Annotated in this window: 46 protein-coding genes and 1 tRNA gene; 29 read left to right on the top strand and 18 right to left on the bottom strand. The window is 67.3% G+C overall.

Annotated elements, in window-relative coordinates; all coding sequences use genetic code 11:
- The 4 genes from RKE40_RS22230 to RKE40_RS22215 all read left to right on the top strand — a co-directional run.
- On the top strand, nt 1-752 hold a 752-nt coding region (locus RKE40_RS22230; protein ID WP_316020390.1), incomplete at its 5' end, for a biotin/lipoyl-containing protein.
- A gap of 190 nt (nt 753-942) precedes the next feature.
- On the top strand, nt 943-1,563 hold the full coding sequence (locus tag RKE40_RS22225) for a glutathione S-transferase family protein (protein WP_316020389.1): 621 nt from the start codon (nt 943-945) through the stop codon (nt 1,561-1,563).
- 65 nt (nt 1,564-1,628) lie between these two features.
- Nucleotides 1,629-2,141 carry a hypothetical protein gene (locus tag RKE40_RS22220; RefSeq protein WP_316020388.1) on the top strand — a complete coding sequence of 171 codons (513 nt, stop codon included), beginning with the start codon at nt 1,629-1,631 and terminating at the stop codon, nt 2,139-2,141.
- A 164-nt stretch (nt 2,142-2,305) separates the two neighbouring features.
- Entirely contained in the window at nt 2,306-3,094 is a 789-nt protein-coding gene (locus RKE40_RS22215; RefSeq protein WP_316020387.1) for a YdcF family protein, read from the top strand.
- Here the strand turns inward: RKE40_RS22215 and RKE40_RS22210 are convergent.
- Nucleotides 3,064-3,366, bottom strand: a complete 303-nt coding sequence (locus RKE40_RS22210) for a DUF3253 domain-containing protein (RefSeq protein ID WP_316020386.1) — start codon at nt 3,364-3,366, stop codon at nt 3,064-3,066. The two genes, RKE40_RS22215 and RKE40_RS22210, sit on opposite strands and share 31 nt — an antisense overlap.
- Before the next feature lie 30 nt (nt 3,367-3,396).
- On the bottom strand, nt 3,397-4,092 hold the full coding sequence (locus RKE40_RS22205; protein ID WP_316020385.1) for a DUF599 domain-containing protein: 696 nt from the start codon (nt 4,090-4,092) through the stop codon (nt 3,397-3,399).
- A 108-nt stretch (nt 4,093-4,200) separates the two neighbouring features.
- Between RKE40_RS22205 and RKE40_RS22200 the strand changes: the two genes are divergently transcribed.
- The 3 genes from RKE40_RS22200 to RKE40_RS22190 all read left to right on the top strand — a co-directional run bounded on the left by RKE40_RS22200 (nt 4,201) and on the right by RKE40_RS22190 (nt 6,947).
- Nucleotides 4,201-4,611, top strand: coding sequence for a rhodanese-like domain-containing protein (locus RKE40_RS22200; protein ID WP_316020384.1), 411 nt, complete (start codon nt 4,201-4,203; stop codon nt 4,609-4,611).
- 20 nt (nt 4,612-4,631) lie between these two features.
- A complete protein-coding gene (locus tag RKE40_RS22195) occupies nt 4,632-4,808 on the top strand; it encodes a hypothetical protein (RefSeq protein WP_316020383.1) in 177 nt (58 codons plus the stop codon).
- 342 nt (nt 4,809-5,150) lie between these two features.
- Nucleotides 5,151-6,947: an ABC transporter ATP-binding protein gene (locus tag RKE40_RS22190; RefSeq protein ID WP_316020382.1), complete on the top strand. Its 1,797-nt coding sequence runs from the start codon at nt 5,151-5,153 to the stop codon at nt 6,945-6,947.
- A gap of 137 nt (nt 6,948-7,084) precedes the next feature.
- Here the strand turns inward: RKE40_RS22190 and RKE40_RS22185 are convergent, their stop codons facing one another.
- On the bottom strand, nt 7,085-7,603 hold the full coding sequence (locus tag RKE40_RS22185; RefSeq protein WP_316020381.1) for a gamma-glutamylcyclotransferase family protein: 519 nt from the start codon (nt 7,601-7,603) through the stop codon (nt 7,085-7,087).
- A 177-nt stretch (nt 7,604-7,780) separates the two neighbouring features.
- Nucleotides 7,781-8,953 (bottom strand): isovaleryl-CoA dehydrogenase, encoded by a 1,173-nt coding sequence (locus tag RKE40_RS22180; RefSeq protein WP_316020380.1) that lies wholly within the window; start codon nt 8,951-8,953, stop codon nt 7,781-7,783.
- Between the two features lie 451 nt (nt 8,954-9,404).
- Here RKE40_RS22180 and RKE40_RS22175 point away from each other — a divergent pair, with 451 nt between their 5' ends.
- Complete coding sequence (locus tag RKE40_RS22175; protein WP_316020379.1) at nt 9,405-11,027, top strand: arylsulfatase; 1,623 nt, start codon at nt 9,405-9,407, stop codon at nt 11,025-11,027.
- Between the two features lie 365 nt (nt 11,028-11,392).
- On the opposite strand, the gene RKE40_RS22170 is transcribed toward RKE40_RS22175, so the two are convergent.
- A complete protein-coding gene (locus RKE40_RS22170; protein ID WP_316020378.1) occupies nt 11,393-12,394 on the bottom strand; it encodes a helix-turn-helix transcriptional regulator in 1,002 nt (333 codons plus the stop codon).
- 255 nt (nt 12,395-12,649) lie between these two features.
- On the opposite strand from RKE40_RS22170, the gene RKE40_RS22165 reads away from it, so the two are divergent.
- Together RKE40_RS22165 and RKE40_RS22160 are read left to right on the top strand one after the other, a co-directional pair.
- On the top strand, nt 12,650-13,483 hold the full coding sequence (locus RKE40_RS22165; RefSeq protein ID WP_316020377.1) for an acid phosphatase: 834 nt from the start codon (nt 12,650-12,652) through the stop codon (nt 13,481-13,483).
- Nucleotides 13,484-13,569: 86 nt separating this feature from the next.
- A complete protein-coding gene (locus tag RKE40_RS22160; protein ID WP_316020376.1) occupies nt 13,570-14,604 on the top strand; it encodes a DUF1254 domain-containing protein in 1,035 nt (344 codons plus the stop codon).
- A gap of 168 nt (nt 14,605-14,772) precedes the next feature.
- Here RKE40_RS22160 and RKE40_RS22155 read toward each other — a convergent pair whose 3' ends face one another.
- The 7 genes from RKE40_RS22155 to RKE40_RS22125 form a co-directional block, all read right to left on the bottom strand.
- Nucleotides 14,773-15,642, bottom strand: coding sequence for an SDR family oxidoreductase (locus RKE40_RS22155; protein ID WP_316020375.1), 870 nt, complete (start codon nt 15,640-15,642; stop codon nt 14,773-14,775).
- 95 nt (nt 15,643-15,737) lie between these two features.
- On the bottom strand, nt 15,738-16,739 hold the full coding sequence (locus RKE40_RS22150; RefSeq protein ID WP_316020374.1) for a CorA family divalent cation transporter: 1,002 nt from the start codon (nt 16,737-16,739) through the stop codon (nt 15,738-15,740).
- Nucleotides 16,740-16,825: 86 nt separating this feature from the next.
- Complete coding sequence (locus RKE40_RS22145) at nt 16,826-17,767, bottom strand: glycoside hydrolase family 25 protein (RefSeq protein WP_390893492.1); 942 nt, start codon at nt 17,765-17,767, stop codon at nt 16,826-16,828.
- A 157-nt stretch (nt 17,768-17,924) separates the two neighbouring features.
- Complete coding sequence (locus RKE40_RS22140) at nt 17,925-18,857, bottom strand: glycoside hydrolase family 25 protein (protein ID WP_316020373.1); 933 nt, start codon at nt 18,855-18,857, stop codon at nt 17,925-17,927.
- A 94-nt stretch (nt 18,858-18,951) separates the two neighbouring features.
- Nucleotides 18,952-20,358: a magnesium transporter gene (gene mgtE, locus RKE40_RS22135; RefSeq protein ID WP_316020372.1), complete on the bottom strand. Its 1,407-nt coding sequence runs from the start codon at nt 20,356-20,358 to the stop codon at nt 18,952-18,954.
- A gap of 176 nt (nt 20,359-20,534) precedes the next feature.
- Nucleotides 20,535-20,619 (bottom strand) — tRNA-Leu (locus RKE40_RS22130).
- Between the two features lie 290 nt (nt 20,620-20,909).
- Nucleotides 20,910-21,179, bottom strand: coding sequence for a FliM/FliN family flagellar motor switch protein (locus RKE40_RS22125; RefSeq protein ID WP_066470077.1), 270 nt, complete (start codon nt 21,177-21,179; stop codon nt 20,910-20,912).
- A 129-nt stretch (nt 21,180-21,308) separates the two neighbouring features.
- On the opposite strand from RKE40_RS22125, the gene lipB reads away from it, so the two are divergent.
- From lipB to RKE40_RS22110, 3 genes are all read left to right on the top strand, one after another.
- The gene (lipB, locus tag RKE40_RS22120; RefSeq protein ID WP_316020371.1) at nt 21,309-22,013 is read left to right on the top strand and encodes a lipoyl(octanoyl) transferase LipB; all 705 of its coding nucleotides are present in this window, start codon (nt 21,309-21,311) and stop codon (nt 22,011-22,013) included.
- Nucleotides 22,014-22,097: 84 nt separating this feature from the next.
- Nucleotides 22,098-22,301 (top strand): hypothetical protein, encoded by a 204-nt coding sequence (locus RKE40_RS22115; protein WP_316020370.1) that lies wholly within the window; start codon nt 22,098-22,100, stop codon nt 22,299-22,301.
- Between the two features lie 103 nt (nt 22,302-22,404).
- The gene (locus RKE40_RS22110; RefSeq protein ID WP_316020369.1) at nt 22,405-24,012 is read left to right on the top strand and encodes a carboxyl transferase domain-containing protein; all 1,608 of its coding nucleotides are present in this window, start codon (nt 22,405-22,407) and stop codon (nt 24,010-24,012) included.
- A gap of 51 nt (nt 24,013-24,063) precedes the next feature.
- Here the strand turns inward: RKE40_RS22110 and RKE40_RS22105 are convergent, their stop codons facing one another.
- Complete coding sequence (locus RKE40_RS22105; RefSeq protein ID WP_316020368.1) at nt 24,064-25,029, bottom strand: Bug family tripartite tricarboxylate transporter substrate binding protein; 966 nt, start codon at nt 25,027-25,029, stop codon at nt 24,064-24,066.
- Between the two features lie 379 nt (nt 25,030-25,408).
- Between RKE40_RS22105 and RKE40_RS22100 the strand changes: the two genes are divergently transcribed.
- From RKE40_RS22100 to RKE40_RS22090, 3 genes are all read left to right on the top strand, one after another.
- Nucleotides 25,409-25,672, top strand: a complete 264-nt coding sequence (locus tag RKE40_RS22100; protein WP_316020367.1) for a hypothetical protein — start codon at nt 25,409-25,411, stop codon at nt 25,670-25,672.
- A 41-nt stretch (nt 25,673-25,713) separates the two neighbouring features.
- A complete protein-coding gene (locus RKE40_RS22095; protein WP_316020366.1) occupies nt 25,714-26,094 on the top strand; it encodes a SpoIIAA family protein in 381 nt (126 codons plus the stop codon).
- 175 nt (nt 26,095-26,269) lie between these two features.
- A complete protein-coding gene (locus RKE40_RS22090) occupies nt 26,270-27,709 on the top strand; it encodes an FAD-binding oxidoreductase (RefSeq protein WP_316020365.1) in 1,440 nt (479 codons plus the stop codon).
- Nucleotides 27,710-27,984: 275 nt separating this feature from the next.
- Here RKE40_RS22090 and RKE40_RS22085 read toward each other — a convergent pair whose 3' ends face one another.
- Nucleotides 27,985-29,070, bottom strand: a complete 1,086-nt coding sequence (locus tag RKE40_RS22085; RefSeq protein WP_316020364.1) for a Kelch repeat-containing protein — start codon at nt 29,068-29,070, stop codon at nt 27,985-27,987.
- Between the two features lie 157 nt (nt 29,071-29,227).
- On the opposite strand from RKE40_RS22085, the gene RKE40_RS22080 reads away from it, so the two are divergent.
- The 5 genes from RKE40_RS22080 (at nt 29,228) to RKE40_RS22060 (ending at nt 35,545) form a co-directional block, all read left to right on the top strand.
- Complete coding sequence (locus RKE40_RS22080) at nt 29,228-29,989, top strand: SDR family oxidoreductase (RefSeq protein ID WP_316020363.1); 762 nt, start codon at nt 29,228-29,230, stop codon at nt 29,987-29,989.
- Between the two features lie 111 nt (nt 29,990-30,100).
- Complete coding sequence (locus RKE40_RS22075) at nt 30,101-30,817, top strand: cation efflux transmembrane domain-containing protein (protein WP_316020362.1); 717 nt, start codon at nt 30,101-30,103, stop codon at nt 30,815-30,817.
- A 318-nt stretch (nt 30,818-31,135) separates the two neighbouring features.
- Nucleotides 31,136-32,071, top strand: coding sequence for a sulfurtransferase (locus RKE40_RS22070; RefSeq protein WP_316020361.1), 936 nt, complete (start codon nt 31,136-31,138; stop codon nt 32,069-32,071).
- 17 nt (nt 32,072-32,088) lie between these two features.
- Nucleotides 32,089-33,342 carry a YeeE/YedE family protein gene (locus RKE40_RS22065; protein ID WP_316020360.1) on the top strand — a complete coding sequence of 418 codons (1,254 nt, stop codon included), beginning with the start codon at nt 32,089-32,091 and terminating at the stop codon, nt 33,340-33,342.
- A 217-nt stretch (nt 33,343-33,559) separates the two neighbouring features.
- On the top strand, nt 33,560-35,545 hold the full coding sequence (locus RKE40_RS22060; RefSeq protein WP_316020359.1) for an ATP-binding protein: 1,986 nt from the start codon (nt 33,560-33,562) through the stop codon (nt 35,543-35,545).
- 214 nt (nt 35,546-35,759) lie between these two features.
- Here the strand turns inward: RKE40_RS22060 and RKE40_RS22055 are convergent, their stop codons facing one another.
- Both RKE40_RS22055 and RKE40_RS22050 read right to left on the bottom strand, forming a co-directional pair.
- Nucleotides 35,760-36,599 carry an aminoglycoside phosphotransferase family protein gene (locus tag RKE40_RS22055; protein WP_390893493.1) on the bottom strand — a complete coding sequence of 280 codons (840 nt, stop codon included), beginning with the start codon at nt 36,597-36,599 and terminating at the stop codon, nt 35,760-35,762.
- A 9-nt stretch (nt 36,600-36,608) separates the two neighbouring features.
- Nucleotides 36,609-37,391 (bottom strand): SDR family oxidoreductase, encoded by a 783-nt coding sequence (locus RKE40_RS22050; RefSeq protein ID WP_316020357.1) that lies wholly within the window; start codon nt 37,389-37,391, stop codon nt 36,609-36,611.
- A 34-nt stretch (nt 37,392-37,425) separates the two neighbouring features.
- Here RKE40_RS22050 and RKE40_RS22045 point away from each other — a divergent pair, with 34 nt between their 5' ends.
- The 6 genes from RKE40_RS22045 to RKE40_RS22020 all read left to right on the top strand — a co-directional run bounded on the left by RKE40_RS22045 (nt 37,426) and on the right by RKE40_RS22020 (nt 41,833).
- The gene (locus tag RKE40_RS22045; RefSeq protein WP_316020356.1) at nt 37,426-37,779 is read left to right on the top strand and encodes a VOC family protein; all 354 of its coding nucleotides are present in this window, start codon (nt 37,426-37,428) and stop codon (nt 37,777-37,779) included.
- Between the two features lie 120 nt (nt 37,780-37,899).
- Complete coding sequence (locus RKE40_RS22040; protein WP_316020355.1) at nt 37,900-38,337, top strand: DUF1489 family protein; 438 nt, start codon at nt 37,900-37,902, stop codon at nt 38,335-38,337.
- A gap of 167 nt (nt 38,338-38,504) precedes the next feature.
- Entirely contained in the window at nt 38,505-38,981 is a 477-nt protein-coding gene (locus RKE40_RS22035; protein WP_316020354.1) for a hypothetical protein, read from the top strand.
- A 156-nt stretch (nt 38,982-39,137) separates the two neighbouring features.
- Nucleotides 39,138-39,926 carry a hypothetical protein gene (locus tag RKE40_RS22030; protein ID WP_316020353.1) on the top strand — a complete coding sequence of 263 codons (789 nt, stop codon included), beginning with the start codon at nt 39,138-39,140 and terminating at the stop codon, nt 39,924-39,926.
- 95 nt (nt 39,927-40,021) lie between these two features.
- Nucleotides 40,022-41,215, top strand: coding sequence for a hypothetical protein (locus RKE40_RS22025; RefSeq protein WP_316020352.1), 1,194 nt, complete (start codon nt 40,022-40,024; stop codon nt 41,213-41,215).
- A gap of 51 nt (nt 41,216-41,266) precedes the next feature.
- Entirely contained in the window at nt 41,267-41,833 is a 567-nt protein-coding gene (locus RKE40_RS22020) for a hypothetical protein (RefSeq protein ID WP_316020351.1), read from the top strand.
- 13 nt (nt 41,834-41,846) lie between these two features.
- Here RKE40_RS22020 and panC read toward each other — a convergent pair whose 3' ends face one another.
- Nucleotides 41,847-42,695, bottom strand: a complete 849-nt coding sequence (gene panC, locus RKE40_RS22015) for a pantoate--beta-alanine ligase (protein ID WP_316020350.1) — start codon at nt 42,693-42,695, stop codon at nt 41,847-41,849.
- Nucleotides 42,696-42,883: 188 nt separating this feature from the next.
- On the opposite strand from panC, the gene RKE40_RS22010 reads away from it, so the two are divergent.
- On the top strand, nt 42,884-43,633 hold the full coding sequence (locus RKE40_RS22010) for a VWA domain-containing protein (RefSeq protein WP_316020349.1): 750 nt from the start codon (nt 42,884-42,886) through the stop codon (nt 43,631-43,633).
- On the top strand, nt 43,630-44,358 hold the full coding sequence (locus RKE40_RS22005) for a J domain-containing protein (protein ID WP_316020348.1): 729 nt from the start codon (nt 43,630-43,632) through the stop codon (nt 44,356-44,358). The genes RKE40_RS22010 and RKE40_RS22005 overlap by 4 nt, the downstream gene beginning before the upstream one ends.
- Before the next feature lie 17 nt (nt 44,359-44,375).
- On the opposite strand, the gene RKE40_RS22000 is transcribed toward RKE40_RS22005, so the two are convergent.
- Nucleotides 44,376-44,752: SPOR domain-containing protein (locus RKE40_RS22000; RefSeq protein ID WP_316020347.1), on the bottom strand; the 377-nt coding region annotated here is incomplete at its 5' end.

Raw genomic sequence — 44,752 nt, 5'->3', positions numbered from 1 at the left:
TCGACGGCATCCGCCACAACATCCCCTTCGTTTCGGCGCTGATGCAGCATCCGCGCTGGATTGCCGGCGAGCTCTCGACCGGCTTCATCGCCGAGGAGTTCCCGGAAGGCTTCGCCCTGCCGCAGCCTGAGGGCGAGGTCGCGCTGCGGATGGCGGCGATCGCGATCGCCTGCGACCACCGGATGAACCAGCGCAAGCGCAACGTCTCGGCGCAGATGCAGGGCTGGCGCAAGGTCGAGTTCGAGCGCGCCCGCATCGTCCAGCTCGGGGCCGAGCGCTTCGAGGGCGAGGTCTCGGACGAGAACGGGGCGGTGACGATCGATTTTGGCGGGCGCAGCGTCAGGCTCGCCAGCGACTGGCGCCCGGGCGAGCCGGTCTGGCAGGGCACGCTGGACGGCGTCGCCATCGCGGCGCAGGTCCGGCCGATCCTCAACGGCTTTGCGCTCGGCCATGCCGGCGCCTATGCCAATGCCCATGTCTACACCGCCCGCGAGGCGCGGCTTGCGGCGCTGATGCCGGAAAAGGCCGCGCCCGACACCGGAAAATTCCTGCTCTGCCCGATGCCGGGCCTGGTCAAGGCGGTCTTCGTCGGCGTCGGCCAGGAGGTCAAGGCCGGCGAGCCCCTCGCCATGGTCGAGGCGATGAAGATGGAGAACGTCCTGCGCGCCGAAAAGGACGTCACCATCGCAAAAATCCTTGCCAAGGAAGGCGACTCCCTCGCCGTCGACGCCGTCATCATCGAATTCGCGTGAGAGATGCGTCATTGCAAGCACCCGGGTCTTGCCGCTCCTCGAAGCAATCCAGAATCGTAGAGCTCTGCTGCCCCTGGATTGCTTCGTCGGCTGACGGCTCCTCGCAATGACGGGCGCGCCTGACCGCGCCGCTTGCCTTCATTCGCCCGCCGTCTGATTGTCGCGCCCCCATGATACGAAGGTGGCGAACATGCTGACGATCTTCGGGCGGATCAGCTCGATCAATGTGCAGAAGACGGTGTGGGCGGCGGGCGAAGTCGGCCAGCCCTTCGAGCGGATCGATATCGGCGGCCAGTTTGGCGGCAACAGGGAGCCGGCCTATCTCGCCAAGAACCCGAACGGCCAGATCCCGACCCTGGAGGATGGCGAGGTCTGCATCTGGGAATCAAACAGCATCGTGCGCTATCTCGCCGCCCGCTATGGCGCCGGCTGGATCTGGGACGAGGACCCGGCCCGCCGCGCCGATGCCGACCGCTGGATGGACTGGATGCTCGCCGAATTGCAGCCCGCGATGACGCCGGCCTTCTGGGGGCTGATCCGCAAGACGCCGGGCTATACCGAGCCGGCGGTGATCGAGGCCTCGATCGCCAAGGCCGAAGCGAAGTTCGATATCCTCGAGGCGCATCTGGCCGGGCGGACCTATCTGGCCGGCGAGCGCTTCGGCATGGCCGACATCACGGTTGCGCCCGGCGCGCATCGCTGGCTCAACATGCCGGTGCCACGCAAGGAGCGTCCCAATCTGGCGCGCTGGTACGCCCATGTCTCGGCGCGCCCGGCCGCGGGGCCGGCCCTGCCGCTGCCGGTCACGTGAAGAGTGCCGGTGACGTGAAGAGTGCTGGCCTTGACCGCGCGGCGCCGCCCGGCATGATCGTGACGATGCGTCAGACGACACTCCTCGCCACGGCATTCATTCTGGCTTCAGCCGCGCCGGCGCTGGCGCAGGCGCCGAACACCAGCGCGCAGTCGGTGGACCGGCTGCAGATCGCTTCCTGCATGCGGCAGAGCGCGGCAGCGACTGCGGCCTGCATCGGCTCGGTCGCCGTCCCTTGCGTCCGTGCCGCCAGCGGAGACCGCCGCGATGCCGAGATCGCCTGTGCCAGGCGAGAGGAGGCTGTGTGGCGCGAGCGGCTGACGCTGGCGACGCAGATGCTGGGCCGCTCGCTCGATGCCGGCGGGCGCAGCCAGTTCACCGCGCTGCAGCTCGCCTGGGAGGGGTTTGCCGTGCAGAAATGCGCCTTTTATGGCAGCGCCCAGCCGCCGGCCCGCTCGGCCGGGCTGCAGGCCGGCTGCGAACTGCGCGAGGTCGCGCAGCGGGCGCTCGAGGTCGAGCGTTTCGCGGCAGGGCGCGGGCGCCGGGCTCCGGCGAGCCCACCGCAGATCATCAGATAGGTCTTTGCCACCAGCGCAGTAACCTACGATGGATTCCGGGACTGCGCCGCTTCGCGGCTTGCCCGGAACGACGAAGCAACAAGGGTGGAGCTTACTTTAGCCGCCGATCCTAACCTCCCGTCAGCTTTCATCCGCTATGGAAAGGCCTGCGCAGAAAGGCCGCCATGTTCTTCGCCCTCTCCAAGATCGTCTGGTTCCTGGCTTCGCCGGTGAACCTCGCCATTGCCGGGCTCGCGCTGGCGAGCCTGCTCGCCTTCACGCGCTTTGCCCGGGCCGGCCGCTGGCTCGGCCTGTTCTGCGCTACCGTTCTGGTCGCGCTCGCCTTCAGCCCGCTGTCGCGCATTCTGGTGCGGCCGCTGGAGGATCGCTTTCCGCAGCAGCTGGTGCATTCAGGAAAGGTCGACGGCATCATCGTGCTCGGCGGCGCGATCGGCGTCGCGCGCGAGGACATCGTGCTCAACAATGCGGCGGCGCGAATGACAAAGGCGGTGGAGCTGGCGCGCGCCCATCCCGAGGCGAAGCTGGTCTTCACCGGCGGCGGAGCCAATCTGCTCTCGCAGGTGGTTCGGACCGAGGCCGACGGCGCGCGCCTGCTCTTCCTCGGCCTCGGCCTGCCGGAAGACCGGCTCGTGCTCGAGGACCAGTCGCGCAACACGCTCGAGAACGCCGTGTTCACCCGCAGGCTGGTCGATCCGAAACCCGGCGAGCGCTGGCTTCTGGTGACCTCGGCCTGGCACATGCCGCGCGCCATGGGCGTATTTCGCCAGGCCGGCTTCGACGTCGAGGCCTTCCCGGTCGACTTCCTCTCCAGCGGCGAAAGGGCCGATTTCTTCAGGCCCTATCGCAAGGCAGCGCGCGGGCTCGATATCGCCGACGATACCTTCAAGGAGTGGGTCGGCCTCGTCGTCTACTGGCTTGCAGGCTACTCGGATTCGCTCTTCCCCGGCCCGTAGTCCTCACCGGCTTCCGGCAGGCGCAGGCGATAGACGCCGCGGAAATCGTCCGGGTCGACCGGCCGTCCCTTGCGGGTGATCACCAGCCTGCCATCCTTCATCAATTGCACCGCGACCCGCCGGATCGGCTGCATCAGCGGCCCCCAGCCATCGGGATGGTCGCCGCCGAGGGAGCGGGCGACGTCCATCGGGCCGAGCGTGCGCCCGTCGCCGCGTTCGGCAGCCAAGCGCAGGATCGTCTCGGCGAGGTCTTCGTCTGTGGGCTTGGTCATGGCGCTTGCTGAGCCGCGGAGCGGCTTTCGTCAAGCCGCCCGGCTTCCCGCGCCAACGGCGGCGGCCGAATCCGAGACGAATTGCCGGCGCCACATCACCGTCAGCACCGCTGCCGTCGCGATCAGGAAGAGCCAGGGCGAGATGAACCAGCCGAGATAGGCCAGCGCGAAGAAGAAGGCGCGCTGGCCGCGGTTGAAGTGCAGCCCGGCGACGATGTTCATCTTCACGGCCTCGCGCGCCGCGGCGAGCGTCTCCGGCTTGTCGGCCTCGGTATGGGGCGGGATCGCGCCGATCAGGATGGCGCAGTAGTTGAACAGCCGGTAGCTCCAGCCGAACTTGAAGAAGGCATAGGCGAAGATCACCGCGAGCCCGATCACCTTGATTTCCCAGGCGGCGCGCGTGGTCGGCGTCGCGAAGGGCAGGTCGGCGAAGATCTGGACGACCCGGTCGGCCGATTGCAGCAGCGTCAGCGAGCCGCCGATGGCGATCAGCGAGGTCGAGGCGAAGAAGGCGGTGCCGTTCTGCAGGCCGTTCATCACCTGCGTGTCGATGATCCGGTTCTCGCGCTTGACCGATTCCATGATCCAGCGCTCGCGGCGCTCGTTCATCAGCGTGTTGAGACTGCGCTTCGCATGCGGGCCGACCTCGACAGCCAGCAGATAGCCGATCCAGGCGGCAGCGAAGAATGCGATCGCGATAAAGTCGAGCGTTCCGAATCCGGCCATGAGCCCCTCCGGCCGGCAGATTGGCGAGGGCATGGCGTGCCGGCAAGCCCGCGATTGACGAGCGCCGCGCCAGCCGCCACCTTGCCGGCCTCGCAAGGGGAGGCCGGGATGCCGCAGACGATCACCAAGGGCTACAAGGCATTGCTGGCCGAGGCCGAAGCCAAGGTGAAGACGCTTTCGGTCGAGGAGGCGCAGGCGCTGTCCGGGCGCGACGATACGGTCTTCGTCGACCTGCGCGATCCCCGCGAGCGCGAGCGCGAAGGCAAGATGCCGGGCGCCTTCCATTGCCCGCGCGGCATGCTCGAATTCTGGATCGACCCGGAAAGCCCCTATGCCAAGCCGGTCTTCCAGGAGGACAAGCAGTTCGTCTTCTTCTGTGCCGGCGGCTGGCGCTCGGCCCTGGCGGCGCAGGTAGCGCAGGAGATGGGGCTGAAGCCGGTCTCGCACATCGCCGGCGGCTTCGGCGCCTGGAAGAAGGCCGGCGCGCCCTTCGAAGAGCCCGAGCCCAGGAAGGGCTAAGAAGGGCAGAGCCTCCGTCCTTGTCGCATTTACTGATCATCCTCGCGGTTGCGGCCTTCCTGTTCCGCAAGCCGCTCGGCCGCCTGATCGCCCGGCAGTTCCCGGACCGGGCGAAGCGCCAGCGCGTGCTCGGCACGATCATCGCCGGCTTCCTGCTGGTGGTGGCGATCAGGCTGCTCGCACTGTTCTGGAAATAGGGCCGCTGCGAATCGCCGCGCGCGAATGACGGCCTATTCCGGCGGGAATGTGAACGCTTCCCTGCCGTCAGCTGCAACCACCCCATGCATAAGATGCCGCTTGCACAATAAGCGGGCATGCGGCATTCTGTCTTTCTGGCTCCAACTCACGAAAGGGAGGGCTGAATGCAATTCTTCATCATCGCCACTCCCCCAATGCGGTCCTTCCACTAGGTCGGACTCGCCCGTGGCCCGCCTTCTCGGCGGCCCGAGCCAATATTTCCATCGCTTTTTCTGAAGCTCGCGGCCGCGGTCGCGCTTCATCTTGATTTGGAGCCGGTCTCTCGCTGACCGGATGCTTTCATGTCTCTTTCCTCGAAATCGGGGCGGCGGGAGCCGTTCCGTGCCGTTCTCGGCTTCACTTTTTCACATTGGGGCCGCCAGCCCGGGCGGGTCGCGGGCGTCGTCCTCACGGTGATGGCGGCGACGGCCGCCGACCTGTTCATGCCGCTCTATGCCGGGCGGCTGGTCGATGCGGTCTCCGGCGAGCGGGCGGCCGGGCTCGATCCGGCCCTCTGGGCGCTCGGCATGATGATCGCGCTCGGCGCCGGCACGGTGCTGTTCCGGCACCTGTCCTTCGTCGGCATCACCGAGATGACGCTGCGCACCATGGGCGACGTCGCCAGCGAGGCCTTCGCGCGCCTGCAACGCTTCTCGACCGACTGGCACGCCAACAACTTTGCGGGCTCGACGGTGCGCAAGATCACGCGCGGCATGTGGGCGCTCGACCTTCTCACCGATACAGTGCTGATCGCGCTGCTGCCTTCGCTGGTGGTGCTGCTCGGCACCACGGTGCTGCTGGCCTGGCATTGGCCGGCGATGGGTGCGGTCGTGCTCGCCGGCGCGGTGATCTACATCGCGGTGACGGTCGCGCTCTCGCTCGGCTATGTCGCGCCCGCGGCGACACTCGCCAACAGCTGGGACACGCGGCTCGGCGGCGCGCTCGCCGATGCGATCTCGTGCAATCCGGTGGTCAAGGCCTTCGGCGCCGAGGGCCGCGAGGACAGCCGCCTTGCCGGGGTGGTCGCGAAATGGGCCCAGCGGACGCGCCGCACCTGGCTGCGCGGCACGACCTCGGGCACGGCCCAGCAAATCGTGCTGCTGGGTCTGCGCGCGGCGGTGATCGGCCTCGTGATCTGGCTCTGGGCGCAAGGGCAGGCGAGCCCGGGCGACGTCGCCTTCGTGCTGACCAGCTATGCGGTGGTGCATGGCTATCTGCGCGATGTCGGCCAGCACATCCACAACCTCCAGCGTTCGGTGAACGACATGGAGGAGCTGGTCGCGATGCACGAGCTGCCCTTCGGCGTGCCGGATCGTCCCGGTTCGACGGCGATGGACGTAACCGCGGGCGAAATCGCCTTCGAGCGGGTGACCTTCCACTATGGAGGCCACATCGAGCCGCTCTATCGCGACTTCTCGCTGACGATCAAAGCCGGCGAGAAGGTCGGCCTGGTCGGGCGCTCCGGCTCCGGCAAGACGACCTTCGTCAAGCTGGTGCAGCGGCTCTACGACGTCACGGACGGACGCATCGCCATCGACGGGCGCGACATCGCTACGGCGACGCAGGCCTCTCTGCGCGCCCAGATCGCGATCGTGCAGCAGGAGCCGGTGCTGTTCCACCGCTCGCTGGCCGACAACATCGCCTATGGCTGGCCCGGTGCCAGCCAGGCGCAGATCGAGCAGGCGGCGAAGCTCGCCAATGCGCATGAGTTCATCATGCGCCTGCCCAAGGGCTACGGCACGCTCGTTGGCGAGCGCGGCGTCAAGCTCTCGGGCGGCGAGCGGCAAAGGGTGGCGCTGGCGCGGGCCTTCCTGGCCGATGCGCCGATCCTGATCCTGGACGAGGCGACGTCGAGCCTCGACTCGGAATCGGAGGCGCTGATCCAGGAGGCGATGGAGCGGCTGATGGAAGGCCGCACCACCATCGTCATCGCGCACCGGCTCTCGACGGTGCGCGCCATGGACCGGATCCTGGTCTTCGACCGCGGCACGGTCGTGGAGGAGGGCCCGCACGAGGCACTGCTGACGCGCGAGGACGGTGCCTACCGGGCGCTGTTCGAGAAGCAGGTCAGCGAGCTGGCGAAAGGGCTGGTGGCGTAGCGCTCCCTTCTCCCCTTGGGGGAGAAGGTGCCCCCGTAGGGGGGCGGATGAAGGAAGGGCCGCATTCGTGGCCCTTTCTTCGTTTCTGGCGTCCGCGCTGCCACCTTCTCCCCCAAGGGGGAGAAGGAAAGGGCCTGCTACTTCGGCGCGGCGGCGCGCGGACGGACGCCCGGGACGGGGCCGGGCGGCAATGCCTCGCTGGCATCCCGATTCAAGGACTTCAGATCGAGATTCGGCTTGCTCAGAAACTGAGTCATGCCGGCGATGTAAGTCTCTGGCAAAGCCCACTCTTTCGCTGCGGTGACGACCTGCTCGAGATAGCCGGGCTTGGGCTTTCCCGGCGTGCCGCTGCGCCCGATATAGATCAGGGCGCGCTTCGCTCCGCCCTCGACGATCACCGGCTGGCTGATCTTGACGTAGAGGCCGCTGGCGAGATCCTCGAACTTGTCGAGCGTGCGGATGTCGCCGAGCGCGCAATCCCAGAGCACGCCATGGACGCTTTCGCGGGGATCGCGGATCACCGAGGCGTAGCCGTCGGTGTTGACGATGAAGCGGTGGCGCGGCAGCCGGGCGAGGCCGAGCGGCTTCGAGCGCGGGCAGCGCTGCGCCATCCCGGCGACGTCCATGTTCAGGCCATAGGCGAAATAGAGGGGCATCGTGCTTTCCGTCGTGACACTGCCGTCATGGTCGGGCTTGTCCCGACCATCCACGTCTTTCCGCAACCCGCGCGGTGGTCAAGACGTGGATGCTCGCCACAAGGGCGAGCATGACGGCGAGCACGCCATCGGGAGATGCTGGGGTCAAGCCCGAGCATGACGCACTCTGCGAATGCCTCACTTCGTCTTGTTGAACAGTTCCCGCCCGATCAGCATGCGGCGGATCTCGCTGGTGCCGGCGCCGATCTCGTAGAGCTTGGCGTCCCTGAGCAGGCGCCCGGTCGGGTAATCGTTGATGTAGCCGTTGCCGCCGAGCAGCTGGATTGCGTCGAGCGCCAGCTGCGTCGCCTTCTCGGCCGCGATCAGGATGGCGCCGGCGGCGTCCTCGCGGGTGGTCTCGGCCCGGTCGCAGGCCTTGGCGACGGCGTAGACATAGGCCTTGCAGGAATTCATCGCGACATACATGTCGGCGACCTTGCCCTGGACGAGCTGGAACTCGCCGATCGACTGGCCGAACTGCTTGCGCTCGTGGATATAGGGCAGGACGATGTCCATCGCGGCCTGCATGATGCCGAGCGGGCCGGCCGAGAGCACGACGCGCTCATAGTCGAGCCCGCTCATCAGCACGTTGACGCCGCGCCCGACCGAGCCGAGCACGTTTTCCTCCGGCACCTCGCAGTCCTCGAAGACGAGCTCGCAGGTGTCGGAGCCGCGCATGCCGAGCTTGTCGAGTTTCTGATGGGTCGAGAAACCCTTCATGCCCTTCTCGATCAGGAAGGCGGTGATGCCCTTGGGGCCGGCCTCCGGATCGGTCTTGGCGTAGACCACCAGGGTCTCGGCGATCGGGCCGTTGGTGATCCACATCTTGTTGCCGGTCAGGACATAGCGATCGCCCTTCTTGACCGCCTTCGTCTTCATCGAGACGACGTCGGAGCCCGAGCCCGGCTCCGACATGGCGAGCGCGCCGACATGCTCGCCGGAGATCAGCTTGGGCAGGTACTTCTTCTTTTGCGCGTCGCTGCCATTGCGGGCGATCTGGTTGACGCAGAGGTTGGAATGGGCGCCGTAGGAGAGGCCGACCGAGGCCGAGGCGCGGCTGACCTCCTCGATCGCGACGCAATGCTCGAGATAGCCGAGGCCGGCGCCGCCATATTCCTCCGAGACGGTGATGCCGTGCAGGCCGAGCGCGCCCATCTCAGGCCACAGATCCCGCGGGAACTGGTTCGTCCTGTCGATCTCCTCGGCGCGCGGGGCGATCTTCTCCTGCGCGAAGGCGTGGACGGTGTCGCGGATCGCGTCGGCGGTCTCGCCGAGGTCGAAATTGAACGGGCGCGGCGCGTTGGCGAGCATGGTGACCTCCCGGCTGGAAACAGGCGGGGCGCTGCTGCGCCCTTTCCAGCGTTATAGCGCGCGCCCGGCGGGCAAGTCAGCTTGCGGGAGCCGGCAGATGGTTCTGCGCCGATGCGCAGGCGTGCGCGAAGGGAGCGAGGGCGATGCAAAATGCCGGGTGCGGTTCTCAGACCGCGCCGGGCCGGAAGGGCACGGGGAGGCGGGCTGCTCCCGCTCCCCAGCGGACATGGGCTGATCTCGACGAAAGCACCCGAACTCGCCCTCGGAGATATTCAGAACGTTTGCTCCCGGTCTCGTTGCGACGGCCGCTCGGTGTTGCCCCCTGGTCCAGTATCGAGGGCGTTGCAATGAGCGTACGGTCTTCTCCGTCGTGACTGCACTCCGCCTTCATTCTGCCGCGGGCTCCCGCCCAGCAAGAGTAATCGGCATGAAGCTCCAAGGGAGGACTGACATGAAGCCTCATAGCATATGGCTGAATATGTCTGCAGCTGTCGCTCTGATCGTCGGATCAAGCTTGCCTTGCGTCGCGCAGCAAGCGCCACAACAGCAACGTCCCAATATTGTTGTCGTGATGGGGGACGATATCGGCATCTGGAATATCGGCGCATACCATCGCGGCATGATGGCGGGGCGAACGCCAAACCTCGATAGAATCGCTGCAGAAGGTATGTTGTTTACCGATTACTATGCCGAGGCGAGCTGCACGGCCGGGCGAGCGAATTTCATCACCGGCGAGCTGCCGATCCGCACCGGCATGACGACAGTCGGTCAGGCTGGCGCCCCCACCGGCCTGCCGGCGCAAGCGGTGACGATTGCGACCGTGCTGAAGGGAATGGGCTACGCCACCGGCCAGTTCGGCAAGAACCATCTCGGGGACAAGAACGAGTTCCTGCCCACCGTGCACGGCTTCGACGAGTTTTTCGGCTATCTCTACCATCTCGACGCGATGGAAGACCCGTGCCATCCGAACTATCCGCAGGATCTCAGGTCGCAGGTCGGTCCGCGCAACATGGTCCATTCGCTGGCAAGCGACGTCGACGATGCCACGGTGGACCCTCGTTGGGGCAAGGTCGGCAAGCAGACCATCAGGGACGCTGGCGAACTCTGCCCAAAGCGGATGGAAACTGTAGACGACGAGATCCGCGACCTCTCCTTCAAGTTCCTGGACAAGGCCAAGGCTGACAACAAGCCGTTCTTCCTCTGGCTCAATCCGACCCGCATGCACATCGTCACGCATCTCTCGCTGAAATACGAGGCGATGCGCAATTCGAAGAACGGCTGGTCAATTCATGAAGCCGGCATGGCGCAGCTCGACGACGATGTCGGCCTCCTGATGCAGAAGCTCAAGGACATGGGCGTCGACGACAACACCATCGTCGTCTTCACCACCGACAACGGCACCGAGGTCTTCACGTGGCCCGATGGTGGTCAGACGCCATTCGCGCAGAGCAAGGGCACCGTCATGGAGGGCGGGTTCCGCGCGCCCGCGATGATCCGCTGGCCCGGTCGGGTCCCGGCGGGAAAGGTGGAGAACGGCCTGATCTCGGGACTAGACTGGTTCCCGACCTTCGTCGCCGCAGCCGGCAATGCCAACATCGCCGAAGAGCTCAGGAAGGGTAAGCAGGTCGGCGATCGCAACTACAAGGTTTACCTCGACGGCTACAACCAGATGGACCTGATCACCGGAAAGGGCCCGTCGAACCGGACCGAGATTTTCTACTTCGGCGAAAGCGAGCTCGGCGCTGTCCGCATCGGCGACTACAAATATCGCTTCATCGACCAGCCCGGCGGATGGCTCGGCGACAAGACCAAGGCGGACGTGCCTTATCTGACCAATCTTCGCCTTGACCCGTTCGAGCGCACGGGATGGCCGGAGAACGGCACGAAGTCAGGATCCCAGAACTACTTCTCCTGGTTCCAATACGAGTTCTGGCGCTTTGTTTTCGTCCAGCAGCAGGTTGAGAAGCTTGCCATGACCGCCATCGAGTTTCCTCCGATGCAGAGGGGAGCGAGCTTCAACCTGGATGCGGTGAAAGCGAAGATCGAGGCGGCCAGGACTGCGATGGCCAAGTAGGATCGGCAGCGTTCCAGCGCCGGGAACCAAGGTGAAGCCGTGTGGACGCTCCGCACGACTTCACCGGCTGCGAAGTCCTCCTTGTCGACGTCGACCGGGACAATGCACGTGCAAACCGGAATGCCCGGTTTCGAGCCGTGCCCCAGGTTCCGGTTCGGCGAGGCCGGGGGCTGCAGCCATCATGGAGCGAACGTCGTAATTCACCTTCCATGGCAGCGTCAGCTCACCCACGCCTCGGCCGATAACATTCCGCCGCTTCTGCAACCGCGAGACCGCGCGCGGCCAGCTCTGGGCGCTCGAGGATGCAGAGCCAGCCGAGTTCGGTTCCGAGGAAGGGCAGGCCTTAATGTCGACGCCGAAACACCTCAGCCCAGCTTCGACTGCTCCCGAAACTGACGCGGCGTGACGCCCGTCATGCGGCGGAAGGCGCGGCTGAAATGGGCCGGGTCCGAGTAGCCGGAGGACAAGGCGACATCGATGACCCTGCAATCGGTGTCGCGCAACAGCCCGCTCGCATGCTGATACCTGACCGTGTCGAGCACGTCCGAATAGGCCAGGCCGAGAGCGGCGAGCTTGCGTTGAAAGGTGCGCGTGCTGAGGCCGACGATCTCGGCGACATCGGCGAGAGCGGTCTTTCTCCCGTCGAGATAGGCCGGCAGCATCAGCTTGAGCAGCTCGACGATATCGTAGGCGGAAGGGCCGGCCTCATGGTCCGGTAGCGCCGGAGGCAATGCGACCGATCGATTGGACAGGCCGAGGAGCGAGATCGGCAGGCTGACCCAGGCGGCATGCCGGTTCGACAGGAACCGCACATTCGGCCAGGCGGATCGCGTCGCCGGGCTCGGCGCATAGGACGATTCGAAGGCGATCGCCGGCGGCATCCAATCAGCGCCCGCGAACTGCCTGATGATGTGGATCGGGAAGATGTTCTGGATCCATTGCGCGTATTTCAGGTGCAGCAGCCCCCGTGTCCCGGCCAGCCTGCTGCAGATCCGCACGTGATCATCGTCGTGCTCGATCCACATGCTCAGGATCGTGTCTTCCCGCGATGCCCAATGGCAGGCGTGCCGCAGCGCGACGAGCAGTGTCGGGGAGTGAGCGATCAGGAGCCGCGTCTTTTCCCTGAGATGCGAGAAATGCAAGCGCTGGGCGGCGAGAAAGCCGAAATCCTCGATGCCCTGGCTCCTCTGGGCGGTTTCGACGAAGCGCAGCGCCGGCAGGAGCGGAAGGTAGAGATCGCTCTTGTCCTCCAGAGAGGCTGGCAGCCGGGATTTCTCCAGAAGCGTGTCCGTCGGCGCGCCGATCTCGTCGAGGATGCTGACGAACGGCAGCAGGAACTGGCCGCGCGTCAGGGGTATGTCAGCCATTGGACCTTGCCGCGATCATTGGGGGGCTCCACTGGCCCTGCTTGCGAGGGATTCGTCACCGGTCGGGATCGAGAATAGCCGCTTGCGATTGGCGTGAAATGGCAAGACCGGCGATCTGCCCATGCACGAAATGAGCACGGCTGAGTTCGCTGCCGGTCGGAGTGCGATCGTCCGGATGCCGGCACGGCGGCGGCTTTTCCTGCATATCGGTTCTGACGGGCTGTGCATGAACTCGGCGGTGTCGAGAGGAACGGGATGACTATCACTTGGACTACGGCACGAGCCGCGGCTGTTTCCGCGTCTGCCCTGCTCGCGCTCTGCGGGCAGGTCCTCGCGCAGGCGGGCGAAGCCCAGCCCAAGGTCACGGATCCGCATTTCAAGATCGCGCCGGGTTATCTCAGGCAGTCAGACCTGCCGAACAGCCTCGTGCTGCTCGGCCCGCCGCCCGAGAAGGGTACGGCTGCTCTCGCCCGAGACGAGGAAGCGCGCAGGGCGACGCTCCCGTTGCGCGACAGTGCGCGCTGGAAACTCGCCTTCACCGACGCCGATCTCGCCTTTCGGCAGGCCGCCGAGAATTTCTCCTGTGCGATGGGCGTCAGGATCGGCGCCGAGCAGACCCCGCGTCTCTACGCAATGATGCAGAAGATGCTCTCGGATTTCGGCCTCTCCACCTATGGCGTGAAGAACAGGTACAACCGGGTCCGTCCTTTCGTGGTCCATAACGAGGCGACCTGCCGGGCCGATCAGGAGGCCATTCTGCGCAGTGACGGCTCCTATCCGTCAGGCCACACCGCCGCGGGCTGGGGCTGGGCTCTCGTCTTCGCGCAGATCAATCCCGAGCGCTCGAACGAACTGCTCAAGCGCGGTCTCGAATTCGGGCAGAGCCGGGTGATCTGCAATGCCCATTGGCAGAGCGACGTCGATGCCGGGCGGATCATGGGCGCGGCGACCACGGCACGGCTCATGACCGACCCGGTCTTCCTTGCCGATCTCAAGGCTGCGAAGGCTGAGGTCGAAGCCGCGAAGGCCAAACGAGCGGACCCGGTGCCGGACTGCTCTGCCGAGGCCGCAGCCCTCTCCGAGCAGTAGTCGATTACAAGGCGGCGGTAGCGACGGACAAAGCTGCCGCGCCGGCGCAGTCTTTGAACGCAGTCTTTGAATGAAGAGGTAATTCCATGCTTCGATTGGTTGGCATCGGTCTCGCACTCGCATCGGCGGCACTGGCGACAGGCGCGTTCGCCCAGGAGCCGAGCGGCAAAATCCCGGTGACCGTCGACAATTTCATCCGCGCGGAGACCGACCATTACCTCGCGGCCAACGCAAAGACCGTGGGCGGGTTGGGCAAGTTTCTGCACTCCCGGGAGCCGACGGCGATCGACAGGCAAACGGTCATTCGCATGAACCGGGATACGCTGTATTCGTTTGCCGTTTTTGATCTTGCCGCCGGGCCGGTCACGCTGTCGCTGCCTGATACCGGCAAGCGCTACATGTCGATGATGGTCGTCGATCAGGATCACTACCTGCCGATCGTCGCCTACGGTACGAAGCCGGTTACGCTGACCAAGGAAACGGTCGGCACGCGATATGCGTTCGTCGCGATCCGGACGTTGGTCGATCCGAGCGATCCGAAGGATCTCGAAGCGGTCCACAAGCTGCAGGACGCCATCAAGGTCAGCCAGAAGGCTTCAGGGAAGCTCGAGCTTCCAAACTGGGACGAGGAAAGCCTCACAGGCGTTCGCAATGCCTTGCTCGCGCTGGCAAAGTATCAGACGTCGTTTCGCGGTTCCTTCGGCGCCCGTGGTCAGGTCGAGCCGATCCAGCATCTGATTGGCACAGCCGCGGGCTGGGGCGGCATTCCGGAAAAAGACGCCATCTACGCGAGCTTCGCGCCCGCGAAGAACGACGGCAAAACGGTCTACACCATCAATGTGCCAAAGACCGTTCCGGTGAAGGAATTCTGGTCGATCAGCGTCTATAATCGACAGGGGTTCTTCGAGAAAAACCCCTACAGCGCCTATTCGATCAACGACATCACCGCGAAGAAGAATGAGGACGGCTCGGTGACCGTCCAGCTCGGCGGCTGCGACGGCAAGATCCCGAACTGCCTGCCGATCGTCGAAGGCTGGAACTATACCGTGCGGCTCTATCGTCCTGAGCCATCGATCGTCAGCGGCAAGTGGAAATTCCCGGAGGCGAAGGCCTTAAACTGAGCCTGACCAGACTGGCTTTCGGGGGATTTGGTTGTCCACCACAGCAATTGTCCGTGGTGGACAACGCCCCGGCCGAACAGGTCGCGCCGCTTGGGCGGCCAGTGGGCCGCGCCGCCGTGGGGCTTGGTGCCCAGATGGTTCCGCGCCGGCGGCGGGTGGTCTGCGCAGCTAGGCCGGCAGGACAGGTTCAGCGAAGGTTTCGGGCCGAGCCGCGGCGATGCGCCAGTCGATCTCGCCACCGAAGAATTCGGCCGCGAGACTGCAATCGAGGGCGCTGTAATGGGGCCGGCGAACGCTGCCGCCGAACGCCGCCATCGGAACCCGCACCAGCCTTGGCGTCGTCTTGCCTGCGCCTTGAAGCGCCTCGAATGCCGCGGCGACCCAGTCGGCACGCGAGACCGGCGGCGATCCGGCGAGATGCAGCACCTTGGGGACGGATTCGCCGGCGCTCATGCGGTCGGCCAGCGCCAGCAGCCTCTCGGCGAGCGGGACGATCGGGGTCGGGGAGCCGACCTGATCATCTGCCACCATGACGGTCTCGGCGTCGCTCCTCAGCAGGCCGGCGACAAAATCCTCGCCGTCGCCGAAGAGCCACGCCACACGGGCGATGCACGCCCTGTCGCAGGCGGAGACGACGTTGCGTTCGCCCTCGGCCTTCAGGCGGCCGTAGTTGTTGACGGGCGATACGGGATCAGACTCGCGCCATGGCCGCCTGGTCTCGGCCCCGAAGACATAGTCGGTCGAGATGTGGATCAGGGGCAGGCCCAGCGCGGCGCAGACCCGCGCGATATCGCCCGGCGCTTCGGCATTGACGGCGCGCGCGCGCTCCGGAGCCGTATCGGAGTCCTGGACGCGGCTGAGCGCCGCGGCGTTGATCACGACATCCGGGCGCAGCCGATCGAGCGCGGAGCGGACGGCGGCGGCGTCGGTGATGTCGAGCTCCCGGCTCGACAATCCGAAAACGCCCGGGCCTCCGGCTTGCGACAAGGCGCGCCCCAGCCGGCCGCCCCCACCAGTGACAAGCACATTGCTGCGCACAAGATCGCTCCCGCGCCGACTCAGGCTATGCAAACTCTACATGGGCCGTCCGCGGACGTCTGCTGTCCACCCGTCGCGGGCCTGCGGACCTTCCGTCAGCCGATCACGTTTCGGCGCTTCAGCAGCCAGTAGACCGCGCCCGCCGCCAGGCCCGACAGCCCGAGGATATAGAGCCAGCCGAACTCGGTCTCGAGGAAGGGCAGGGCCTTGGTGTTGACGCCGAAATAGCCGGTGACCAGCGTCGCCGGCATCAGCGTCGCGGTCAGGATCGAGAGCACGTAGAGATGGTGGTTGGTCTGGGCGCTGAGCCTCGCCGCGATCTCGTCCTGCAGCAGCCTTGCGCGCTGCTGCACGAGCTGGACGTCGCCCAGCATGGTGTCGACGCGGTGGAGCAGCCTTGCGGTCGCGCTCCGGACCTTCTCCGGCGCGGCCCTCGCGGTCGCGGTCTCCTGGAAGCGGCGGAAGAGCTGGTGCAGGCCGTTGAGCTGGCGGTGCAGCTTGACCGTGCGCCGGCGGATCGCGCCGAGCTTGCGCGCCTCGTCGCCGATCCGGTCGTCGATGATGTGGTCCTCGATCGAGTCGGCGTCGTCGGCGAGGCGGTTCACGTCCTCGGCGACATCCTCGATCACGAATTCGATGACGCGCTCGAACAGCATTTCGGGGGAGGTGGCGCGGAAGCCCGCCTCCAGCGTGTCGCGGGTCAGCCGCGTCGCCTGCAGGGCCTGGCGCCGTCCGGTGATCAGGAAGCGCTCGCCGACGATCCAGTGCATCATGCCCCAGTCGTCGGCGAGGCTGTGGACCTCGCGGACCTGGTCATAGGTGATGCCCCAGACGAAATCCGGGTCGTGATAGAGCCGCTGGTGATCGTCCTGCGACAGGAAGACGGCCTGCGCCTCGAGCGGCAGTTCGCTGCGCTCGGCGATCCACTGCTTGGTGCGGCTGTGGACGAGGTCGAGATGCAGCCAGACGAATTTGGCGCCGTCGAGCGCGAGGCCCGGCGACTGGTCGCGCGGCACGAGGCTGGCGCGGCCCTCATCGTCGAAGCGATAGGCCCAGATGAAGCCGGCCCGGGACTGGATATCCTGAAGTATCGACACGCTGCTTCCGGCTGACGGGTGTTCCGCCAGCATCAGCGCCCGTCAGATGACGGTTTCGCGACAGTCGGCCGCTTTGTGACGAAAGCCTAGTCGCGCTTGATGGAGCCGGTGCTGGCGACCTGGCGTGAAAGCAGCGCCTTGGGCGGCCTTGGGGCCGGAACCAGTTTCGGCGGGGCGCCGCTGGCGAGCTTGGTCTCGACGGCCGCGGGGCGGGCGGCCGGCTTGGGCGAGGCGACCTTCGGCCCGCCGCCGCGCCATTGCCGCGCGCCGATGTCGAAGCGGCCCTCGCGCCAGGCGGTGAATTCACGTTCCGTGCCGAAGAAGGCGTTGCGGTCCACGTCGCCGGTGATGCCGGGGACGCGGCCGGTGGTGGTGAACTGCCAGAACTCCCACTCCTTGCGCTCATAGCGGTGCCTGAGAGGCGCCGCGGTCGAGCGTAGCCAGTAGGGATGGTCGTTGAACTGTCCTTCCAGCACATCCTCGTGGAAGGTGATGTCGGTGTAGATGATCGGCTTCTTGCCGGTGTGCTCCTGCAGCCCCCTCAGCATCTCGCGGATCTTGGCGAGCGCCTTGTCGCGCGGGATCTTCTTGCCGCAGGATTCCGAATGGCCGTTCCACTCGACGTCGAGCACCGGGGGCAGCGCGTCCGCATCGCGCGGGATATGGCGCTTCATCCAGCGCACCTGGTCCTTGGCCGGGCGGCACCAGTAGACGAAATGGTAGGCGCTGCGCGGCACGCCGGCCTTGCGGGCGCCCTCCCAGTTCTTGCGAAAATTCGGATCGAGGTGGTCGCCACCTTCGGTCGCCTTGATGAAGGCGAAGCGGGTGCCGGCGTCCTTGACCTTGGCCCAGTCGATATCGCCCTGCCAGCGCGAGACGTCGATGCCCTGGATCGAGCGCCGACGGGCGTCGCTGACGCCGGCATGGGGGCTGGCATCGCCCTTCTTGGGGTAGAGCGCCTCGGCGGGCGTGGCGCAGAGCAGGCCGAGCCCTGCCATCATCAGAAGGCGGTAGGCAAGGCTGGGCATGCGCCGCTTTCCTGAACTGGTTTCAGCGCGGCGCGCCATAAGGTCCTCCCTGTGTCGAGGCAGGATAGGCGGGCGCCGGGTTAAGAGGTGGTTAGCATTCGAGCGAGCGGCTTCAGCCTTGGTTAACCGGTGAGGCGGCCGCCGGCCTGCTTCGGCCTTACTCCGCCTCGGTCTCGCTCTGATCGGCGACCTGGCCGAGGCTCGCGGGCTGGAACCGCGAGGCGGCGACCGGGGCGGCGGCGCCGGGCAGCGTCGCGACCGGCGTGTGCTCGGGGCCCGGGCTCGGCTGCGGCGGAACCTTGCGCTCGCGCGTCCAGGTGCGGGTGCCGATGTCGAAGCGGCCCTCGCGCCAGCCGGTGAACTCGCCCTCGTTGCCGTAGAAGGCGTTGCGGTCGACATCGCCCTTGATGCCGGGGACCCGGCCGGTGGTGGTGAACTGCCAGAAGGCCCAGGGCCGGTCCTTGTAACGCACCTCGGGCTTGGCCGCGGTCGAGCGGATCCAGTAGGCGTAGTCGTTGAACTCGCCTTCGAGCACGTCCTTGTGGAAGGTGATGTCGGTGTAGATCACCGGCTTCTTGCCGGTGAGCTGCTCGAGCTCGGTCAGCATCAGCCGGATCTTCTCCAGCGCCAGCGAGCGCTCGACCTTCTTCGGGCAGGTCTTGGAATGGCCGTTCCACTCGACGTCGAGCACCGGGGGCAGGGCCTCGGGATCGTTCGGGATCTGCTGCTTGAACCAGACCGCCTGCTCATGGGCCGGGCGGCACCAGTAGACGAAATGGTAGGCGCCGCGCGGCACGCCGGCGCGGCGCGCGCCTTCCCAGTTCCTCTGGAAGGCGGGATCGATATGGTCGCCGCCCTCGGTCGCCTTGATATAGGCGAAGCGGGTGCCGGCGGCCTTGACCGAGGCCCAGTCGATCTCGCCCTGCCAGCGCGAGATGTCGATGCCCTGGATCGGATACTGGCGCGCTGCCTCGACGCCGGGATGGGGGCGGACATCGCCCTTGCTCGGATAATGGTCCAGCGCCACGCAACCGCCCAGCACAGCGAGCGCGGCAGCGAAGACGAAAGAGGCGGAAAATGGGTGTCGCATGCGGCGGGGCGTCATCCTGGGCAAGATTGCGGAGAAATCTTGACGCCCGGTTTACGTTACCGGTTTTTCTCGCGCCGGCACCGCTTTCTTTCGGTCACCCCAGCCGCAGCAGGATCGTCGCGATCCCGAGGAAGGAGAAGAAGCCGACGACGTCGGTGACGGTGGTGACGAAGGTGCCCGACGAGATCGCCGGGTCGATGCCGGCCTTGTCGAGCGCGAGCGGCACGACGACGCCGGCGAGCGCCGCAACGACGAGGGTCGCGACCATGGCGAGCGCGATCACCACGCCGAGCATCAGATTGCCGAACCAGAAGCCCGAGACCGTGCCTGTGATCACCGCGAAGGCGACGCCGTTCAAGAGGCCGACGATCATCTCGCGCCGGAAGAAGCGCGCCCGGTTCCAGCTGCCGAGCTGACCGGTTCCGAGTGCGCGGATCGCCACCGTCATGGTCTGGGTCGCGGCATTGCCGCCCTGGCTGGCGACGATCGGCGCGAGCACGGCGAGGGCGACGAGCTTGGAGAGCTGAGCCTCGAACATCGCCATCACCGAGGCGCTGATGAAGGCGGCGATGAGGCTGATGAAGCGCCAGCGGAAGCGGCTCAGCGCCACCTCGCGGACGGGGTCGGAGAGTTCTTCGTCGGCATCGACGCCGCCGAGCTGCTTGACGTCGTCATCCGCGGCCTCCTCGATCACGTCGACGACGTCGTCGATGGTCATCACGCCGACGAGGCGGCCGCTCTTGTCGACGACCGGGGCGGCGACGAGGTCGTAGCGCTGGAACATCCGCGCCACGTCCTCGAGATCGTCATCGGCCTGAACGACGCGGCGATCGTCCTCGATCAGATCGGAGATGCTGACCGGCCGCTTGGTGCGCAGCAGCCGGTCGAGACGGACCGTGCCGACGAAGCGATGGCCGGGGTCGGCGACGAAGATCTCGAAGAAGCGCTCCGGCAGGTCCTGCGTCTCGCGCAGATAGTCGATGGTCTGCCCGACGGTCCAGAAGGGCGGCACCGCGATGGTCTCGGCCTGCATGCGCCGGCCGGCCGAGCCCTCGGGATAGTCGAGGCCCTGCTGCAGCACGCTGCGCTCGGCCGGGCTCAGCCGGTCGAGAATCTCTTTCTTGTCGGCCTCGTCGAGGTCTTCGAGAATGTAGACCGCGTCGTCGGTGTCGAGCTCGCGCACACCCTCGGCGACGGTCTGCGGCGAGAGCTCGTCGAGAATCTCCTCGCGGACGGCATCGTCGACCTCGGTCAGCGCCGTGAAGTCGAAATCGCCGCCGAGCAGCGAGATCAGCTTCGGCCGCTCCTCGCTGTCGAGCGCTTCGAGCAGCCCGCCGAGATCGGCCTCGTGCAGGTCGCCGACGAGATGGCGCAGCGTCGTCAGGTCCGAGAGCAGGACGGCCTGCGAGACCTGCTCGACGAATCCCTCGTCCATGACGCCGTCTTCGTCGCGGATCGGCCGGGCCGGCTTTTCGTCGGGAGCGCTCTCGGCTTCCACCATCGGTCCGGCTCCGGGATTCGAGGCTGGGGATTCGCTTGAAGGCGGCGAGCCGCCCTTGTGTCAGCGGCGCGCCCTCGTTGCAACGCGGCATGACCGTTTCGCGACGGAAACGCGGCAAGTGAAACGAAAAACGGCGACCCTTGCGGATCGCCGTTCCCGGGGCATCAGCCCAAATTTGGTGCGGTCAAGAGGACTCGAACCTCCACGGGTCTCCCCGCTACCACCTCAAGGTAGTGCGTCTACCAATTCCGCCATGACCGCAGCGGCCCGAAGCTCGTCCGCGCTGTGGCGGTGATCTCCGAGAGCGGCGTGGGTCTACCAAATGGAATCTCCGGCCACAAGAGCCTGCGAGCGAAAATCGGGAGAAGTTTCGGCGGCTATGAAGAGAGGGGGGCAAAAGCCGACGATGCCGGCGCCAAACAGGCCGAAAAGCCGGTGGAAATGCCTTGTCCAGGCAATTCCAGGTCGGTCGGCTGTTGGGGACAAGTTCCGGATGGGACTGCAACAGCCATCGCCGCCAGGCCGTGGCTGCGCTGCGCGAGTCGCCTGCTTCAGGCGGCTTCGGCGACGCTGCCGAGCGTGAACACGGTCGGGCGCTTGATCATCTCGGTGATCTCCACCGAGATTCGAGTGCCGCTGACCACGACATTGCCTTTGGCGAAGGGGTGGTTGTTGGCGAGAATCTGGACCTCGTCGGTCTCGCTGGCATTGAGCTCGATGATCGCGCCGCGGCCCATGCGCAGCAATTTGTAGATCGGCATCTGGGCCGAGCCGAGCACTACGGTCAGCTCTATCGAGACGAGATCGAGATCTGCCTTCAAAATCCGCCTCCGGGGACCTACTTCACAACGATTCTACGAACTTGCCAGCGACGTGGAAAACGGCGCATGAGCACGGCGCGGCGAGGGCGAGCCGGTTACCAAGAGTTGAACGGACAGGGTTAATCCAAGGTGAAGACGCGCGAGGCGCTGGCGGTTTCTTTCCTGCCCGAGGCAGGCTCGCCGCCGGTCGAATGGGTGATTGCCGAGGCGCCGGTCGGCTACGAGGCCGCCGTCGCCGAGATGGAGACGCGGGCGGCGCTGATCGCCGACGGGCTCGCGGCCGAGCGGGTCTGGCTGGTCGAGCATCCCGCGCTCTACACGGCCGGGACCTCGGCGAAGGACGAGGATCTGCTGACGCCCGAGCGATTCCCGGTGCATCGCACCGGCCGGGGCGGGCAGTTCACCTATCACGGGCCCGGACAGCGTGTGGCCTATGTGATGCTCGACCTGAAGCGCCGCGAGCCGGATCTGCGCCGCTTCGTCGCCGCGCTCGAGGCCTGGCTGATCGGCACGCTCGACCAGTTCAACATCCGAGGCGAACGGCGCGAGGAACGCGTCGGCGTCTGGGTGCGCCGGCCGGAGAAGGGCGCCGGGGTCGAGGACAAGATCGCTGCGCTCGGCATCCGCGTGCGGCGCTGGGTCTCGTTCCACGGGATATCGCTGAACGTCGAGCCGGAGCTCTCGCATTTCGACGGCATCGTGCCTTGCGGCATCGCGGGCCATGGCGTGACCTCGCTGGTCGATCTCGGCCTGCCGCTGACCATGCCCGAGGTCGACAGCGTCCTGCGGGCGCAGTTCGAGCAGGTTTTCGGGACGACCGTGGTGCCGGGCTGAGGCCTCTGGGGCCGTCTCGGTGCATTCACCTTCCATTGACCATAGCCGCCCATCCTCGCCGGATCGGGATTTCGGATGAGGATTATGATGAGAGCGATATTCTTCGCCGGTTGCCTGGCGGCACTGCTCGGCGCTTGCACCACCACGGACCAGCGCATTGCCGGGGCCGCCGCCGGCGCCGGTACGGGCGCGCTGATCGGCGGGCCGATCGGCGCGGTGGCGGGCGGAGCAATCGGGGCGGTCTCGGCCCCGACGGTGACCCGCTCGGTCCGGCGCATGCGCGACTAGAGCGCGCAGTTTCGCGCACGGTGCGCCTTGGCAGGGGCGCCGGTTGGCGTTTTCCGCGCGCCGCGCCATAACCCCGAGGAGAGATTTCGCCAGGGAGCGCGTCGTGCCGGTCATCGAAAGCAAGGTCGACCTGAATTCGGCCGAGACGCGCGCCAATGCCGAGGCCTGGGCCGTGCTGCGCGGCGAACTGCAGGAGCGCCGCGCCACCGCCGCGCTCGGCGGCAATGAGCGCTCGCGCGAACGCCATACCTCGCGCGGAAAGCTTCTGCCGCGGGAGCGCGTGCTGCGCCTGCTCGATCCGGGCTCCGCTTTCCTCGAGATCGGCTCGCTCGCCGCCTATGACATGTACGAGAAGGACGTGCATGGCGCCGGCATGATCGCCGGCATCGGCCGTGTCGCCGGGCGCGAGGCGATGGTGGTCTGCAACGACGCGACCATCAAGGGCGGTACCTACTACCCGATGACGGTCAAGAAGCATCTGCGGGCGCAGGAGATCGCGCGCGAGAACAACCTGCCCTGCATTTATCTGGTCGATTCCGGCGGCGCCAACCTGCCGCACCAGACCGAGGTCTTCCCGGATCGCGAGCATTTCGGCCGGATTTTCTACAACCAGGCGACATTGTCCGGGCTCGGCATCCCGCAGGTCGCGGTGGTGATGGGCTCCTGCACCGCCGGCGGCGCCTATGTGCCGGCGATGTCGGACGAGACGATCATCGTCAAGAACCAGGGCACGATCTTCCTCGGCGGTCCGCCGCTGGTGAAGGCGGCGACCGGCGAGGTGGTCTCGGCCGAGGATCTCGGCGGCGCCGACGTCCACGCCCGGCTTTCCGGCGTCGCCGACCATTATGCCGGCGACGACACCCATGCGCTGGCAATCGCCCGGCGCATCGCCGGCAACTTCAACAGCGTGAAGCGCCCCGATATCGACCTCGCCGAGAGCGTCGAGCCGCTCTATGCGGCCGAAGAGCTCGAAGCCGTCGTCCCGACCGATCTGAAGAAGCAGTACGACATCCGCGAGGTCATCGCCCGGCTGGTCGACGGCTCGGAGTTCGACGAGTTCAAGCGCCTCTACGGCACGACGCTGGTCACCGGCTTTGCCCGCATCCACGGCATCCCGGTCGGCATCATCGGCAATAACGGCATCCTGTTCTCTGAGAGCGCGCTGAAGGGGGCGCATTTCATCGAGCTGTGCTGCCAGCGCCGGATTCCGCTGCTCTTCCTGCAGAACATCACCGGCTTCATGGTCGGGCGCGATTTCGAGACGCGCGGCATCGCCAAGGACGGCGCCAAGCTCGTCACCGCCGTCGCCTCGGCAAGGGTGCCGAAGATCACCGTGCTGGTCGGCGGCTCGTTCGGCGCCGGCAATTACGGCATGTGCGGCCGGGCCTATTCGCCGCGCTTCCTGTTCTCCTGGCCGAATTCGAAGATCTCGGTGATGGGCGGCGAGCAGGCGGCGAGCGTGCTCGCGACGGTGCGCGGCGACAATCTCGAAGCAGCCGGCAAGCCCTGGTCGGCCGAGCAGGCCGAGGCCTTCAAGGCACCGATCCGCGAACAGTTCGAGGCCGAGGGTTCGCCCTATTACGCGACGGCCCGGCTCTGGGACGACGGCATCATCCTGCCCTCGGAAACCCGGCGCGTGCTGGCGCTCGCCTTCTCGGCCTGCCTCAATGCAGAGATCCCCGAGACCCGCTTCGGCGTCTTCAGGATGTGAAAAAGGCGCGGCGGTTTCCCGCCGCGCCTTCTGTCCCGCGAAATGCGGGGCTCAGTTCTTGGCGAGCCCGAGATCCTTCAGCACGCTGTTGCCGCGCTCGGTGAACGCCTTGACATAGGCGGCGAACTCTTCCGGCTTGTCCCAGATCGGGGTGATGCCGCGATCGGCCATGCCTTTGCGGACGTCCTCGCGCTGCATGGTGCGCTGAGCGGCCTCGAACAGGATCTTGCGGCGGTCGGCCGGGATGCCCTTCGGCGCCGAGAGGGCGAACCAGTTCTCGTAGACCCAGTCGAGCCCGGCTTCCTTGGCGCTCGGCACGTCCGGGAAGTTCGGATGGCGCTCATTGGTCATCAAGAGGATGGTGCGCACGCGGCCGGCATCGAGCATGCCCTTGGCCTCGATCGGCGAGCCCGTGAAGACGGTGATGCCGCCGGCGACGAGATCCTGCAGGGCAGGGGCGCCGCCATTGCTCGGCACCCAGCGCACCGCGTCCGGCGCGATGCCGGCCGCCTTGAGCAGGCCGCCCGAAGCGATGTGCCAGGAGCCGCCGACGCCGGTGCCCGAGGCCATCATCGTGCCCTTCGGGTTTTCCTTCGCCGCCTTCAGATAGTCAGCGACGGTCTTGTAGGGGCTGTCGGCCTTGACGGTGATGCCGGCGGGGATCACCGAGACGCGCGAGAAGAAGTCGATGCTCTCCGGAGTGAGGTCGCCGAGGCCGAGCGTCTTGAAGAAGGAGATTTCGGGGCTGGCGCCGCCGACGGTGTAGCCATCGGGGGCAGCGTTCGCGATCGCGGTGTGGCCGGTGATGCCGCCGCCGCCGGTGCGGTTGACGACGTTGACCGGCTGCTTCAGCTCGGCCTCGAAGCCGGCCGCGAAGATTCGCATCACCGCATCCATGCCGCCGCCGGCGGCCCACGGCACGATCAGCTGGACCGGGCGATCCGGAAAAGCGAAAGCCGGGCCGGCGGCGAGCGCCAGCGTTGCCAGGGCCAAAGCGGCCTTGCGGAAACTCTTCATGGTCGACCTCCCAAATGCGTCGAGAATTCTTGTATGCAATTCGTAAAGCGCTCGCGTCGCGCCGGCAAGTCGGTATGCGGAATTTTGTATGCAGGATAAGGAGGCGATGCGATTGCGCGTCGCCTGCAGCATTCCGGCTGGTTACCCGAGCGCGGCCGCGCCAGGATTGTCCTCAGGTACAATAGCGCGACGATCCCGATCGGGCGCCATCTTCAGATGTCCGCGGCCCCGCGAGCCGGGTCATGGGGATCGAGACTGCGTGCGGCTCTCGTGACGGGCGCGGCCCGCCGTGCCGCCGGCACACTCGGCTCATGGAGCGTCTTCTCGCCCGTCGAACCCGCGATGACGCGATACCCGCGCTGCTTCGGGAGGCCTGCCGATGTGGATTCTGATGTACGTCTTCTCGTACTCGGTCAGCCCGGTCGCGACGAGCGACCGGGCCGAGTGGCGGCTTCAGCCGACGGTCGTCTTCCAGGAATTCACCACCGAGGATCGGTGCCGGTCGGCAAAGTCGAAGCTTGAGGAGAGCCTGAAACAGGCGGGCGTGAAGCTCAAAAGCGCGCTCGGCGACCTCCAGGCCGTCGGCAAGATCGGTCCGCAGGAGATCATCATAGCCTATGAGGTCGACTGTCTTCCGAAGTAGCTTTCGGCCGCGGCCGTCCATCTCATTGCGGGAGAACCGGGATGCTTCAGATCGATCTGCTCGGTGACGATGGCATCGTGGTCCTGACCCCGCACGGGGCCCTCGAAAGCGGCGATTTCGAGCGCCTGTCGGGTGTGGTCGACCCCTATCTTGCCGCGAATGGGACGCTCAAGGGCCTGATGGTCGACGCGGCGTCGTTTCCCGGCTGGGACGGCATCGGGGCATTGATCTCGCATGTGAAGTTCGTGATGGGTCACCACCGCCGGGTCGCGCGCGTCGCCGTGGTTTCGGACAGCGAGCTTCTCAAGCTCGCGCCCCATGTCGCGAAGCACTTCGTGGCGGCAGAGGTCCGCCAGTTTCCATCGGGAGACAAGGCGCTCGCTCTGGGATGGCTGAAAGGAGCCATGCCGGCTCAGCCTTAGGCGGCGCCGTTGCCCGCGCATGCGGCGCCCGCGATCTGCCTGGGCCTGTGAACCCGCCTGAAACCGCGCTCCCGGCCGCCGCCGGCTCTGTGAGCTACGTCACGGAACGGCGTTCGAAACGGGGGCAGGTTTCGGCGGCAGGGGGCGCAAACACCCATTACGGGGAGGAGAGCCTATGTCTTCCCACAAGCTCACGACACTGGCGGCCGGACAGAAGAGCATCGCGACCGCGGCCATCGAGGCGCTTGCCTCGCAGCTGCGCGGCAGCATCCTGGACGAAAGAGATGCAGGCTATGACGAGGCGCGCGCGATCTGGAACGGCATGGTCGATCGCCGGCCCGGCCTGATCATCCGCTGTGCCGACGTCGGCGATGTCGTCAGCGCCGTCCGCTTCGCGCGCGACAACGAATTGCTGGTTTCGGTGCGGGGCGGCGGCCATGGCATCGCCGGAAACGCGGTCTGCGATGGCGGTCTGATGATCGACCTCTCGCAGATGAAGTCGATCCGCGTCGATGCCGCCGCGCAGCGCGCCTGGGTCGCACCCGGCGCGACACTCGCCGATCTCGACCGGGAAACGCAGGCCTTCGGGCTGGTGGTGCCGACCGGTATCAATTCGACCACCGGCATTGCCGGGCTGACGCTCGGCGGCGGCTTCGGCTGGCTCACGCGGAAGCTCGGCCTGACCTTGGACAATCTCGAGTCGGTCGAGGTTGTGACCGCCGATGGCGAGCTCCGGCGCGCCAGCGAGACGGAGAATCCGGAGCTGTTCTGGGCGCTGCGCGGCGGCGGCGGCAATTTCGGGGTGGTGACGGGCTTCGTGTTCCGGCTGCACAAGCTCGGAAACGAGGTGTTCTCCGGCCTCGTCGTGCATCCCATGAGCGCGGCGGAGTCGGTGCTGAAGGCCTATCGCCAGGCGCTAGAGGTCTCGCCCGATGAGCTGACCTGCTGGGCGGTGATGCGGCAGGCGCCGCCGCTGCCGTTCCTGCCGGCGGAGTGGCACGGCAAGGAGGTGCTGATCCTCGCCATGTGCTGGTGTGGCGATATGGCCGAGGGCGAGAAGGCGACGGCCCGGCTGCGTTCGATCGGCAAGCCGATCGCGGACGTGGTGAGCCCGCACCCGTTCACCGGCTGGCAGCAGGCCTTCGATCCGCTGCTCGCCCCCGGCGCCCGCAACTACTGGAAGAGCCACGACTTCGCCGAGCTCTCGGACGCGACGATCGGGCTCCTGACCGGCGCCATCGGCCGTCTGCCCGGCCCGGAATGCGAGGTCTTCATCGCGCATGTCGGCGGCGCGGCCGGGCGGGTGGCGAAGGACGCGACGGCGTTCCCGCAGCGCAGCTCGCATTTCGTGATGAACGTGCATGCGCGCTGGCGCGAGAAGAGCGACGACCAGAAGTGCATCGGCTGGGCGCGGGAACTCTTCGAAGCCGCAAAGCCCTATTCGGTCGGCACCGCCTATATCAACTTCATGCCTGCCGACGAGGGCGACCGCGTCCGGGAGGCCTATGGCGCGAGCTACCAGCGCCTCGCCGAGCTGAAGCGCCGCTACGACCCGTCGAACCTGTTCCGCATGAACCAGAACGTGACACCGGTTGCGGGGCGGCGGGCGGCGTGAGCATCGCGAGCTGACCGGAAGAAACGCAGGCCGTCCCGGGCGACTGCAAGGAGACCCGGGACCCATGCCCGAGCTTCGATCGGAAAGGCTCCGGAATGGGTCCCGGATCTCCGCTCCGCTGCGTCCGGGATGACTAAGGCCGCGCCGCTAGAGCGTTTTTCGATCGGACTGAGCCGTCATTGCGAGCGATAGCGAAGCAATCCAGGGGGAGCAGTGCTCTACGCCCCCCTGGATTGCTTCGTCGCTTTGCTCCTCGCAATGACGGGCCTGCATACTCACGCCAGAACGAACGCCTCGTGGATGGCGCTCTGCACGCCGCCGCCCATCACCGGGCCGCCGCCGGCGACATGGATCGCGTCGCCGACCAGGGCGGCGCCGAGGCCGTGGCGCGGGGTCAGCATCGGGGCGTACTGCTCCCAACCATCGCTGGCGGGATCATAGGCCTCCATCTGACCGAAGACGCGGTTGGTGCCTTCGCCGCCCATCACGAAGACTTTTCCGCGATAGAGCACGGCGCCGTGCCCGGAGCGGGCGGTCGGCAGCGGGTTGCGCGGCGCCCATTTGTCGGTCGCCGGATCATAGGCGTGATGCAGGTTGGAGTTGGTGTGGAAGCTATCGACCCGCCCGCCGATGACATGGATCAGATTGCCGATGGCCAGCGTGCCGGTGTGGTCGCGCGCCGTCGGCATCGGCGTCCGCTCGCTCCACTTATCGGTCTTGGGATCGTAGACGCGGTGCCAGTTGACCGAGGTCTTGGTGTCGGTGGTGTCGCCGATCGCGCCGCCGATCGCGTATAGCAGGCCGTTCAGCCCGACGATCGCGGCCGAGCCGACCGGGCGGGGCAGGGGCGCGATCTCGGCCCATTTGTCGGTCTTGGGATCGTAGACGAAGCAGCGCGGATGCGGCTTCCGGTTCTGCTCGAGGAAGCCGCCGATGGCGTAGAGCCTGCCGTCGAGGAAGGCGACGCCGACATGGTTGGCGCCCTGCGGCAGCGGCGCGCCGTCGCTCCACTTGTCGGCCTTCGGGTCGTAGACGTGGTGATAGGGCCGGTCGGTGCGCTGCTCGCCATAGCCGCCGACGATGTGCATGCGGTCTTCATGTGCGGCCGCCCAGGCCATTTCCGAACGGGGCAGCGGCAGCAATGCCTTGGGCTGCCAGCGGCCGGGATTGGCAGCCTTCGGCGCGGGGGAATCGAAGACGTTCTGCGAGTCCGCCAAGGCCGGCTTCGGGATGCGGCCGGGTTGGTTCAGCCGCTCGTAATGGCCACCATGATGCTCGTGGCCCGGTTGCTGGGCGAGCGCCGGCGCGACAAGGCTCGCGGCTCCGGCTGCGATGAAACCGCGGCGGCTCAGGCTGGTCATGGCGCTTCCTCCCTCGCTAGAAGAGTAAGGCAGACGTTGCGGCAGGCAAGTGAAAGGGCGGAGCCGGTCTGCTGGAAAAGCAGTTCCGCATACTGCATACGCTGCTATGGTCCTGCCGCCTGAAACGGTTGAAAACACGGGAAACGCGAGGATACGCATGTCTGGGCACAACAAGGTCGCCATCATCACCGGTGCCGGTTCCGGCGTCGGCCGGGCCGTCGCCATCGCCTTCCTGAAGGACGGCTACCGCACGGTGCTCGCTGGGCGCCGCACTGATGCGCTGGAAGAGACGATCAAGCTCTCGGGCGTGCCGGCCGCGCAGGGGCTGGCGGTCTCGACCGATGTGACCGACAAGAAGTCCGTCGAGGCGCTCTTCGCCAAGACCAAGGAGAAGTTCGGCCGCGTCGACGTGCTGTTCAACAATGCCGGCGTCAATGCGCCTGGCGGCGTGCTGCTCGAGGACCTGTCGCTGGAGGACTGGCAGAAGGTGGTCGACACCAACCTGACCGGCCCGTTCCTGTGCACGCAGGAAGCCTTCAAGGCGATGAAGTCGCAGGAGCCGCGCGGCGGGCGCATCATCAACAACGGCTCGATCTCGGCGCAGGTGCCGCGGCCGAACTCGGCCGCCTACACCGCGACCAAGCACGCGATCTCCGGCCTGACCAAGACCGCCTCGCTCGACGGGCGGAAGTACGACATCGCCGTCGGGCAGGTCGACATCGGCAATGCGCTGACCGAGATGGCCAAGAAGATGACCACCGGCGTGCCGCAGCCGGACGGCTCGATCAAGGTCGAGCCGGTGATGGATGTCGACCATGTCGCGACGACCGTGCTGCACATGGCCGGCCTGCCGCTCGAGGCCAACATCCTCTTCGTCACCGTGATGGCGACCAAGGCCCCGCTCGTCGGGCGTGGTTGAGGCTGCTTGACCGATCCGCTGTCGTCATGGTCGGCCTCGTGCCGACCATCCACGTCTTGCGACGGGCGGATTTTCCGCGACACTGGGCGAGGTGGCTCGGGAGCGCCTCGCATGTCGGCTTTCGATGCGTCGGAACGCGATGACGACGTGGATGCCCGGGACAGGCCCGGGCATGACGGGGAGGGCGCTGGCGCTCGCAATCACAGCGAGCCCGGCCATGCGGCGCCTGTCGATCCCCGTATCGGCCGCGCCTACCGTCTGACGATCTGGGCGATCGCGCTCGGCATCCTGATCTTCGCGGCCCTCGTCGTCGCCTGGGCGCTCGCCATCGGCAACAGCCAGCTGCTCAAGGACGGTGTCGACTGGGTCTACGACGTCGCGCTCTACGGCATCGCGGCGCTGGTCTTCGGCCGCGACGGACGGGCGGAGAAGCTCGCCGCGCTCGGCATCGGCGCAGTGATCGCAGTCGCCGGCCTGCACACGCTCTATGATCTCTGGGACAAGATCCTGCGGCCGCGGCCGATCGAGCTCTTCACGCTCGGCTTCTCGGCGGGAAGCGCGATCCTGATTGCCTATCTGATCGTGCTCGCGCTCTGGCGCTTCCGGCGCGAACCCAACCCTGTGATCAAGGCGACCTGGCTTTCGAGCCGCAACGACACGATCTCGACCACCGGCTTCGCGCTGGTCGGGCTTGCGGCGAGGCTCGCGCCGGTGCGCTGGCCGGAATACCTGCTCGACCTCGTCGTCGCCGGCCTCTGCTTCCAGGCGAGCTGGGCGATCTGGCGGGCAACCAGACAGTCGCAGGCCCCGACGAAAGCCTCGACCTGACTTAGTTGGCCTGTCGTCCCGGGCGACCGGAGGGAGACCCGGGATCCATTCCGGAACCTTTCCGATTGGCGTTCCGGAATGGATCCCGGCTCTTCGCTTCGCTTCGGCCGGGATGACCTCTTGGGGCTGATGAGGCGGTGGCTTGAGAAGAAATTTCTCCTCCAACCAAGGTCGTACGACTGCCTTCTTCCGCCTTGATAGCAAACAAAAAAATCCTGTCCGGCTTCTCTTGGGCGGGGTGTGGCGAAATCATGGCGGCTCCGATTTCACGCCGATCCAGCCCGCGAAAACCGGCTGGTCGGCAGCAAGGAGCCGAGAATGTCCGTGATTTCCCTTCTTCGCCGCGGCGCCCTGGCGCTGGCTGCGGGCCTCTTGGCCAGCACCGCCGCCTTCGCCCAGTCGGGGCCGCTCGTCACCACCGAGTGGCTCGAGAAGAACCTGAGCGATCCCAAGGTCCGCATCGTCGAGGTCAGCGTCGAGCCGGGCGTCTATGAGCGCGGCCATATCCCGGGCGCCCAGAACGTCGTCTGGCACACCGATCTCGTCGAGACCGTCTCGCGCGACATCGCAAGCCCGGAGAAATTCCAGGCGCTCGCCCGCAAGCTCGGCGTCGACAAGGATACGACCGTCGTCCTCTACGGCGACAGCAACAACTGGTTCGCCGCCTGGGGCGCCTGGGTGTTCGACATTTACGGCCTGCGCGACAATGTGAAACTGCTCGATGGCGGCCGCAAGAAGTGGGAGCTGGAGAAGCGCCCGGTCGCGACCAACCCCGTCGCAGTCAAGGCCTCGGCCTTCACCGTCGCCGAGCCGAACCGCAAGCTGCGCGCCCGGCTGACCGATGTCGTCGCGACCGTCGAGAAGAAATCCGACGCCCGCATCCTCGACATCCGCTCGCCCGACGAGTTCTCCGGCAAGGTCATCGCGCCGGCCGGCTTCCAGGAACTGGCGCTGCGCGCCGGCCATATCCCGGGCTCGGTCAACGTCGCCTGGGCGCGGGCGGTCAACCAGGCCGACGGCACGATCAAGCCGGTCGAGGAGCTGAAGAAGCTCTATGCCGAGGCCGGCATCGACGGTTCGAAGCCGGTGATCACCACCTGCCGCATCGGCGAGCGCTCGAGCCATACCTGGTTCATCCTCTCGCGCGTGCTGGGCTACCAGGTCGCCAACTATGACGGCTCGTGGACCGAATACGGCAATGTCGTCGGGCTGCCGATCAGCAACCCGGCCGGCACGGTCTGGACCGGCAAGTAAGCGGCGGCTCCAGAGCCATGAGCATTTCCGACGATGGCGGCGCGCTCGACTATGAGCAGGCGCGCCGGCAGAGCGGGGCGGCGGAGGCGAGCACGCTTCCGCCGCTGCGCCTTTTCATTGCGGCCGCCGTTCTGATCGGCCTTGCCGCGGCGATCCACTTCGTCGGCCGCCATGCCGAGCCGGCGACGCAGCTGCAGCTTTCGCTGATCCTCGGCGTCGCCTTCGGTTTCGTGCTGCAGCGCTCGCGCTTCTGCTTCTTCTGCATCTGGAAGGACTGGCTCGACCGGCGTGATCCGCAGGGATTGCTCGGCATCGTCGCGGCGCTCGCGGTCGGGCTCGTCGGTTACACGCTGATCTACGGCGCCTGGCTGCCCGACCCGTCGGGGACGCGCCTGCCGCCGACGGCGCATATCGGCCCGGTCGGCCCGGCGCTGCTGCTGGCGGGCCTCGCCTTCGGCGCCGGCATGGCGATCTCGGGCTCCTGCATCAGCGCCCATCTCTATCGGCTGGGCGAGGGCTCGCCGACCTCGCCCTTCGCGCTGATCGGCGCGGTCGGCGGCTTCATCCTCGGCTTCCTGAGCTGGAACCCGCTCTATCTCGGCGCGATCTCTGAATCGCCGGTACTGTGGCTGCCGCGCCAGCTCGGCTATGGCGGCGCGCTGATCGCCGGGCTCGCGGTGCTCGCCGGGCTGGCCTACTGGCTGCTGCGCACCGGTCGCCCCGCTCCGGCTCCCGCCGCTCAGCATGCCGCCAACGACCCGCTGGCCGCGATCTTCCTGCGGCGCTGGCCCGCCTGGCTCGGCGGGCTCTTCGTCGGGCTGATCGGCATCGCCGCCTATCTGCGCCTGTCGCCGCTCGGTGTCACCGCCGAGATCGGCTCGCGCTCGCGCCAGCTCGCGGCGCATTTCGAGCTGCTGCCGTCCCGTCTCGAAGGGCTCGACAGCTTCCGTGGCTGCGCCACCGCGATCCGCGACGCGCTGCTGACCCCGAACGGCTTGTTCATCGCCGGCATCGTCGCCTCGGCCTTTGCGGCCGCGCTGGCCGCCGGCGAGTTCAAGCCGAAGCGTCCCGATGGCGGCCATGTGCTGCGCGGGCTCATCGGCGGGGCGCTGCTCGGCTGGGGCACGGTGATTGGGCTCGGTTGCACGGTCGGCACGCTGCTCTCCGGCATTTCGGCCGGCGCGGTCTCGGGCTGGGTCTTCGGCATCGGGCTGCTCGTCGGGACGACGCTGACGCTGAAGCTCGGGCGGAGGCTGCGCCTGCTGGCCTGAGGTGCCGACCCCATGAACGCGGCGCTTCCCGTCATTGCGAGGAGGCTTCAGCCGACGAAGCAATCCAGGGGCGGCAGAGCGTGTCCGCCTGGATTGCTTCGCTGGGCGCGCAATGACGGTGAGGTTCCGGTGCAAGCGCCCATCCGCACCCTGCGCAACATGGCGCAGACAAGGGCCGCGGCTGGGCTATAACGGGGCATCGGTTCGAGGATGTCCCATGTCGATTGCCGCCAAACTGCCCTCCATCCTGATCGCCAATCGCGGCGAGATCGCCTGCCGGGTGATCCGCACCGCCAAGCGGCTCGGCCTGCGGACCATCGCGGTCTACTCCGACGCCGATGCGCAGGCGCTGTTCGTCGAGATGGCTGACGAGGCCTATCGGATCGGCCCGGCGCTGGCGCGCGAGAGTTATCTCGACGCCGACAAGATCCTCGCGGTCGCCAAGGAGGCCGGCGCGGCCTGCATCCATCCGGGCTATGGTTTCCTCTCCGAGAACGCCGATTTCGCTGATGCCTGCGCCGCCGTCGGCATCGTCTTCGTCGGCCCTCCGGCCTCGGCGATCCGGGCCATGGGCCTGAAGGACGCGGCCAAGGCGCTGGTCGAGAAAGCCAATGTTCCGGTCGTTCCGGGCTATCACGGCGCCGAGCAGGGCGTCGATTTTCTCGCCAAGGAAGCCGAGCGCATCGGCTATCCCGTGCTGATCAAGGCGGTCGCCGGCGGCGGCGGCAAGGGTATGAAGAAGGTCGACCGGCCTGAGGACTTCGCCGATGCGCTCTCCAGCGCCCAGCGCGAGGGCAAGAACGCCTTCGGCGATGCGCGGGTGCTGGTCGAGAAATACGTGCTCTCGCCGCGCCATGTCGAAATCCAGGTCTTCGGCGACAGCCATGGCAATGTCGTCCATCTCTATGAGCGCGATTGCTCGCTGCAGCGCCGCCACCAGAAGGTGATCGAGGAAGCCCCTGCGCCGGGCATGACGCCGGAGGTGCGTGCCGCCATGGGCAGAGCGGCGACGGAGGCGGCCAAGGCGGTCGGCTATGTCGGGGCCGGCACGGTCGAGTTCATCGCCGATGGGCGAGAGGGGCTGAAGGCCGACCGCTTCTACTTCATGGAGATGAACACCCGTCTCCAGGTCGAGCATCCCGTCACCGAGGCGATCATCGGACTCGATCTGGTCGAGCTCCAGCTCAAGGTCGCGGCGGGCGAGCGGCTCGGCTTCGCGCAGGAGGATGTGCGCGCGGAAGGGCACGCCGTCGAGGCGCGGCTTTATGCCGAGGATCCGGAGAAGGGCTTCCTGCCTTCGACCGGCAAGCTCTGGGCGCTGCAATTCCCGCAGAGCGAGGACATCCGCATCGACACCGGCGTCGAGGCCGGCGATTCCGTGACGCCGTTCTACGATCCGATGATCGCCAAGGTGATCGCCCATGGCCGCACCCGCGACGAGGCGCTCGACCATCTCGCCTTCGCGCTCGGCGAGACGATCGTCGCCGGCCCGCGCACCAATCTCGCCTTTCTGAAGAAGCTCGCCGAGGCGGAGGGCTTCCGGAAGGGGCCGTTCGACACCGGCTTCATCGACCGCAACATCACGGCGCTGGGAGCCGAGCCGCAGCCGCTCGACGCGGCCGCGGTCGCGGCTGCGGCGCTGCAGCTCGAGGAGGAGCGCCAGCTCGCCGGGCTAGAGGCCGCGGCGGTCCGGGCCGAGGGCGAGGCGCGCTCGCCCTGGCTGGATCCGGACGCTTTCTCGCTGATGCCGCGCCCGGCGCTTGGCCTGCCGCTGCTGGTCGATGGCGAGCGCATCGAGGCGAAGATCGAGTGGAGCGGCGACGATGCTCGCGTCTCGCTGCCGGGCCACCCGTTGCCAGAGGGAGAGCATGAGGTGACCTTGGCTCGGGCCGAGGGCGGCACCTATCTCGCCTTGCATCGCGGCCGGCAGACGGCGGTCGCGCTGTTCGACCCGTTCAGCGTCGATCTCGACGCGGTCGGCGGTTCGGGCGGCGTGATCAAGGCGCCGATGCACGGCAAGCTGATCGCGCTCTTCGTTCGGGCGGGCGAAGCGGTGGTGAAGGGCCAGCGCCTCGCCATCGTCGAGGCGATGAAGATGGAGCACGTGCTGACCGCCCCGCGCGACGGCACCGTCACCGAGCTCGGCGCCGAGCCGGGTGCGCAGGTGGCGGAAGGCGCGAAGGTCGTCGTGCTCGGGGAGTGAGGTACTCACCGCTGCCGGCAGAGGCGCGGGGAACCCTCTCCCGAAAGGAGAGGGCAGGGTGAGGTGTAGGCCGTCTGACCAGTTCCGCGGGGCCTGACCGCGCGATTGGGTTCACGCCAACGTTTTCAGTCCGAACACCTCACCCCTACCCCTCTCCTTCCAGGAGAGGGGAGCCCGCGCCGATATGCTCAGCGCGGCGCGCGGAACGACGGTGCTAACCCGCATCCAGCGCCACGATCGCCCGCTCCGCCACGGCAAAATTGACCTCCGCCAGCGGGTCCTCGTCGCCGAGGAACCAGGTGGCCGAGAGCCCGCACCAGGCCAGGATCCATTTCAGCAGGCGCTCCCGCTCCAGCCCGGACTTCGCCAGCACGATCTCCAGCCGGCGCTCGAAACGGCCGGGCACGGTGGCGACCGGGGGATCGGGATCGGCGAGATCGGGATCGCAGAACAGGATGGTGTATTCGAAGGCGCGGTCGCCGATTACCGATTTCGGGTCGATGGCGAGCCAGCCGCGCGCGCCGAAATCGAGCACATTGTCATGGTGCAGGTCGGCATGCAGAGGCACGATCTCGCGCTGCGCCGCGAGCAGCTCCGCGGCTGACGCAGCCGAGCGGGCGAGGATGCCGCCGCGCTCCCGCGCCATCGGGAAGAGCGCCGCGAACCAGGTTTCGAGCGGGATCAGGCCCGACGGCGCCGGGCCGCGCGGCTTCTGCAAGGCGGCGATGGCGTCGCAGAGGATCGCGGTCGCCTCATCGTCGCCCTCCGCGCCGCTGCGGGCCATCGCGGCGAGCGAGCGCGGGCCGGTGGCACGCTCGATCAGCATGGCATCACCCGAGTCGGAGCGAGCGAGCAGGCGGGCGGCGCCGTCGCCGTTCCAGTATTCCAGCGGCAGGTAGCCGAGGCGCTCGTCGGGCGAGTCCGGCAGCTTCAGCATGGCCGGCTCTTCGCCGCGCCGGACCGGCAGTAGGCGGCTGGAATGCGTGGTGATCGGCGCGCCATCTGGGACGAGTCCCCAGCGCGCCAGCAAGGGCGCATATTCTGCGGGCTGCACGGTCACGGCTCAGCTCATCTGCGACCGGTTACGGCCGATCAGCGGGTATTGCTCGGCTTCGTAGATCTGGCCGGAGACCGGGGCGCTGTCGTCCGAGAGCCAGAAGGCGGTATGGGCGGCGATCTCCTCGGGCTGCATCAGCCGGCCGGTCGGCGCGAACAGGGCGGAGACGTCCTTCTCCCAGCCGGCTTTTCGGCCATGGCGCTGCTGCGTCGCGTCCTCGTTGGCGGTGAAGGTCCAGCCGACATTGAGCTGGTTGACGCGGATGCGCTCGCTGCCGAGCGCGTCGGCGAGATTGCGCGTCATCGTGGTCAGCGCGCCCTTGGACATCGAATAGACCGTGAGGTCGGACTGGCCGCAGAGCGCGTTGATCGAGCCGACGGTGACGATGGCGCCGCCCGATTTCTGCAGACGGAAGGCGCGGATCGCGGCCTCGGCGCAGAGCAGGGGCGCGCGGGTGTTGATGGCGAAGACATGGTCGAAGAAGGCGGCGGTGCTCTCGCCGATGACGCCGCGCGGATAGATGCCGGCATTGTTGACGAGCCCGTCGATGCGGCCGAAGGCCTGCCGCGTCGCGTCGACCAGCACCTGCGCCGTCGCCGGCTCGGCAAGGTCGCCGGCGACCCCGTGGCAGCCGGTGCCGAGCTTGCTGCAGGCGGCCTTGACCTCGCTCTCGTCGCGGCCATGGATCAGGACCCTCGCGCCCTCGGCGAGGAGCCGCCGCGCCATTGCGTGGCCGATTCCGGCTGAGGAACCGGTGACGAGAATGGCCTTGCCTGCGAGTCCTTGCATCAAGAAGCTCCGAAATCGGGAGAGGGAGGACGGGATGATCGTGAATCGGATCGTGGCGAATATTGCAACCGAGGATCCCGAGCGGGCGCGCCAATTCTATGGCGAGATCCTCGGCCTGAAGCGGGTGATGGACCATGGCTGGATCGTGACCTACGCGGCGGAGGGCAATTCGGCGCCGCAGGTCAGCTTCGCCAGGCAGGGCGGCGCCGGTGCGCCGGTGCCGGACATCTCGGTCGAGGTCGACGATCTCGACATGGTCCACAAACGCGTGCTCGCGGCCGGCATAGCTGTCGAATACGGCCCGGCGGAGGAGGACTGGGGCGTGCGGCGCTTCTTCGTGCGCGACCCGTTCGGCAAGCTGGTCAACATCCTGGCGCATCGCCGCTGACGCGCCGCTCGCCGGCCGGCGGCACTGGCCCGGCCGCGGCAACATGCTCCAGCGCGGGGGCTGTGGAGAAGGCGCGCCGTGGCTGGCCCGCCGCTTCCTGCGGGACTAGGCTGCAGGACCATGCCGCTTCATCTGCTCAAACTCTGCGTCGGCGCCGAATCGATCAGCGATCTCGAGGAATGGATCGCCGAGCGGCAGGCGCAGCGCCGCGCCCGGGGCGAGCCGGCCGAACAGCTGCACACCACCCGCATGGTGCCGAAGCGCATCGAGGAGATCGTCTCCGGCGGTTCGCTCTACTGGGTGATCAAGGGCCAGCTCAGCGCCCGCCAGCGGCTGATCGACATCCGGCCCTTCACCGACGGGGAGGGAATCGGCCGCTGCCATCTCGTGATGGAGCCGGTGGTCGTGCCGGTCGAGCCCAGGCCGTACCGGCCATTTCAAGGCTGGCGCTACCTGCAGGACAAGGACGCGCCGCGCGACATCGATGGCGGCAGCGGCGATCTCGGCGCCATGCCAGAGCAGATGCGGCGCGAACTCGCGGAACTCGGGCTGCTCTAGGCCCGAGAGCGCGCAATTGCTTCGCAGCACGGTAGCCGGCTGGCATTCGCGCGATACCGTGAGCAATGACCGAACCGCAATTCAGCGTTTGACTTGCGCCGGGGGACGCGGGAGGCTCCGAGCGCGAGCCTTCAAGAAACGGCGACGCGGATAAGGGAGCGAATACCATGAAGTCCATTCATGTGCTGTCGGCCGCTGCGATCCTCTCTCTCGCCGCGTCCTTCGAGGCTTCGGCGGCGCCGGTTGTTCCTGCATCGACGATCGCTGTGCCCGAAGTCGTGGAGTTCGCCCAGTATCGCGGCGGGGTCGCCAGGCGTGGGGTCGCGGTCGGGCCCAGGGGCGGTGTCGTCGCCGGGCGGGGTTATGCCGCGCGCGGCCCGGCGGGAGCCGTCGCCGGCAGGGGCTATGTCGCCCGTGGCCCGCGCGGCAATGTCGTCGCAGGCCGGACCGGTGCCGCCTGGGTGCGGCCGAACAACTATTGGTGGCATCCGGGAATGGCCGTCGTTTCCGGCGCTGCCGTCGGCTTCGTCGCGGCTGCAGCCGCCACGGCCTATGCGACCTCGCCGGCGCCGGCGCCGGGCTATTGCTGGTTCTATACCGACCCGCAGCGCACCCAGGGCTTCTGGGACGTGTGCCCGCGCTAGAGTCCGTTCCACCGCAAGCTGATCGGTAAAACGGTCTCTGTCTCAAAGTGAGAGCCGGCAAGGCCGGCCGAGCGCCGGTACTGAAGATGCCTGAGCCGAGAAGACGCCGATATCGACCTAACTGAATAGGCAGACGAAACGACGGGGGCGCGTTCGATGTCACGTATTGCTGCAATCCTGCTGGCCACAGTGGCGGGCTGGGCAGGTTCGGTTCAGGCCGCCGACATGGCGCCGCCGCCTGCTCCCGCCCCCATCCCTGTTCCCGATGTCGAGATTCGCCTGACGCCGTTCTTCTGGGCCTCCGGCCTCAGCGGCACTTTGGGAGCGCGTCGAAATCTGCCGACGGTCGACGTCGACGTGTCGTTCACGGACATCCTTCGCAATCTCGACTTCGCGGCGATGGTGGCGGGCGAGTACCGGAACGGTCGCTGGGGCCTTCTGGCGGACCTGACCTATGTAGCCGTATCGCTCGACCGGAGCGGCGACGTGGTCCCGCGCGCGCCCGGATATACCGGCGCGTCGCTGACCTCGAAGACGTTCACCGCTACGGCGACCGGCTTCTATCGGTTCTACGACAGCAGCTCCTTCACCGCCGACCTGGTGGCGGGCGGACGGATCTGGTCGATCTCCACCGACCTCGATCTCCAGCTCGCGGGCATCCTGCCGATTTCGGCCGGCTCCACCCATACCTGGATCGACCCGGTGGCCGGCGTTCGCGTTCACGCCGTGCTGGGCAACGGCTTCGGCCTGAGCGCCTATGGCGATATCGGCGCCGGCAGCTCGCGGCTGACCTGGGAGCTGCGCGGGACCGTCGACTACGCCTTCAATGCGAACTGGGCGATGTCGGTCGGCTACCGCCATCTCGCCGTCGATTATCGTCGCGGCGGATTCGTCTACGATACCAGCTTCAGCGGCCCGATCGCGGGCGTGTCCTACCGCTTCTAGCGAAGCGTTCGAATTGGGCCTTCCGATTTAGCGCTTTGTTATTCGGCCACCCTCTAGGTCCTCGGTTTCGACCGCTGAGCCTAGACGGTGCCTGAGTGAGACTTGCCTTCGGACTTCTGACGACGCTGGTTCTGGCGACCGGCGCATGGGCGCAGACCGCTTCCGGGCAGAGCGAGGCGCCGGTCACGGGCGCCGAGCTGAACCAGATCCTAGAGCGCCTGCAGGTTTCACTCGACGTCCGGCCGATCAGGTCCGAGGGGCAGCTCTGCCAGCAATATCGCGGCAAGGGATACGCCACCGAAGAGGCATGCCGCGACGAGGCGCGAAAATACGTCTCCGCCGCCATTGCCGGCTACCTCGTCGGCCGCAGGGTTGAAGCCGAGAAGAAGGCCGCGGAGGTCGCGCGGGCCGGGGATGCCGACAGCGCCGCGCTGTCGCCATTCTCCCTGACCGATGACGCGTTGAACAAGGCCGCGGGACCCGAGAGCTTCTCGATGTTCGGAGGGCCGTCGGTCAGGCAGAGGCTGATCGCCAGCCATCAGCGCGCCGTCGAGCCCTTCGTCAACGGCGTCGTCACCAAGGTCGAGAAGCGCATCGTCCGCGAATACGACGATGCCGGCCTCTCGAACGAGGCGCTGCAGGAAGCCAACAGCCAATGCACGCCCTGGGTCTTCCTGAGCTGCTGGGGCCCATGCCCGCGCCCGCTCGACAACCTCCCGAGGGAGGCCTGGAGCAGGCTGAAGGGTGTCTGCGAGGCCAAGAAGCGCGAGGTCAAGCCGAGGCGGTGCAAGGCTGCCGCCGAGGCCGCCGATCCCGATGGCGCCTTCGACGACCAGCGCTTCGCCGTCCACGGCAATCAGGGCCGGCTCGCCGATTTCAACTTTCCGGGATTGGTCTGCAGCGCCGGCATGGAGGGGGTGCAGGTCCGCCTGCGCCAGTCCGGCTGGATCTTCAAGAAGCGCTGGGTCGAATTCGGCGCCGTCGGCGAGGGCGACACCATCGCCATCGGCAATCTCGAGACCGTCAAGCGGCCGGACGGCGTCGAGGTCCAACTGATCAAGTCGCTCGATCGCAAGGTGGCGGCCTTCGCCGGCCCCGAAGACCTCGTGCCTTGCCTCAACATCAATGCCGGCTCCGAGGAGATGCAGGCCATGCGCGATGCGGCGCTCGGCGGCATCCTGGTCGGACTCGGCGTCGCCGAGGGCGGCGGCAGCCTCTTCGATGCGTTCCTGCGGGCGGGAAAGATCGACAAATGCCGCGCCGACATCGGCACATTCGTGAAGCAGTGACGGCTTGCTGCGCACTTGCACCGGCTTGAAGCCCATCCCCGGGGATATCCGATGAGCAGATTTGCGATGGTCGCGCTGGCGCTTCGCGCCTCGGTCGGGCTGGCCCGGCCCGGTCTCGCCCAGGCGGCCAAGGACGAGATGCAGATCCTGCGCATCAGCAAGCCGGGCGCCGAGAAGGCCAGGGTTTTCGGCTTCTGGAAGGAGCGCATCGCGGTTCTCAACAAGACCGCGCTGGTCGAGTTGAAGCCGGGGCAGAACGGCCCGTTCGACATCCTCTGGAAGGAATTCAGGGACGGCGACACCACCATCGTCGCCAGCATCCTGTTCGACGGCGGCGAGGGCGGCTGCGACATGGGCGCGAACTCGTCGAGCTCGACCCAGTCCTGGGCTGCGAACTGCCCGGCCAGGATCGTGACGATCGCGGCCGATGGCGCGCAGAGCGTCCGCGACAGCAGGGCCTGCTTCCAGTGGTTCCCGCTGGCGAGCCTGGACGACCCGCCGGAGCCCGGCGAGCGCAGCTACGCCTCCTACGATGCGGCCAAGAAGACCGTCTCGCTCGGCGTCACGGCCAAGGCGAAGTTCGTGAGAGCCTGCACGCGGAACGTCAGGCTCCCCTGAAAGCGGCGGCCGCCTAAACCGCGATGTTGTCGATCAGCCTGGTCGCGCCCAGCCTGGCCGCGACCAGGATTCGGATCGGGCCGTCGGCGAGCGAGGTCACAGGCGCCAGCGTTTCGGCGTGGCGTGCCTCGAGATAGTCGAGCTCGAAGCCGGCGGTGATAATCTCGCTCTGGGCCTCGCCGACGGCGCGGAACAGGTCATCGCGATTGCGCAGCCGTGCCGCCAGCGCCTGCATGACGCGGTGGAGCAGGGGCGCCAGCGCCCGCTCCTCGGGCGAGAGGTAGCGGTTGCGCGAGGACATTGCGAGGCCGTCGGGCTCGCGGAAGGTCGCGAGCGGCACGATCTCGATGCCGAGATCGAGATCGGCGGCCATGCGGGTCACCACCTTGAGTTGCTGGTAGTCTTTTTCGCCGAAGACGGCGAGATCGGCCCGGCTCTGGGTGAAGAGCTTGCAGCAAACCGTTGCGACACCTTCGAAATGCGTCGGGCGGAAACGGTCGTCGAGGCCGACCGCGGCCGGCCCGAGCAGCAGGATGCGCGTCGCGAAGCCCGGCGGATACATCTCCTCGACCGGCGGGAAGAAGATCGCATCGGCGCCGACGGCTTCGAGCTGGGCGCGGTCGCCCTCGAAGGTCCGCGGATACTTCTTGAAATCCTCATGCGGCGCGAACTGCGTCGGGTTGACGAAGATCGAGACGATGACGTGCTTGGCGTGCTTCTGCGCCTCGGTCACCAGCGCGATATGGCCCTGGTGCAGCGCGCCCATGGTCGGCACCAGCGCGACCTTCTCGCCAGCGGCGTGCCAACCGGCTACTGCGGCGCGCATCGCCTTGACCGACTCGAAAACCGCGACCTGCCCCATGCCGTTCCTCCCGGGCTCGGTCCGCGAAGTGGGATCACTTTCGCGCACAGACATGCCCAATCCATTGCGTCGCGCGGCTTTCGACCGCTCGACCGAAGCTGGCCAAACGGAAGGTGCGCTGCGGGACGGGTAGCAAATGCCGGCGGCGCGGCCAATATCTTCGGGACAGGCGAATCCCGGCGAGCGCGATGGCGAACGAAGACGGCAAGGCGGTAGGCAAGGCGAAGGAGACGCGGCCGAGCGAGGGCGCGGTGCGCTCGAAGCCCGGCGAGATCGATCGCTTTCTCGGCGCGGCGAAGCAGCTCGCTCCGCTCGCGACCGGCCAGGCCGGCCGGCTGGTCTTTGCGCTCGACGCCACGATTAGCCGCCAGCCGACCTGGGATCTCGCCTGCTCGCTGCAGGGCAGGATGTTCGAGGTTGCCGACAGGACCGGCGGCCTTGCGGTCCAGCTCGTCTATTTCCGCGGACTCGCCGAATGTCGCGCCTCGGGCTGGATCGGCGAGCCGCGACGCCTGACCGGGCTGATGAACGGCATCGCCTGCCAGGGCGGGCAAACCCAGATCGGCCGGGTGCTGACCCATATCCGCGACGAGGAGCGGCGGGTGCCGATCCGCGCCTTCGTCTATGTCGGCGATGCGATGGAGGAGGAGGTCGACCGGCTGTGCGCGCTCGCCGGCGAGCTCGGCCTGCGCGGAGTCCGTGGCTTCGTCTTCCAGGAAGGCTTCGACCCGGCGGCGAGCGCGGCCTTCGCCGAGATCGCGCGGCTGACCGGCGGGGCGCATGCGCGCTTCGACGCGAACGCGCCGAACTCGCTGCTCGAATTGCTGCGCGGCGCCGCCGCCTATGCCAGCGGCGGCCGCGAGGCCCTGCTGCGGTTGGCGGGCAACAGCCCGGCAGCCCAGGGATTGCTGACGGCGATGGAGGGCCGCAGATCGTGACGCTGCTTTACGGCATTGCCGCCGTCATCCTGGTCTGGTGGCTGTCGAAGCTGTTCGCCGGCGCTGACCCGAAGAAGCTGGTCAAGCTGGGCAAGGTCATCGGCGGCACGGCGACGCTCGGCATCGCGGCGCTGATGATGCTGCGCGGGCGCCTCGACATGGCGATCTTCATGGGCGGTCTCGGCGCCTGGCTGCTCGGCTGGAGCGCCTATGGGCCGGGCGGGCTGAAGATGCCCGATTGGGCCAAGGACTGGGGCGGCACGAAATCCGCCGGCCGTTCCAAGGTGGCGTCGGTCCTGCTCGCCATGGAACTCGACCATGACAGCGGCGGCGTCACCGGAAAGGTGCAGGCCGGCAGTTTCGCCGGCCGCGATCTCGATGAGCTCAGCCTCGCCGAGCTCGGCACGCTGATGCGCGAATGCCTCGCGGCGGACCCCGACGGGGCGCGATTGCTAGAGGCTTATCTCGACCGCCGGGCGCCCGGCTGGCGTGAAGACGCTGATCGTCACCGCGACGCGGGGCAGGGCAGCGCGGCGCGCCCGGGCACGATGTCGGATCAGGAGGCCTACGAGATCCTGGGGCTTCAGCCGGGCGCGGGGGAGGAAGCGGTTCGCGAGGCCCATCGGGGCCTGATGAAACGCATCCATCCGGACGCCGGGGGTACCAGCGGCCTTGCCGCCCGCGTCAATCAAGCCAAGGATACCTTGCTGAAGAAACATGGCTGAGTTCCTTCCCTGATCGTTCAGCCGCGGGTCGCGAAGCAGGCGAAGCCGCCGCGCTTGAGCTGGGCGCAGGCCTTCTCGGCGTCCTTGGACTCCTCGAAGCCGGCAAAACGGGCGCGGTAGAGCGTGGCGCCGCGGGCCTCGACCTTCTCGGTGAAGGGCGATGCGTCGGCGAGCGGGCCGGAAGCCTTGGCGCGGGCCCGGGCGAGGATGTCCTTGGCCTTGGTCTCGTCGTCGGTGGCGCCGAGCTGGATCACCCATTTCGAGGCGGGCGCAGGCTCGGCGACCTTGGCGATCGAGGAGGTGGTGTCGACATTCGCCGGCGGGCGCAGAATTTTGCCGTCGGCCGGCGGGGCGCCCGTCGACCAGCGCCTGGCGGACGGCGTCGTCGTGGCGG

Origin of the sequence: Allobosea rubneri, assembly GCF_032464875.1 — a bacterium.
Taxonomy (GTDB): domain Bacteria; phylum Pseudomonadota; class Alphaproteobacteria; order Rhizobiales; family Beijerinckiaceae; genus Allobosea; species Allobosea rubneri.
This window is presented reverse-complemented; position numbering and strand designations above follow the sequence as displayed.

What these genes read in the sequence shown, in the direction of transcription:
- RKE40_RS22180 (WP_316020380.1), bottom strand. Translation starts at nt 8,953, where the DNA reads ATGCTCGCCAACGCGCCGCGCCCGTTCAATTTCGACCTCGGCGAGACC.
- RKE40_RS22165 (WP_316020377.1), top strand. Translation starts at nt 12,650, where the DNA reads ATGACTATCACTTGGACTACGGCACGAGCCGCGGCTGTTTCCGCGTCT.
- RKE40_RS22085 (WP_316020364.1), bottom strand. Translation starts at nt 29,070, where the DNA reads ATGACCAGCCTGAGCCGCCGCGGTTTCATCGCAGCCGGAGCCGCGAGC.
- RKE40_RS22145 (WP_390893492.1), bottom strand. Translation starts at nt 17,767, where the DNA reads ATGCCCAGCCTTGCCTACCGCCTTCTGATGATGGCAGGGCTCGGCCTG.
- RKE40_RS22035 (WP_316020354.1), top strand. Translation starts at nt 38,505, where the DNA reads ATGAAGTCCATTCATGTGCTGTCGGCCGCTGCGATCCTCTCTCTCGCC.
- RKE40_RS22045 (WP_316020356.1), top strand. Translation starts at nt 37,426, where the DNA reads ATGATCGTGAATCGGATCGTGGCGAATATTGCAACCGAGGATCCCGAG.
- RKE40_RS22065 (WP_316020360.1), top strand. Translation starts at nt 32,089, where the DNA reads ATGAGCATTTCCGACGATGGCGGCGCGCTCGACTATGAGCAGGCGCGC.
- RKE40_RS22175 (WP_316020379.1), top strand. Translation starts at nt 9,405, where the DNA reads ATGAAGCCTCATAGCATATGGCTGAATATGTCTGCAGCTGTCGCTCTG.
- RKE40_RS22170 (WP_316020378.1), bottom strand. Translation starts at nt 12,394, where the DNA reads ATGGCTGACATACCCCTGACGCGCGGCCAGTTCCTGCTGCCGTTCGTC.
- RKE40_RS22115 (WP_316020370.1), top strand. Translation starts at nt 22,098, where the DNA reads ATGATGAGAGCGATATTCTTCGCCGGTTGCCTGGCGGCACTGCTCGGC.
- RKE40_RS22095 (WP_316020366.1), top strand. Translation starts at nt 25,714, where the DNA reads ATGCTTCAGATCGATCTGCTCGGTGACGATGGCATCGTGGTCCTGACC.
- RKE40_RS22070 (WP_316020361.1), top strand. Translation starts at nt 31,136, where the DNA reads ATGTCCGTGATTTCCCTTCTTCGCCGCGGCGCCCTGGCGCTGGCTGCG.
- RKE40_RS22100 (WP_316020367.1), top strand. Translation starts at nt 25,409, where the DNA reads ATGTGGATTCTGATGTACGTCTTCTCGTACTCGGTCAGCCCGGTCGCG.
- RKE40_RS22220 (WP_316020388.1), top strand. Translation starts at nt 1,629, where the DNA reads ATGCGTCAGACGACACTCCTCGCCACGGCATTCATTCTGGCTTCAGCC.
- RKE40_RS22200 (WP_316020384.1), top strand. Translation starts at nt 4,201, where the DNA reads ATGCCGCAGACGATCACCAAGGGCTACAAGGCATTGCTGGCCGAGGCC.
- RKE40_RS22105 (WP_316020368.1), bottom strand. Translation starts at nt 25,029, where the DNA reads ATGAAGAGTTTCCGCAAGGCCGCTTTGGCCCTGGCAACGCTGGCGCTC.
- RKE40_RS22190 (WP_316020382.1), top strand. Translation starts at nt 5,151, where the DNA reads ATGTCTCTTTCCTCGAAATCGGGGCGGCGGGAGCCGTTCCGTGCCGTT.
- RKE40_RS22225 (WP_316020389.1), top strand. Translation starts at nt 943, where the DNA reads ATGCTGACGATCTTCGGGCGGATCAGCTCGATCAATGTGCAGAAGACG.
- RKE40_RS22040 (WP_316020355.1), top strand. Translation starts at nt 37,900, where the DNA reads ATGCCGCTTCATCTGCTCAAACTCTGCGTCGGCGCCGAATCGATCAGC.
- RKE40_RS22210 (WP_316020386.1), bottom strand. Translation starts at nt 3,366, where the DNA reads ATGACCAAGCCCACAGACGAAGACCTCGCCGAGACGATCCTGCGCTTG.
- RKE40_RS22075 (WP_316020362.1), top strand. Translation starts at nt 30,101, where the DNA reads ATGTCGGCTTTCGATGCGTCGGAACGCGATGACGACGTGGATGCCCGG.
- RKE40_RS22030 (WP_316020353.1), top strand. Translation starts at nt 39,138, where the DNA reads ATGTCACGTATTGCTGCAATCCTGCTGGCCACAGTGGCGGGCTGGGCA.
- panC (WP_316020350.1), bottom strand. Translation starts at nt 42,695, where the DNA reads ATGGGGCAGGTCGCGGTTTTCGAGTCGGTCAAGGCGATGCGCGCCGCA.
- RKE40_RS22140 (WP_316020373.1), bottom strand. Translation starts at nt 18,857, where the DNA reads ATGCGACACCCATTTTCCGCCTCTTTCGTCTTCGCTGCCGCGCTCGCT.
- RKE40_RS22060 (WP_316020359.1), top strand. Translation starts at nt 33,560, where the DNA reads ATGTCGATTGCCGCCAAACTGCCCTCCATCCTGATCGCCAATCGCGGC.
- RKE40_RS22090 (WP_316020365.1), top strand. Translation starts at nt 26,270, where the DNA reads ATGTCTTCCCACAAGCTCACGACACTGGCGGCCGGACAGAAGAGCATC.
- RKE40_RS22050 (WP_316020357.1), bottom strand. Translation starts at nt 37,391, where the DNA reads ATGCAAGGACTCGCAGGCAAGGCCATTCTCGTCACCGGTTCCTCAGCC.
- RKE40_RS22205 (WP_316020385.1), bottom strand. Translation starts at nt 4,092, where the DNA reads ATGGCCGGATTCGGAACGCTCGACTTTATCGCGATCGCATTCTTCGCT.
- RKE40_RS22020 (WP_316020351.1), top strand. Translation starts at nt 41,267, where the DNA reads ATGAGCAGATTTGCGATGGTCGCGCTGGCGCTTCGCGCCTCGGTCGGG.
- RKE40_RS22080 (WP_316020363.1), top strand. Translation starts at nt 29,228, where the DNA reads ATGTCTGGGCACAACAAGGTCGCCATCATCACCGGTGCCGGTTCCGGC.
- RKE40_RS22185 (WP_316020381.1), bottom strand. Translation starts at nt 7,603, where the DNA reads ATGCCCCTCTATTTCGCCTATGGCCTGAACATGGACGTCGCCGGGATG.
- RKE40_RS22010 (WP_316020349.1), top strand. Translation starts at nt 42,884, where the DNA reads ATGGCGAACGAAGACGGCAAGGCGGTAGGCAAGGCGAAGGAGACGCGG.
- mgtE (WP_316020372.1), bottom strand. Translation starts at nt 20,358, where the DNA reads ATGGTGGAAGCCGAGAGCGCTCCCGACGAAAAGCCGGCCCGGCCGATC.
- RKE40_RS22160 (WP_316020376.1), top strand. Translation starts at nt 13,570, where the DNA reads ATGCTTCGATTGGTTGGCATCGGTCTCGCACTCGCATCGGCGGCACTG.
- RKE40_RS22215 (WP_316020387.1), top strand. Translation starts at nt 2,306, where the DNA reads ATGTTCTTCGCCCTCTCCAAGATCGTCTGGTTCCTGGCTTCGCCGGTG.